Origin of the sequence: Polaribacter sp. (assembly GCF_049276715.1) — a bacterium.
Taxonomy (GTDB): Bacteria; Bacteroidota; Bacteroidia; order Flavobacteriales; family Flavobacteriaceae; genus Polaribacter.
Genome location: NZ_JBASWY010000021.1, coordinates 57,672 through 112,353 on the forward strand (window position 1 = coordinate 57,672; position 54,682 = coordinate 112,353).

The window sequence follows — 54,682 nt, forward strand, 5'->3', positions numbered from 1 at the left end:
TCTTAATTTTTTTTTGTAGAAACGATTAGAAATAACACTTGTTTGGCTCTAGCCATCTTGTATTTCTATTAAAACTAAAGTCTACCTGAAGTATAATTTCGTGAGAACTAAAATTACCTCCAAGAGTTGATAATGTATGATCGTAAGCATAACCTATTCTAAACTTTTTATTCAAAATAACAGCGAACATTGCACTTAACGAGTTTTGATAACGATAAGACAACCCAGCTTCTATAGCTTCTTTGTATAAAAAATTAGAGTTTATATCTATTGATATTGGTTGGTTTGAAGTATATCTAATCATTGTTGAAGGCTTAAACATAATGTCTTCTGACAGTTTAAATAATACTCCAGTAGTTAAGAAATAATTTAGGTTTTTATCAATAGTTATTCCACCTTTCTGATTTTCTTCGATATAAAATTGTGGTGTTTCTAAAATATATGGCAAAGATAAACCTACATAAAATTTTCTATTGTAAAAAAAAGCCCCAAAACCTACGTTTGGGAAATTACCAGTTGTAGATGCATATACTTCGTTATCTACTGTAATTCCGCTTGCTAAATTGTTATTAAAAAAAGTAATTCCGCCTTTTAAACCAAATGATAATCTACTGTATTGAGAAGTGATAATTGTATAAGAAGCATCTATATTAATGTTATTTGTGCTTGTTAAACCTATGTTATCATTTACAAAAGTTGCCCCAATTCCTAAACCTCTATTTAATCTTCCATTCACTGAAAAGGTGCTTGTTTCTGGGGCTCCTTGCACTCCAACCCATTGTTTACGACCTAAAGCAGACAAACTTAAATCTGCTCTAACACCAACATAAGCAGGGTTAATTACCTGCATATTATACAAATATTGCGTGTAATTTGGTACTTGTTGAGCATATGTATTTAAACTGATAAAAATCAGCATTACTATTATTAAGACAATTTTATTTTTTATAAACATCATCTTATCAATTGTATAAAATTTGTTCTTGGTTTTGTAACACCATCATTAAAATCTAAGGTATAATAATAAACCCCAACAGGAACTGGATTACCATTGTAAGTTCCATCCCACCAAATAGGATTTGTTCTACCATTATTGCTGTAATTGTAAACTTCATTTCCTTGGCGATTGAATATGACCAACTTAAAATTCGGAAATTCTTCTATTCCTCCAATTTTAAAAACATCACTTCTTCCATCAGAATTTGGAGAGAATAAATTAGGATAATCGTTGTCTTTAATAGTACCAATTGCTGATGGCTGAACTGCATTAGATATATTGCCTAAGTTTGTAGTTGCTCTAAATAGAAAGGTTTCTGTGTCTTCATTTATGCTATCATCTAAGGTTTTTATGGATTGGTTTATTTCAGATGATAAAGCTGGAATACTCGCTAACAATGCAATAGATTCGTAATCTTGATTTGCAGTTGTAGTTTGGTCTATGGTTTCTAAAACTAAATTAATTGGCAAGTAGTTTTGCATAGGATTTAAATTTGCGTTTAAAAGCCTAATTGTAAACAACATTGTATTCCCTTCTTCTACTGTTACATCTTCTATACTTATTAATGGATTTGGATCTACATCTACAATTGTAGCTGTTTTTGTCAAATCTTGTAACCCAATATTTGTTGTAGTTACTGTTCCAGTTACGTTTAAAGTTTCTTCATCTAACTCATTTAAATTGTCTAAAAGCGAAGTAATACTAAATGAAACTTGTGTATTTGTATTGTTTGGATCTATTGTTCCATTAATAGTTAAGGTTTCTGAATATGAAGTGTAATCTTGTGGACTTATTGCCAAATCATCACTGGTATTTACGTCAATTATAATAGGTGTAGAACAAGGATTGCTCAAAACAATTGTATGCATTAAATCTACACCTTCATCTTCTCTAGAATTGTTCATTGTTATTGATGGTGCAGCATCATTATCTAAAATAGTACCTATTGCATTTACCTCTGTATTTAAGGTATTGTTTGATGTAACTGTTGCATTTAAAGTAAAAAGTTCTGTGATTTCAAAAATAGTGTCTTCTAAAGAAGAAACTGTAAATTGGGCTGAATTTGTAAATGGAGGAATTGTGAATGTGGTATTTGTAAAGCCTGAAAAATCGAAAGGAGAAGTTGCTACATCAAATATAGCTGTAGTATCTGTTCCATTTATGGTTGATAAATTAAAATCGATTGGCGAAGCACTTGTTATAAATACAGAATTATCATTTTTAGTAACCAAAGTAAATGTAAATACAAAATCGTTGCTTTCTGTTTCTGTAATATTGTCTATTTGAATTAAAATTGCAATGATTTCTCTCCAATCTCTTTCTGGTGTATCTGTATTATCTGCATTTGGAAAACTTAATGGAGTTTGTCCATTTGTAGGATTTACCAGATTTGTATTCGTATCAAAAGCATCATCTAAACCATCATTATCTATATCTATGTTAATTGCTATTGTTTCTGGAGTTCCATCAGTATTAGTATCCCAACCTTCTATGCTATCATCTCTAATATCATTATCAGAATTTGTGTCTATATAATCTGGGATTCCATCATTTTCAGAATCAATAGGAATTAGACCATTTGGGTAAGCAGAATCAATTCCATCTTCAGAAACTACTCCATTTAAAGTGATATAATTCGATGTTAATTGAGCTTCTATATTGTCTACAATTCCATCTCCATCTGCATCAATATCTACATAATTTGGATTTCCAGTTGAATCTGTGTTCGGAACTACATAATTAATTGTGGCATTTGTAGTATCATTATTTTCTAGAGTATTATCTAGTCCGTTTGCGCCAACTGTATTATTTGTTCTTCCATTGTTGTTCGTATCTGCAATACTATTTCCAGCTTCTATGATGTCTAAAATTCCATCATTATCACTATCTAAATCTAAATGATTAGCAACGCCATCATTATCAAAATCAAAAATATCTACAATTCCATCTCCATTTCTATCTGCTCCAAAATCTGTATCTCTGTAATTTGGAATTAAATCTGCATCATCATCATCTAAAGGATTTAACCCATTATATTCTAGCACGTCTGGAATAGTATCATTATCATCATCAATGTCCAAAACATTCGATATTCCATCATTATCTGTATCTGTAAAGACATTGATAGTTACAGAATTGGAAGAACTTACTGTATTGTTTAAAGGGTCTTTTGCTGTAAAAAGGGCAGTATTCGTTGCACTACAGTTTTCACTAAAAACTGCCGAAAATTGAACTGTTATAGATTCGTTAGCCATTAATAAGCCTGAGGTTCCATTAAAAATATTGGTGTCTGAAGTACCATTAAAACTTAGATTTAGAATAGGATTTGATGTAGCTGTAGAACTTTGAATAAAAGGTGTGCCCACTGAGACAAGCTTTCCTGTGCAAATATTTGATAAATTATCTGCTAGCTGTAAATCTTCTAATTGAACAGATTCGCTAGTATTTGTAATGGTAATTTGGAAGGTTACTTCTTCGTGCTCTAAAATTCCGTTTGGAATTGGTTTAGAATCGGAAATTATTTTTGTTGTTCTCGAAGACGAGTCAAAAACAAAACGCATACCTAAAGTGATGCAACTGCATTGAGAATCTGCAGAAACGGATGAAGTTGGAGCTCCTGCAAAATAATAAGAATCAACATGATCTCCTAAACCATCAGACCATTTAACGAATGATCGGATATTCTTATTAATTTCGAGTGTTTCATCAAAATCATCAATTGGTCCTTGGGTTTGAGATTTATCCATTTGATAAAAATAACTGTAACGACTATTACTAATGGGCGCAATTAAATAATAGATCTCTAATCTTATCGTTTCCCCTCCAGGTAATGTATTGTTGTTGGTTAGTAAATTGGTTTCAGTTATACCATTGTATGCTGTATTTATAGTAACATTTGGACCAGCAACTTGGGTTATTCTAATATCATTAAAGGTAATTCCTTTAGAAATAAAATCTCTTAAACCCATATTAAAATTCACATTACTTGCTGCTGCAGCTCCTTCGTTTGTAATTATTAATGTGTTTACAAAGTCATAAGATCCGTTTGAATTTGCTGTACCTGGTGGGTTTTGAACGTTATTATTAAATTCTGGCACATTTAGAGCAGCACTTACAACTGCTTCTGTAGAGTGAAAATCTCTAAGAGTTATAGAGTTTGTTGATGCACCACTACTATCTGATACATTAAGTGTATTTGTAAAATTGATGTCTGAACCTGAGGGAGTAGGGTTTGGTCTACCATCACAAAATGCTCTTACTGTTACACAATAACTTATAAAAATTGATTGTCTTGGGTATAGGGTAAAATTATTAATAGCTTCCTCACTAAAAAAACTAGTGGAAGTACCATTTACAAAATTAAGATTAATAGCATTATTGTTGAATTCTTTTGGATAAGGTTGCCCAGAGAAATCATTTGTAAAATTATCATTTTGAATACTTATTTGATCTACAGTAACTATACAACCAGATCCAAATGTAGCTTGTAAATCGTTGACTAAATCAATATTTTTAATGAGACTTGAAGGATGAAAATCTTTGGCATTACTTCTATTTCTTAAAACAACACCATATCTAATTTTATAAAAATTGCTGCTTGTAAAACCTTGGTTACAACTCGTTAAACTTAAAATTTCTATTAAATTTTCTGTAGGTTCAATTGTTAAAAACAAATTAGCTGAACTTATAAAAGTGCCATCTGTAATGGTATAATTTATAACAGGAACTTCACCTATATAGTTTGGTGCAGCAACCAACGTATAACTACCATCTTGAAACAATGTAAAATCTCCTTCAGCTAAATTGGCAGTTTGTCCAAAGCTATAGGTAATTCCATTTATTAAAAATTCAGTAATCGATAAAACATCTTCATTTAAGTCTGTGTCATTTTCTAAGACGCCAGCTGCACTTACATTTAAAGTTGAATTTTCATCGGCAGTATCATAATCATCATTAGCAACAGGAGGTGTAGGCGGATAAATTACTGATAAATTTAAATTTGCAGAACTCGTAAAAGAGCCATCTGTTATTGTATAATTAATTAAAGTAACATTTCCTGTATAATTGGGAATTGGTGTAAAATTGTAACTGCCATCAAGAAAAATTGTGATACTTCCTTCAGCAAAACTGGCTGTCTGACCTGCGTTAAAAGTTGCCCCATTTATTAAAAATTCTGCAACTGTAAGAACATCATTATCTGGATCTGTGTCATTATCTAAAACACCTGGTGAAACAACATTTAATGGAGTATTCTGAAATGTATTATTAGTATTGTCATTTGCAATTGGAGGATTAGGAGATAAAAAAACAGCAATATTTAAACTGGCAGAACTTGTAAAAGCACCATCTGTGACTGTGTAATTAATAGAAGGGACAACTCCTTCAAAATTTAAAGCTGGATTAAAAGTATAGCTTCCATTTGCAGAAATTGTAATACTTCCTTCTGCAAAAGCAGCAGTTTGCCCTGCATTAAAAGTTAACCCACCTATTAAAAAATCTGTAACTGTAAGAACATCATTATCTGGATCTGTATCGTTTGCTAAAACACCAGGAGAAGCTTCGTTTAAAGTAACATTTCGAAATGTAGTATTATTATCATTATTTGCAATGGGTTGTCTCGGGTTTACAACAACAGATAAATTTAAATCTGCAGAACTTGTAAAAGTGCCATCTGTGATTGTGTAATTTATTAAAGGAACATCTCCTTCAAAATTTAAAGCTGGATTAAAAGTATAGCTTCCATCTGCAGAAATTGTAATACTTCCTTCCGCAAAACTAGCAGTTTGCCCTGCATTAAAAGTTAACCCACCTATTAAAAAATCTGTAACTGTAAGCACATCATTATCTGCATCTGTGTCGTTTTCAAGAAGTCCAGGTGAAACCTTGGTGAGCGTTGTATTTATAAATGTAGTATCGTTATCGTTATTCGCAGTTGGAGGAACTTGTGCAACCAAAAAATTAAATAAAAACGAGAAAAGTATTGATATTCTAAAATAGTTTTTTATCATAATTATTTGTCATTTAAAAAACCTTTTATATTTTTTCTTAATGACTGAAAATTTAAATTTCTAAATTCTTATTATAAGGTATACTTTTTAATATATGATTTATCACATTTACTCTTGCATCTGTTTTTCTGTTCGCACGAATAATTTTCCAAGGTGAAATTGGAGTGTTCGTTTTATCGAACATTGCATTTTTATATTCTGTGTATTGATCCCAAAGAATCTGCGCTTTTTCGTCAATCTTTGTCATTTTCCATTGTTTTAGAGGATCACTCTTTATATCTGCAAAACGTTTGGCTTGTTCTTTTTTAGATATAGACATATAAATTTTAACCAAATGAATACCAGATTCTAAAATCATTCTTTCAAAATCATTTACTTGGTTCATAAATATTTTATATTCTTCTTGAGTACAAAAGTCATTTACAGGCTCTACAACTGCCCTATTATACCAACTTCTATCAAAAAAAACCATTTCTCCTGCCTTTGGAAATTGCTCTACATATCTTTGAAAATACCACTGAGTTTGCTCATCATCAGATGGTTTTGGCAAAGCCACAATTCTCATATGACGTGGGTTAATTCGTTCTGTAAGTCTTCTAATGGCGCCACCTTTACCTGCTGCATCTCTACCTTGAAAAACGATAATTATCCTTTCATTATTGTTTATCGCCCAAGTTTGCATTCTAATTAACTCCACTTGTAATTTTTTAAGCTTTTTTACATAATTTATGTAACGTAAAGCTTTACCAATACTTAAAGGTTCTTTTGATAAAAGTGCTACCAAACCTTTTTTTGTATTTAGTTTATTGATGTCTGCATCAGATAATTTTCTAGTCATTCTTTCTAATCTATTTGATTAATATTTGAACGATAATAACGCATTACAACATTTGGATCTGGATTTAAAGTTGTTTCCTCATCCGATTTTCCTTCATAAGAAAATTTTGACAATACGTGTCTTATTGCTTCTAATCTCGCCACTTTTTTATCATTCGTTTTTATAATCATCCAAGGGCTATAAGTGGTGTGTGTTTTAGAAAACATCTCAGATTTATAGTGTGTATACTTGTCCCAGAGAATTTGTCCTTGTTTGTCTACAGGGCTAAATTTCCATCTTTTAAGAGGATTTTCTTTTCGCTCTTCAAATCGCTCTAATTGTTCTTCTTTGGTAATAGACAGCCAAAATTTTATCAATATTAAACCATCTTCGTACATCATATGCTCAAATTCTGGCACTTGTACTAAAAACTCATTGTATTGTGGCTCTGTACAAAAGCCCATAACAGGCTCTACAACAGCCCTATTATACCAGCTTCTATCAAAAAAAACAATCTCTCCAGGGTTAGGCAATTCTTTAATATATCTTTGAAAATACCACTGTCCTTTTTCTACATCTGTAGGTTTATTTAAAGCAACAAGTCTACTCGATCTTGGATTTAAATGCTCCATAAATCTTCGAATGTTACCTCCTTTTCCTGCTGCATCTCTACCTTCAAAAACAATGGCTACTCTTTTTTTTTCTTTTGCAACGTAGTTTTGCAATTTTACCAACTCAATTTGTAACAATCTTAATTCGCTATTGTAAGAAAGTGTATTTTTTACTTTATTGTACAAAACACCCTTTTCTTTAATAACAGAAAGTAAATGTTCGTTACTTTTTAGCTCATTAAAATCTTCTTGGGTTAGCATTTTATTTAAATTCATCGAAATATTTTAAACCTCTAAAATAAAAACTTTTTTCCGAAAAACTATTAAAAAAACATCATTTTAAATAAGTTGATTATATTTGTATACTATGAAATTTAAGGCTTTTCTTTTACTGCTGTTTACCTCCTTTTCATTGGTATCTCAAGAAAAATTTTCTAAAGAAATTACTTTTGCAAATGACAACGATTTGTATGTCTCTTTTTCAAGAGATCGCTATTACACCAATGGAATGTTTTTAAGTTACAGATATTTGTCTAAAATAAAATCTGAAAAGCATGAAAAGAGAATTCTTGAATGGCAAATTGGGCATGAAATGTTTACACCTTACAAGGCCGTGGTTCCAAATATTAGTTTGCACGATAGACCTTTTGCTGCTTATTTATATGGAAGCTTTGGCATAAACAGAGTTTACAAAACCAATAAAATTTTTAATACAACTTTGCAAATAGGTGTAATTGGTGAAAATGCTTTTGGAAAAGAACTACAATATTTTATTCACAATATTTATGGTTTTGATGAAGCTGTTGGTTGGGAACATCAAATTGCGAATGCTTTTGCTATAAATTTAAATTTGGAATATGTAGATTTTTTAACAAAAAGTGCCACAAATGGCTTTGATCTTTCTTGGATAAATACAGCTAGAGTAGGCACAGTTTATACGAATATTTCTTCTGGTTTGTTAGCAAGGTTTGGCTTTAAACCTTTAGCAAGTATTTTAAACTCTATTGGTTTTGGCACCAATTTAAATGATGATACAACCAAATATAGTAGAGAGGTAGAAACTTATTTTTACATAAAACCAATGGTAAGGTATGCTTTGTATGATGCTACAATTCAAGGAAGTTTCTTAAATACCTCAAGTGAAGTTACAAAAGAATTAGTTCCAGTAGTTTTTGATGTTGAAATAGGCTTTAAGTTTACTGCAAACCGAGTAAATTTTGGCTATGTTTTTAATTATAACACTAGTAAATCTGAAGGTTTAAGATATACGTATGGTAATAAATATGGTACTATTAGTATTAGTTATCTACTGCACTAATCAGTAAAAAAATCGTCTTTAAAACCTATTAAATATAATTTTTCTTGTGCTCTTGTAACTGCTGTATATAGCCATCTATAATATTCTTTAGAAACACCTTCAGGTAAATAAGGTTGCTCTATAAAAACGGTTTTCCATTGGCCTCCTTGCGATTTATGACAAGTCATAGCATAAGAAAACTTAACTTGCAAAGCATTAAAATATTTGTTCTTTTTAATTGCCAAAAATTGTTTGTATTTCGATTTTTCATGAGCATAATCTTCTTTCACAGCTTCATATAATTTATTGGATTCTTCGTATGTTAGAGAAGGACTTTCACTTGTTAAAGTATCCAAAAGTAAAACCGTTTCAAAAGGTTGCATTTCTGGATAATCGATCATTTTTAATTCTACTTCTGCAAATTGAAATCCATATAATTTTTTGATTGAAAAAATTTTTAAAACTTCGCAAATATCTCCATTTGCAATAAACCCAGCCACAGAAGATTCTTGAAGCCAATAGTAATTATTTTTAACAATCATCACAAAATCTCCTGGAGAAATTTCATTTTCCTGACCTCTAATATGCATTCTAATTTGTTGATTGTATTCATTTGCTCTTTTGTTAGAACGTACAATAAAAGCAGTATCCTCTACTCCATCAGAATCATAAGCGCTTACCAAGGCATCTTCGATATCATAACCGTCAACCAATCTTTTAATATCTGGAAAATTAATATCGAACTGAAATTTTTTTCCATCATTCTGCAATTGTAACCTTAATTCTGTAGCATTTGCTAATATTCCCGAAGATTCATGCTGACGCATCACTTCATCTAACTCTATTTCTGTTACTTTTTTGTGATACTCATATTGTAAGATTTCTGCGTCTAGAGCAGGACTTACACTTAATTTAACAGGCGGAAGTTGTGCAGTGTCGCCAATAAATATCAACTTACACTCATGCCCAGAATAAACGTAGGTAATTAAATCGTCTAACAAAGAACTAGAATCGAATAATTTTTGATTTTGTCTACTATCTGGAATCATAGAGGCTTCATCAATAATAAAAATTGTGTTTTTAAATTTATTAGGCTGCAAAACAAAATCTACAGAACCATTAGATTGTTTTTTAGGAAAATATATTTTTTTATGAATTGTAAAAGCAGGTCTTTTCGAATATACAGCAATCACTTTTGCTGCTCTTCCTGTTGGAGCTAATAAAACAGATTTTTTTCCAGCAGATGAAAGCGTGTTTACAAAAGTACTTATAGTAGTTGTTTTACCTGTTCCTGCATATCCTTTGAGTAAAAATAAATCATCTTTATTATCATTGAAAACAAAAGTGCTAAGAAGGTTTAATAATTGACTTTGTTTTTGCGTTGGAGAATGTGGAAACTTTTTTAAAAGTTCCTTATAAAAATCTATTGATATTTTTATCATACAAAATATTAATTACCAAAGATACATTTCTTTATAAATAAAAATTTTTATCATTAAAAAAAAATTGTAGATTTGCGACTATACTATTAAAAACAAATTAAAATGAGTTTAATACTAATGATTTTTGGAGCAGCAGCAGTTGCAGTTCTTTTAGCTTATATTATAGTTAAATATTTGCCTCTTAATTTAAGATGGATTCCTTCAATAATTTTATTGATTGTAACTGTTTTTTTAGGTTACAAAATTTATGCAGGTATTATGGAGCCTATTAAATTTAATCAACAAAAAGTTATAAAATACTCTAGTGTGGTTGAAAGTTTAAAAATTATTAGAGATGCAGAAGTAAAATATTACGAAGTTTATGGCAAATATACTAAAGACAAAGCAGGTTTAATTAAATTTATAGACAGTGCTCAATTAGCATTAACCGAAACTAAAACAATAGTAGAGCAAGTAAACAAAGGTGGTGGTGTTATTATTGATGAGGAAAAAAGAGTAACAGATACAATTGGTTACGAACCTGTTTTAAAATATTTTAAAGACAGAGACTATAAAAATATGTTTAAAGTTCCTGGTGTTGATGGTGTTGAATTTGAAGTAGAAATTGCCGAAGTTGAAAAAGTACAAGGCTTGGTTGTACCTACTTTTAGAGCTAGAACTCCTAAAACAGGTATTTTAGCTGGTATGAACGAATCTTTAGTAAAACAAGAATTAGAGGCAATAGAATCTGATCAAATTAAAGGAGAATATGTTTCAGTGGGTTCTTTAGAAGAAGTAACTACAGGAGGTAACTGGCCACCTAAATATGATAAGGGTGCAAAAAAAGAAGATTAGAATTAATTTAGATAAAATAAAAGATATAAAATTATCCATCCAATTTAGTTTGGATGGATTTTCTTTTTGTGTTTCAGACGTTTCTTTACAAAATGATGTCTATTTTAAAGAATATATTTTTGAGAGAAGTCTAAAAACCCCAGAAGAACTTCTAAAAAAAATAGAAACTATTTTTAAGACGGATGCTAATTTACAATTAGAATTCTCTTCTGTTGAAGTTATTCATTCAAATTACCTAAACACCTTTGTACCAAATAAATACTTTAACGAAGATGTTTTAGAATCTTATTTAAATTTTAATATAAAAACTCTAAATACAGATTTTTTAACTTTTGATGACCTTACAAATATCGATGCTAAAAATGTTTACATACCTTATGTAAACATCAATAACTATTTATTCCAAAATTTTGGCGAATTCACTTACAAACATCATTTAACAGTTTTGTTAGAAAAGCTTTTAACTAAGAATATATCTCAAGAAAAAACAATGTTTGTAAACGTATCCAAAAAGTATATGGATATATTGGTCTTAGAAAACAAAAAATTAGTTTTATCAAATTCATTTTCTTATCAAACAAAAGAAGATTTTATTTATTACATTTTATTTGTTGCAGAACAATTAGAGTTAAGTGCAGAAGATTTTAATGTCTATTTTATGGGTGATATTACCAAAGAATCTAAATTCTATGAAATTACTTATAAGTATATAAGAAATGTTCATTTTCTGGAGAGTAACAACGAAATTTTTAACGATTTAGAGATTCCTAAACACTCTAATTATATACTATTAGGGTTATGAGAATTGTTTCTGGAAAATTAAAAGGAAGACGATTAAGAGCGCCAAAGAACTTACCTGTTCGTCCTACAACAGATATGGCCAAAGAGGCTTTATTTAACATTCTAAATAACATCTATTACTTTGATAATATTACTGTAATCGATCTATTTTCTGGCACAGGAAACATTAGTTACGAATTTGCTTCTAGAGGCACAAAAAGCGTGTATGCAATTGATGCAAACCATAATTGCATTCGCTATATTTTCAACACTTCTAAAGAATTAGAATTAGACATTAACACCTATAAAAGCGATGTTTACAAGTTTTTAGAAAAAACTTCTATACAAGCAGACATTATTTTTGCGGATCCACCTTACGATTTTGAAACAGATAAGTTTTTAGAAATTGTAGAAATGGTTTTCGATAAAAATTTATTAAAGAAAGATGGAGTTTTAATTATAGAACATTCGAAACATACAGATATTTCTAAACATAAAAACCATAGTTATGACAAGCGATATGGAGGAAATGTGTTTAGCTTTTTTGAAGAAATTTCTGAAGAAGAAAAAGATTAAAGTAAAGACTCTATAATATCTTTAATGGTTATTCCTTCTGCTTCTGCTTTGTAATTTTTTACAATTCTATGAGATAAAATAGGAATGGCAACTGCTCTAACATCTTCTATATCTGGAGAATATTTTCCATGAACAGCAGCATGTGCTTTGGCTGCTAAAATTAAATTTTGAGATGCTCTTGGACCTGCTCCCCAATCTAAATAACTTTTCACCATTTCTGTTGCTTCTGCAGATTTTGGTCTTGTTTTACCAACTAATCTTACTGCATATTCTATAACATTATCTGCCACTGGAATTTTACGAATCAACTTTTGAGTTTCTATGATTTCATCCGCAGAAAAAATTGAGCTTACTGTTTGTAATACATTGCCTGTCGTACTTTTTACAACTTCTACTTCTTCTTTAAAACTTGGATATTCCAAATAAATAGAAAACATAAATCTATCTAATTGAGCTTCTGGTAAAGGATACGTTCCTTCTTGCTCTATTGGGTTTTGAGTTGCCAAAACAAAAAATGGCAAATCCAATTTATAATGATTGCCAGAAATAGTAACAGAGCGCTCTTGCATAGCTTCTAACAAAGCTGCTTGCGTTTTTGGTGGAGTTCTATTTATTTCATCAGCTAAAATGATGTTTGAAAAAATAGGACCTTTTATAAATTTAAACTTTCTGTTTTCGTCTAAAATTTCGCTTCCTAAAATATCTGAAGGCATTAAATCTGGCGTAAACTGAATTCTATTAAAATGCAAACCTAATGCACTAGAAACTGTATTTACCAGCAATGTTTTGGCTAAACCTGGCACACCTATTAACAAAGAATGACCTCCACATAAAATAGATAACAGTGTGTAGTTTACTGCTTCTTTTTGTCCAATTATTACTTTTCCTATTTCAGATTTTAATAAATTGTATTTTTCAACCAATTCATTAACGGCTTTTACATCAGACATTATTTACTTGTTTCTTTTTTCCAGTTTCTATCAAAAGTACATTTTCTATGCGTTTCCGATAATTTAATATAAGTGTCTTTAATTTTTTCTTTGGCCCATTTAGCAACAGTTTCTTCTTTCTTTTTTGCCAAAGCCAACTCCTGAATTTTTACGTAATCTTCTACCAAATCTGCTGTATGAGTATTTGTTCTATCTCTCATAATAATAAATTTGTACATCTTCTCTCCACTTCTATTTTGGTCGTAAAAAATGTCTGTAAGTTCACCTTTGTTCAATTCTGCAACTCTTGCATACAAAGCAGGATCCATTCTTGTTAAATCAAATTTAGACTCGCCTGTGTAAGGATTTACAATTAAACCACCATTGTTCTTGGTTTCTTCGTCTGTAGAATACTTTTTTACAGCTTCTTCAAAAGTTATTCTACCTTCTTTTATGTCTAAAGCAATTTGTTCTGCTCTTGCTTTGGTGTCTAAAAGTCTTGTTTCTGGAACATCTGGTTGCATTAATATGTGTGATGCAATTCTTGTATTTCCCTTAATTTGATGCAATTGCATTAAATGATAACCAAAATCTGATTTAAAAGGCTTAGAAACTTGATTCACATCTAAGCTAAAAGCCATTTCTTTAAATTCTTTTATAAATGGCGAATCTTTAGTTACTTCATATTCTCCACCATTGGTTGTAACACCTGGATCATCAGAATTAATAATAGCTTTCATTTTAAAACTTGCGCCATCTTCTATTTCTTTTTTAATTTCGTTTAATTTCGCAACTATTCTATCGTTTTCTTCTTGAGTTGGTGCTGCACTTAAAACAATTTGTGCCAATTCTATTTCTGCAGGAAACTCGGGTAATTCTCCTTTTCCTTTTAATCCATTAAAATATAAACGAACTTCTTCTGGAGTTACATCTATTTTTTCTGTAATTTTCTGTTGTTCTTTTTCTATCAGAACATTTTCTTTTTGAACTGTGTACAGTTCTTTTTTTAAATCGTCTAAATCATTAAAGCCATAAGCTTGTATAACTTTGTCTACACTACCATATTGTTCTGTAAAGTAAGCAACACTTCTGTCTACTCTTCCAGAAATTTCTGAATCTGAAACACTAACGCTATCTACAACTGCATGATGTGATAATAATTTTTGTTGCATTAATTCTTCTAACATTTCGCAGTCGGATATGGTAACTTTACCTTCGGATCTAATTTCTACCTCTTGCTTAAACTTATCAATATCAGAATCTAATACTATATTTTTACCTATGACAACTGCAACACCATCAATTTTAATTTTTTGCGCATAAGAAGTAAAACTAATTAGACATAAAATAGTTAAAAATAAGGTGTTTTTAATATACTTTAAAGTTGTTGTTTTTTGTTGCATCTTTTACTAATGTTTTTTCTATATCTCTAATTAATTCGATCTTGCGCTTGTGCAAAATCATTTGCTTAATGGTTGGTTTTACATAGCTCAATGGAGCAATATCATTTCTTTGTAAAACGTCTTTAATAGCGACCAAATATAAACCTAATGAATCTTGTTTTTGAATGAATTTTGTTTTATTTAACAGAATTTCTTTAGAAAACGGAAGTTTTAACATAATGTTATCTAATTGGCTCCAAACAGAATCGTTTAATTGGTAATATTTAAAGCTCAATTGCTGTCTTTCTAATTCTTCTGTATCTTCAATTTTATCTGATGTAAAGAGTTTTGTGAGTTGTTTTTTGTTGATAATATTATTATCGAAATGTAAAAATTTAATTTTAACGAGCTCTTCATTCAACCTAAAATTATCTCTGTTTTTTACATAAAATGTATCTATTTCTTCCTCATAAATCAAAGTATCTAATTGCTGTTTTATAAGCATTTCTTTGTAAGTATTAATTAAAAGGCTTTCTCTGTAATCTTTCACTAAAGTTTGAATTTCGTTGACATCTTCTAAAGAACTATTACTTTCTGCGTTTTTTAAAAACAATTGTTTTACTGCCCAATCGTTAATAAAACTTTTAACCATTACTATACTATCTTCACTACTAATATTTTCGGGTAAAATGTTTTTTACATCTTCTTTAAAAAGTTTTTCAGTATTTACAATTGCTAAAATTTCTGAAGTATTAACTTCCTTTTCTTGCACGTTAAAATAATCGCAAGAAACTAATAATGTAATTATGAATACTATAAAAACGATTTGTTTCATTATTTTTTCTCGTAAAATTTAATTAACTTTTTAAGTTCTGTTTTATTGACCACAATCGTACTTTTTCTTCTTAAATCTGCCACCCAATTTTTTTCTAAATAATTCTGATAATCGTTCATTACCTCTCCTTTTATAGTATTGAGTTCTTTACTTTTATAGGTGCTTATATTTTTATCAAAATAGTTTTTTAAACCTATAGAATCATTAGAAGATTTCTCCCAAATTTTTTGCTGCATCAATTCAAAAAGCAATAATCCATCTCTATATTCTTGCAAAGTTTTAGCAAATTCTGGCGCTGTTTTTTCTAAGTTTTCTTTGTAATAAAATAGAATTTCGGCATTCATAAATTCCTTATACAACTCAAAAACAGGTTTATTACTCTTATTTTTTATATAGTTTACAAACTGATTTTGTAAAATACTTTTATCTTCAATTTTAAAAAGAACGCCTTGTAATTTTTCTTCTGGTATTTCTCTAATAGCATCGTTATCAATGATTTCTTTCGAAAGTTTATTTTCAATAATACTATATTGTTTTTTTAATTTTTCAATCACTGAGTTTTCAGAAAGTTGCGCTCTTTCACTAGAACGAATGCTGCTTAATAATTCTGGCTCTAATTCTTTAAAAGTTGGTACAGGATGTTTTTGTATTAATTGAATAATATGCCAACCAAATTGAGTTTTAAACGGTTTAGAATATTCCAATTCTTTTTCGAGACTAAAAGCAACATCTTCGAAAGGTTTTACCATTACTCCACTTCCAAACTTTCTTAGTTTACCACCTTTAGAACTTGAACCAGAATCGTTAGAATATTTTCTAGCCAACGTTTTAAACTGTTCGTTTTTTTCGAGTCTCTCGTAAATTTCGTTAACTAAAGCTTCTCCTTTTTCACCTTTATCATTAATTAAAATATGGGCTACTTCTACTTCACCTTTAGAAGGTCTAATAGAATCAACTTTTAAAATATGATAGCCAAAACGAGTTTTAAATGGTTTTGAAACCATACCAACTTTTGTTTTATATGCTGCGTCTTCAAAAGGATATACCATTTTAAATGCAGAAAAATACCCCAAATTTCCTTTATTACCTTCTCTACCATTAGCATCTCTAGCAGAAGGATCTTCAGAAGTTTCTGCTGCAACAGTCTCAAAATCTTCGCCTTTTAAAATTCTATTTCTTATAGCTTCTATTTTTTCAAAAGCAGCTAAAGTGTCTTTAGAACTTGGAACTTCTGGAGTTCTAATTAAAATATGTTTTGCTTTTATTTCATATTTCGTTCTATAATAAGCATCTCTAACCAATTGGTTAATAAAAGATGAATCTTGCAAATAAGGTGCAGAAAGCTGATTTCTATACATCTCAATTTCTTTTCTATAAGATGGCAAAGTATCTAATTCTATTTTATAAGCTTCATTTACTTTTAGCTTATAATTAATAAACAACTCTAAATTTTTCTCCACATCTTTAGCCTCTTCATTATCAATAGCATCTAGATTTTTTTCATAAATTCTTTTAAAATCAGAAATCGATGTTTTTTCTCCATCAATGGTTACTAACACTCTGTCTTTCTTCTGAGAAAAAACAACGCCACAAGTACATAAAACAAATACTAATATTAACTTTTTCATAAATTTATAATGATATAATTCCTTTAATTTTTTCTACTTTTTTATAATATTCTATAACCTTACTAGCATTTTCTATTTTTAGTACAACAGATAAGCTAACGTATTTTCCTGTTTTAGATTTTTTGGTTTTTATTACAGCCCCTGTATTATTGAAAATTTCTTGCACTTCTTCTTCTTGATTTTCATCTGTGGGTACAATAAACTTGTACAAATAATCTGAAGGAAATTGTGTAGTATCTTCTAACTGTACTTTTAGTTTCGAATAAAAATCGTTTTTGCTACTCATGATTCAATTTCATATTTCTACTTTCGTAATCAACAGACAAAATTACATTAAAAATTAGTTTTATAAAACGAATGATTTATTTTTGTGAGATTCATAAAAAAGTCAATCACGTATTTCATACAATCAAAAAAATATTCTTGCAAAAAAATCAAAATAAAATAGTGCTAATTGGTGGTCCAGGCACAGGAAAAACAACCGTTTTAAACGAGCTAAAAAAAAGAAATTTCTTTTGTTTTGATGAAGTTTCAAGAGAAGTTACCCTTAAAGCCCAAAAAGATGGTATTGAACAGCTTTTCTTAACAGAACCTTTATTGTTTAGTGAATTACTTTTAAAAGGCAGAGAAAAACAATTTTTAGAGGCACAAAAAACAACCGAAAATATTATTTTTTTTGATAGAGGAATTCCTGATGTTCATGCTTACATGAATTATTTTAAAACAGATTATCCTACTTTGTTTTTAGAAAAAAGCAATCAATACAAGTACGATTATATTTTTCATTTTTCCCCTTGGAAAAAAATACACGTTACTGATAATGAACGTTATGAAAGTTTCGAAGAAACAAAAATAATTGATCATTTTCTAATAAATGCGTACAAAGAATTGGGCTATAAAATTAAAAATGTGCCTTTTGGTACAGTTCCAGATAGAATCCAATTTATTTTAAACTCGATTTCATAAACTCATGATTTCATCAGAAGAAATTTTACAATCTTATTGGAATTTTTCATCCTTTAGAACACCACAAAAAGAAATTATAGAAGCTGTTTTAAAAGGTAAAAATGTAATTGCTTTGTTACCAACTGGAGGTGGAAAATCTATTTGTTTTCAAGTACCTGCCATGCAAAAAGAAGGAATCTGTTTAGTTATTTCGCCACTAATTGCATTAATGCAAGATCAAATTAAAAATTTAGAACATCGAAATATAAAAGCAACCACTATTAAATCTGGAGCAACTTTCGATGAAATAATCAGACTTTTTGACAATATAAAATTTGGTAATTTTAAGTTTTTATACATTTCTCCAGAAAGATTACAATCTAGATTAATTCAAGAAAAATTAAAAGAACTTACTATTTCTTTTGTGGCAATAGATGAAGCACATTGTATTTCTGAATGGGGACATGATTTTAGACCATCATACAGAAATATTAACATCTTAAAAGAAATAAAACCCAACATAAATTTTATTGCACTTACGGCTACTGCAAATGAAAAAGTTTTAGAAGATATTTCGAAAAACTTGGACTTAAAGAGCCCTTCTATTTTTAGGAAATCTTTTTTTAGAAAAAATTTAGCCTATCAAATATTTAATGTAGAAGACAAACTTTTGAAGCTCGAACAGATATTTACGAAAACGAAAACACCTGCAATTGTTTACGTAAATTCAAGAAAAAAAACCGAAGAAATTTCCAATTTTCTAAATGCCAAAAATTTTAAAAGTAGTTTTTATAATGGTGGACTTTCTATAATTGATAAAAGAATCGCCTTTGATAATTGGATGGAGGAAAGAACCAGAATTATGGTGGCAACAAATGCATTTGGTATGGGAATTGACAAACCAAATGTTGGCATCGTTATTCATTTAGACCTGCCATTTAGCATCGAAAATTACGTTCAAGAATCTGGAAGAGCTGGCAGAAATAATAAAAAATCGTTTGCAGTTTTATTAAAAAATGAGAACGATATTTTTAGACATAAAAAGCAATTAGAAGATGCACTTTCAACTATCGAAGAAATAAAAGAAGTTCATAAAAAACTCTATCAATATTTTAGAATTTCGAAAGGTGAAATTTTAGAAGAATCGTTTCAATTCAACCTTTCCAAATTTTGTAAAATTTATAATTTCTCATCAAAAAAAGCAGACGTAATTCTAACTATTTTAGCAAACAATGGTATCTTAGAAATTACAAATTCTTACAATCAAAAATCGACCATATTTTTTAAAACAAGCAGTAAAAATGTGCTTTCTTACGCTATCAATAATATTGATAGTAAAAATTTTATAAACTCAATACTAAGAACTTACACTGGCTTATTTGAACAATTAGTTAAAATAGATGAATTTACACTTGCGAAGAAAAACAATAGTACTTCTAACCAAGTAATTGCTAATTTAGAACGCTTGCATGCAGATGAAATTCTAGAATACACTCCTATAAAAACAAATACAGAAATTCGTTTTTTGGTTCCAAGAGAAGATGACAGAACCATCAATTCTGTCTCTAAAGAAATTAGAAAAATACTAAGACAAAAAGAAAAAAAAGCAACAGATTTTATTTCGTTTATAGAGAACAATAAGGTCTGCAGAAGCATCAAAATTTTAAATTATTTCGATGAAAAATCAACTGAAAAATGTGGAATTTGTGATGTTTGTTTAGCCGAAAAAAAGGGACTTTCAAAAAATATTTCTTCAGATATTATTTCCATTCTAAATAAAAAAAATGAGTTAACGTCGCAAGAAATTAATCAACATTTAAAAGCAAAAGAAAAAGACATTTTACTAAATTTAAGACAGCTATTATCTGAAGGTAAAATAGAAATAAATCATCAAAATAAATATCAATTAAAATAACAACTATGAAAAATTTACGAATTGTTTTTATGGGAACTCCAGATTTTGCAGTAGCAATTTTAGAACATTTAGTGCAGAAAAAATATAATATTGTGGGTGTTATTACTGCTGCAGATAAACCTGCAGGAAGAGGAAGAAAACTAAATGAATCTGCCGTTAAAAAATATGCGCAAAGTAAAAATTTAAAAGTTTTACAACCCACCAATTTAAAGAGCGAAGAGTTTTTAGAAAATTTAAAAGATCTGAAAGTAGATTTACAAATTGTAGTAGCTTTTAGAATGTTACCAAAAACAGTATGGCAAATGCCGAAATTTGGTACTTTTAACTTACATGCTTCTTTATTACCAGCTTACAGAGGTGCTGCCCCTATTCATTGGGCAATTATAAATGGAGAAACGAAAACAGGTGTAACTACTTTTTTTATTGATGAGAAAATAGATACTGGAGAAATTATTCTACAAAAAGAAATTGCAATTTTGAACAACGAAACTGTAGGCTCTTTGCATGATAAACTAATGTTTTTAGGCGCCCATTTAGTGGAGGAAACCGTTGATAAAATTAGTGAAGGGAATATTAAAACAATAAAACAGCCTCTATTAGAAGCAAAAGAAGCTCCAAAATTACAATCAGAAAACACCAAAATTAAATGGTCTGAAGATGTGCATAAAGTGTATAATAAAATTCGAGGTTTAAATCCTTTTCCAGCTGCATGGACAAACATTCAAAATAATGATGAAGAAATTTCTGCTAAAATCTATGAAGTAGAAAAGTTAGTTGAACAACATAATTATAATGATGGAAAAATTATTATTGCGAATAAAGAAATAAAAGTGGCCGTTAAAAATGGATTTGTTATAATAAAGGATATAAAACTATCTGGAAAGAAAAAAATGGATGCTAAAAGTCTTTTAAATGGTTTTACATTTTCTGAAAATGCAAAAATGATTTAACCCTTTATTGGTAAGGTTTTAGATGATTTTGATTTTAGAAGCTGCCTTTATTAACAATTTCCATGTATTTATTAACAAAAACCCCTATTTTTAAGGGTCAAATTTGTGTAAACCCTTAATACGTCTATATTTGTTAAGCTAATAAGCAAAAAAAAATATTCAATTAATTTAAAATCTATTTATTATGAACAAGTCAGATTTAATCGACGCAATGGCTGCTGATGCAGGTATATCTAAAGTAGCAGCGAAAGCAGCTTTAGAATCTTTTACAGATAATGTAACTTCTGCTTTAAAAGGTGGAGATAAAGTAGCATTAGTTGGTTTTGGAACTTTTTCAGTTTCTAACAGAGCTGCAAGAAGTGGTAGAAATCCTCAGACTGGAAAAACTATTCAAATTGCTGCAAAAAATGTAGCAAAGTTTAAGGCTGGAGCTGGATTAAGTGATGCTGTAAACTAATTTTACACATTTATTTTATATTAAAAACCTTCTTTTAAGAAGGTTTTTTTTATTTCTATAATTTGCCTATATTTACTTATGTCCACACTAAAACCTCTTAAAGGTAGGTTACTCATTGCAGAACCATCTATTTTAAACGACATCTCTTTTAACAGAGCCATTATTTTAATTACAGAACACACAGAAAATAATTCTGTTGGTTTTATATTAAATAGACCTTTAGAACTTACTATTACTGATCTTTTACCAGAAATTAATTGTTCTTTTTTAGTTTATGAAGGTGGGCCTGTAGAGCAAGATAATTTATATTTTGTACATAAAGTACCTGAACTTATTCCAGAAAGCATAGAAGTAGATAATGGTATTTTTTGGGGAGGAAATTTCGATTCTTTAAAACATTTACTGCATAATAATTTGCTTCAAGAAAATGATATCCGGTTTTTCTTGGGATATTCTGGTTGGGGAAAAAATCAACTTTTAAATGAGTTAAACACAAACTCTTGGTTTATATCTAAAAATGATATAACAGATATCTTTTCTAAAAGTAACGATACTTTGTGGAGAAGTAAATTAATTCAAAAAGGAGGCAATTACAAGCTTTGGGCAAATGCCCCAAGTGATATTAACTTAAACTAGGAAGTAATCTCCATTATTTTTAAACTTTTTGAAATTTTAGCACTAAACTCGGTTTTAAAACTTTTCTTTTTATAAAGAGTAATTGGCTGTATACCTATAATGGCATTGGTAATAAATACTTCGTCTGCTTTCTGAATTTCAAATGGAGAAATAGTTGTTTCTTCTAATACAAAATCGTTGTTTTTAGCAATAATTTCTATTACTTTTTTTCTCATAACACCTTTAATACAACCCTCTTCTAATGATGGCGTTCTAACAATATTATTTTTCAGAATAAAAATATTACCATTCGTAACTTCTACAACTCCTTTTTTTTCATTAATTATAACGCAGTTATCTAAATCATTTTCTTTGGCAAAAATACTAGCTAGCGTATTTACCATTCTGTTGTTTGTTTTTATGGTTGATAAAATTCCGGAATAATTATAGAAATCTTTATAAACATCAACCGTATAAATATCTTTTGTTTGATAATTATTTTCTTTTACTTCTATTAAATAATCAATTTCATTGGTTTTAGGCGTGTAAAAACCTCCATCCTTTCTAAATATATTTAAACGAATTCGATAAGAATTGGCTACATCCTGAACCTTAACTGTTTTTAAAATTTCTTGTTCTAAAAACTCTAAAGTAAATTCCATAGGAATTTTCATTCTTAACATTCTCATAGAGGCCATTAATCTAAAATAATGATCTTCCCAAAAAACAACTTTATCGTTCAATACCTTTATGGTTTCAAAAATAGCATCACCATATTTAAAACCTCTATTTTCAATTGTTAAATTAATATTTTCTTCAAATAATAATTCTCCATTAAAATTAACCATCTTTTTTTTTTTGAGATATCAAAATTACTAATTTTTTAGAAAATTAGGACATTAAAAAACTCAGCATTCGCTGAGTTTTATTTATATGTTATGTTCTTTAAGCACCAATAGTATGTTTTAATTCATCTATCTGGTTTTGCCAGAGTTGTTTCGATTCTTCTACTTCATCTTCATCATCTGCAAAATCAGTAATTATTAAGGAAACATCTTTCGTAAGCGCATCTACTTGAATTCTAATTTCAAAAAAACTTTCATCATCTTCACTTTCTAACCACTTAAATCTAATTCTATCTTCAGATTTTTTCAATAATAGTTTTGCCTTCTCTTCTAATCCATCCCAAATAAAGCTAAAAATTTTACCTCTAGAGTTCACTTTGTCAGCAAACCATTCTTGTAAATTTGATGGAGAAGAAATATACTGATAAAGCATATTTGGTGAAGCGTGTATTGGAATTTCTAATTCGTATTTTACTTTGTCCATTTTATATTTGGTTAGGTTCACAAGATAGGTATTAATTCTATTTTAAAAAAATTAAAAACACTTCTTGCGAATCTATAAAAATCAATTATATTTGCACCCTCAATAAATAATGGCGAGGTAGCTCAGTTGGTTAGAGCGCAGGATTCATAACCCTGAGGTCACGGGTTCAACTCCCGTCTTCGCTACAATATTTAAAACTAATTAAATCAACGAATTGTGTTTTACAATTCGTTTTTTTATGCCTTCATTTTTCTTACTTTTACAAGAAGTACACGATAGAGTACACGATTTACTTATGAAATTGTATTATTCTGAGCCAAAAATTAATCAATTTTATTATTTAAAACACCCATCTTTTTAGATTCTATAATATTCATACTACAAAATCCAAATCGATTGGTTATTTTACCATAACAGGCATAAATTCCCATTCCATTTATTGGATATAAATGAACAACATCTGTAAAATGAACGGCATCAAAATAAAAACCGTCTGCATCTATAAAAGTACTTAAACGCATTAGTTTTCCTTGTGATGTTTTATTATGTCTAGTATTTACTAGCTTTCCATACAAAAGCACATTTTTATCTGCATGCAAATGCATTTCTCTTGCTTTTATGTGAGGATGAAATTCATCAACAACCAACTTAAAATAATTATGAATTGTAAAACCTATTAATTCCATTTCATCATAAACATCTTCTATCCAATGGGTTTTTATTTCCGGTAAAACAAAAGTCTTATGCTTTGGCGTGAATAGTTTTTCTTGAATACTTTTCTGGTTTATTTTACTTTTCTGCAATCTAAAAAGAGCTTGCCATAATAAAGCTGGCTTATTCTTTTTAGTAAAACGAAACGCGCTTATTTTTATCAAAATTGTGAGTTGCTCAATACTTATTGCTATTCGATCTAAAAAATCATCCAAAGATTTATATTCCCCATATAATTGACGTTCTGTTAATATTCTTTGCACGACTAAATGTTCTAAATTTTTTAAATATCCAAAACCCAGATAAATAGTTTTTTGTTCGACAATATTTCCATGATCACTTTTATTAATACAAGGCAACTCTACAATTGCACCACACATTTTAGCTTCGTGTATATAATGTTCTGTGGAATAAAAACCACCACCATTATTTAAAACAGCAGTCATAAACTCAATAGGATAATAGCATTTTAAAAACAAACTTTGGTAACTTTCAACTGCGTAAGACGCAGAATGCCCTTTGGCAAAAGCATAACCTGCAAAACTTTTAATCTGATTCCAAACTTCAAAAATCAACTCATCTTTAAAACCTTTTTTTCTACAATTATTGATAAACTTATCTTCCACTGCTTTAAATTCTGATAAAGAACGATATTTCCCACTCATTCCTCTGCGTAAAACATCGGCTTCGCCTAAAGTTAAATCTGCAAATTTATTGGCAACTTTCATCACATCTTCTTGATACACCATTACTCCATAAGTTTCTGGCATAATTTCTAATAAAATAGGATGCGCTTCTTTTCGCTTTTCAGGAAATCGATGTCTTTTTATATATTCATCTTTCATTCCAGAGCCAGAAACGCCTGGTCTTATAATAGAACTTGCAGCCACCAAACCTAAATAATCTTGGGTTTGTAATTTTTGCATTAAACCTCTCATTGCAGGAGATTCTACATAATAAGCACCAATTGCACCACCTGTTTTTAAAAGGTTATTTATTTTTTTATCCTTCTTAAAACTTTCTATATCTGTAATATCTATGGGTGGATGATTTGGATTATTTTCTTTGATGATTTCTAATGCATCTTTAATTTTTGCCAAACCTCTTTGCCCTAGAATATCAAATTTAAAAATGCCTACATCATCTGCAATATTCATATCAAACTGAACTGTTGCAAAACCTTTTGGTGGTAAACTGGTTGCTGAATAATAATGTACAGGTTTGTCTAGAATTAAAATCCCTGCTGAATGTACACTTACATAATTCGGAAAACCTTCAATTAACTTTCCGTATTTAAGCACCAATTTAGACATTTCATCTAGCTCAATAGGCTGTCTTTTACCTTTACTAATTTTATCAATTTCTTCTTTAGGCAAGCCAAAAACTTTGCCTAATTCTCTAACAACTGCTCTATATTTAAAAGTATTATAAGTAGCTAAAAGAGCCACATTCTCAAATCGATTAAAAATATATTGAGTAACCTCTTCTCTATCCTTCCAAGAAAAATCGATATCAAAATCTGGTGGAGAAGCTCTAAAAGGATTCAAAAATCGTTCGAAATATAAATCCAATTCAATAGGATCTACGTCTGTAATGCCAATAATATAAGCTACAATACTGTTTGCTCCACTACCTCTACCCACATGAAAAAAGTTGTTTTTTTTGGCATAACTAATAATATCATAATTGATCAAAAAAAAGGAAACAAACTTTAAATCGATAATTACTTTTAGCTCTTTTTGAAGCCTATTGTGTACTTCTTGGGTGACATTTTTATAGCGTTTGTAAATTTTTGTGTTGCATAAATGTAGTAATGTTTTGCAATCTTCTTCAAAACTATTGCCATACAAATCTAAATTTTGATTTTCTCTTTTATCACCAAAACCAAACTCTATTTTACATTGTTGTAAGAGGAATTTTGTGTTTGCAATGAGGTTTGGAAACTCGTTAAAATACTGTTGCAAATCAGTTACAGGGTGCATTATATCTGTTGGTAAACATTGCTCTGTTATTGGTAATTTACTTAATAACAGATTATTACCTATAGCACGCAATAATCTGTGTGCATTAAAATCCTTTTTATTTCTGATGGTTACTTGCTGCTGAATTACTAATTTATCTTCGTACTTTTTTAAATAAGAAAAACGGAGTTTGTTAATTTCTGCCACTGAAATACCTACAAATTCATTTTCTTTAAAATCAGTTAAATTTAGCTCCAGTACTTTTTCGAAAGGATAAATGATAAAAACATCTTCTAAAAATTTCGGTTTGTCTGGAAAAACTTTTTTGGCTTCTAAAAAAGAAGATAAATAACGATTGATGTTTTTAAAACCCTCGTTATTTTTTGCCAATGCAACAAATTGTTGCGAATTGCCATTTCTAAAATCTACACCAATCACTGGTTTTATGTCTTGTTTTTTTGCTTGTTGCACAAAATTCATGCAAGCAGAAGTATTGTTGATGTCTGTTAAAGCAATACAACTACTATTATTTTCTTTTGCCAGTTGCAAAAGTTCAATTTCCGAAAACGTACCAAAACGCAATGAGTAGTATGTATGACAATTTAAATACATAAATTATTGTTTTCTGTGTGCCAAAACCAAAGGCGGTTCTCCATTAAAAGGATTGCTAAATCTACCAATGCTTTTTGCACCCATTGCTGTTGCTCTCATTACACTTAATTCGCCATATTTATTTCGAATTGTATCCATTGCACTGTAAAGATTTATGAGATGTTCTGTATCATCAAAAAGATTAATTTGATAATTCCCAGAAACAATATCAGATACTTTTACGCCTACCAAGCGTATTAAAATTCTACGTTGATATAGTTTTTGAAACAAATCTAAAACCACAGGAATTATTTTATGATCTGCACTTGTATACGGAATTTTAACTTGTTTGCTGTAGGTATTAAAATCTGAATATCTAATTTTTACACTAATACTTCCTGTCAATTTATCTCCTCTTCTTAATTGATATGCCAAATTTTCTGCCATCGCAAAAATGGTATCTTTTAGTTTTACCATATCAATGGTGTCTTTATTATAGGTTCTTTCTGTTGATAAAGATTTACGTTCGTGATACGTGATAATTGGCGAATTGTCAATTCCGTTTGCACGTTCCCAAATTGTTTTACCATTCACTCCCAAAACACTCACCATCATTTCTAGAGGCATTTCTTGAATTATTTTTACTTTATCAACACCAAGATTTCTTAAAATTTGATAGGTTTTAGTACCTACAGAGGGTATTTTTTTGATGGATAAAGGTGCTAAAAATTGTTTTTCGAATCCTTTATTTATTAATAATTGATTGTTGGGTTTTGCTTCTCCAGTGGCTACTTTAGACACTATTTTATTTTGCGATAATCCAAAAGAAATTGGCAATCCGCTTTCTTTTATAATTCTTTGCCTTAATTCTGATGCGTATTTATAACTTCCAAAAAAAGCATCCATTCCAGATAAATCTGCATAAAATTCATCAATACTCGCTTTTTCGAAAACAGGCACTTTTTCTTTAATAATTTCTGTAACAAGGTTCGAATATTTAGAATAGATACCTGTATTTCCTTTTATAATTATAGCTTCAGGACACAAGCCTTTTGCAATTTTCATAGACATCCCAGAATGCACACCAAATTTTCTAGTTTCGTAACTACAAGCTGCTACTACTCCTCTATCTCCAGTGCCACCAACCAACAATGGTTTTTTTTGTAATCTGCTATCTATCAATCGTTCACAGGAAACAAAAAAAGTATCTAAATCGAGATGTAAAATATGTTTTTGCATGTTGTAAAATTAGCTACATATTCGTACATTTGTTGCTCAAATTTGTAGCATTATGATTACTTTATCAAAAAACATTAAACATTTAAGATCGCTCAAAAAATTATCTCAAGAAGCTTTGGCAGAAGAATTAGCTGTAACCAGATCTAGAATAAGTTCTTATGAAGAGAACAGATCTTCACCAACCTTGGAGTTTTTAATTGCTTTTTCTGATTATTTTAAAATCCCTATAGATATTATCATCAAAAACGATTTAACAAAAGCTACAGATGTATCTTTTATAGAAGTAGGTAACAAAAGAGTATTGTTTCCTATTACTGTTGATCATGATAATGAGAATTTAATTGAAGTTATTCCTGCAAAAGCTTCTGCTGGCTATTTATTAGGCTATGATGACCCAGAATATATTGAGCAATTAGATAAAATTAAACTCCCTTTTTTACCCACAGGAAAACATAGAGCTTTTCCTATAAAAGGGGATTCTATGTTACCCATGAAAAATGGTTCTTATGTGGTTGCAGAATTTATTGAAGATATTGTAGATGCTAAAAGTGGTTATTCTTACATCATTATTACTAAAAATGATGGAATGACTTATAAACGAATAGAAAATAATATTGAAACGAATGGTTCTCTTTTATTAAAGCCAGATAATAAACAATATCAATCTTATTCTGTACCTATTGAAGAAGTTTTAGAGCTTTGGAAATTTACCTGTAGTATAAACACGCAAGAATATGAAGAACATGAGTTAAAACTAAGTAGCATTATTCAAATGTTTAACGAATTGGGTATTGAATTGAAGCAATTAGAAAAATCATTAAAAATAATTTGATAGTTTTTTTAATAAGTAATTTTAAATATTTAAGCTTTAAGTTACAAACTAAGATTTTGTTCTAAATTATTTTTATTGAAATAAAAGTTGATATCGAATTTAGAAAATAATATTATTTTTTTCAGTAAAAAAAGGTTGCAAATTTGATAAATGAGTTTATATTTGTAGCTCTTTACCACGCGAAAGTAGCTCAGTTGGTAGAGCGTCAGCCTTCCAAGCTGAATGTCGCCAGTTCGAACCTGGTCTTTCGCTCAAAAGACTTAATTAGAAATAATTAGGTCTTTTTTTATGCTTAAAATTTAATAAAAATAACAAAATTAAGGTGAGAAGTTTATATCGAGCGAAGTCGAGATGAACCTGGTCTTTCGCTCAAAAGACTTCATTAGAAATAATTAGGTCTTTTTTTATGCTTAAAATTAAATAATTTCTTGTTAGAATTACAGATTGCTTCAGTTTGTAAAAAAGCAAACTTCGCAAAGACGTGTATTAATCTTATTTCTCTTGACTCTTGACTCTTGGCTCTTCTTTCTTCCAACTTCCAACTCCAAACTCTTTACAAACTCTTTAATTTATCTCCAAAAAACAAAAGTAAAACAATAGGTATTATTAACAGAATTACAAAAATTGTATTGGTGGTAAATAAAATAGGATTTAACAAAAGTGTTAGTGCAAAACCTCCAATAGTGCCTCCTAAATGTGCAGCATGTCCAACATTACCCAATTGCTTTTTCATTCCGTAAATGGAGTATAGCAAATATCCAACAGCAAAAACATAGCCAGGAATTGGTATGGCAAAAAACAATCGTAATTGCATTTCTGGAAATAATAATATAGACGAATATACAATACCAGAAACTGCACCAGAAGCACCTACAGCACTGTAATAAGGCTCATCTTTATGATAATGTAAAGTATACAAACTACCTGCTATTAAGCTACCAAAATAGATAATCAAGAAATTAAAATTACCTAAAAAAGAGGCAACAATATCTCCAAACATATACAAAACGTACATATTTAATCCTAAATGCAACCAATCTACATGTAAAAAACCAGATGTTAACATTCTAATTTTTTCATCGCCTTTTACTCTGCCAACTTGAAATTTAAATTTATCTAAAAAAGCATAATTATCGAAACCTTTCATAGAAAATAAAACGTTTGCAACTATAATAAGTAAGACCACTAAATTCGATTCTTGTAGCATGCTACAAACATAATAAAACTCTTTTGTTTAATTATTCATTTTAAATTTAAATACAGATATTTGTACTCTATATTTATTCTATGAAATATTTACATTTAGAAATTTTATATGCATGTCTTTGGATGCTTTCTAAATTACCAATGCGCTTATTATATATCGTTTCTGACTTCTTTTTTCTTGTAATTTATTATGTTTTAGGGTATAGAAAAAAAGTTGTGGTCCAAAACATATCTTATGTTTTTCCGAATAAAACAGCTCAAGAAAAAGAAAAAATTACGAAAGCTTTTTACCATCATTTAACAGATTTAATTGTAGAAAGTTTAAAGGGTTTTTCTATTTCTAAAGAAGAAATTTTAAAGCGCTATACTTATAAAAATCCGGAAGTAATTGACAATTATATTCAACAAGGTAAAAGTATTGCTTTAATGGGTTCGCATTTAGGAAATTGGGAGTGGATTATTAATTTACCTTTAGTTTTAAATATAAAAGTTTACGGTTCTTACAGTAAATTAAAAAATGATTTCTTCGAAAAAAAAATGAAGCAAAACAGAGAGAAATTTGGCTTTATTGGAGTTAAAACCTCAGATACTGTTAAAAAAATGCTTCAAAATAAGAAAAACAATATTCAATCTTTATACATTTTATTAAGTGATCAATCTCCTATGGTTGAAAAAACGTTGTATTGGAGTCATTTTTTTGGGGTTCAATTACCCATTCATACAGGTGCAGAATCCATTTCGAAAAAGTTTGATTTTGTGGTAATTAACTCTGTAGTCCGTAAAATTAAAAGAGGGTATTATGAAACTGAATATGAAGTTATAACTGACGAACCCAACAGTTTTAATGATTATGAAATTACAGAAAAGTACCTAAAAAGAACTGAAGAGTTCATCAGAAATCAACCAGAAATCTACTTATGGTCTCATAACAGATTTAAGCATCAGCATCGATTTGAAGAATGGACAAATATGAATATTGCTAAAAAGAAAACCAAGAGCTAACCAGCTCTTTTTCAATTGATTCTATGGTTTTATGAACGTAATCGTTTTTAACAGAATCGTAGCTGTAATCTTTAGCCCAATCTTCGATATTTTCTGATAATTCTTGTAAAGATGTACAAACAAATTCCAACTCTTTATTGGTAATTGTTGGATGTAAAGACAAACGAACCCAGCCTGGTTTTTCTGTATTACAACCTCCTAAAATTAAATTCTTTATTCTATTAGAAGTTTCTTGATTTACATTTAACAAAAAGTGTCCATAAGTTCCTGCACAAGAACAACCTCCCCTGGTTTGAATTCCAAAACGATCATTCAATAATTTTACTACTAAATTAAAGTGATATTTTTCGAAATAGAAAGAAAAAATACTCAATCTTTTTTTCTGATTTGGAGCTAATATTTTAACTCCCTTTAAATTTTCTAAGGCTTTAAAAACAACTTCGTTAATTTCGTCTTCTCTTTTTTTGATATTATCAGTACCCATTTTTTCTTTTACCTGAATTGCCAAAGCAATTTTTATGGTCTGTAAAAAACCGGGTGTTCCTCCATCTTCTCTGGTTTCTACATCATCGAAATAATCATGTTGTCCCCAAGGGTTTGTATAACTTACTGTACCTCCTCCTGGATTATCTGGAATGGTATTTTTATACAATTTTTTATTAAAAATTAAAACGCCTGAACTTCCTGGGCCACCTAAAAATTTATGTGGAGAAAAGAAAATGGCATCTAAGTATTCCTCTTCTATTTCTGGATGCATATTAATGTCTACATAAGGTGCACAACAAGCAAAATCTACAAAACACAATCCATTATAATCATGAATTAATTTTGCAACTTTATGGTAATTCGTTTTTATACCTGTAACATTAGAACAAGAGGTTATAGAAGCAATTTTTATTTTTCTGTGCTCGTGTTTTAAAATGCATTTTTCGAACTCTTTTAAACACAATAAACCATTTTCATCACAAGGTACCACCTCAACATCTGCAATGGTTTCTAACCACGAAGTTTGGTTTGAATGATGCTCCATGTGCGAAATAAAAACAATGGGTTTTAAATCTTCTGGAATACTTGTATAATCTTTTAAATGCTCAGCAACTTTTAACCCTAAAATACGTTGAAATTTATTTACAACACCTGTCATTCCTGAGCCTGTTGTAATTAAAACATCGTTAGCATTTGCATTTACATGACGCTTTATAATGTTTCTAGCTTCATGATAAGCCAGCGTCATTGCTGCTCCAGAAGTTGATGTTTCTGTGTGTGTATTTGCCACAAAAGGGCCAAATTCGTTACAGATTTTTTCTTCTATGGGTCTGTATAATCGTCCACTTGCAGTCCAATCACAATACACCAAATTTTGCTCTCCATAAGGAGATTTAAAAGTTTGATTGATGCCAATAATATGACTTCTAAATTGCGAAAAATACTGCTCTAAATTCATTTATTTGTTTTTATTTAAAATATTAAATTTAGCACCAAAAACAATTGTTTTTTGGAAGAATGTAAAACTCTGTGAAGCTGAATCTTCTATGTTTTCTGTGGTTCTTATATTTGGCATATTAATATAGCCATATTTTAGATCTGATTGAATAAAAAAGTGCTTAAAAAAAGTTAGATTTAAACCAGCTCCAACAGAAACTCCCCAACCAGAAACATGAAATTCGTCCCATCTTTTTTGATTAAAAATTTTTGCATTTGTTCTTGGAAACAGAATTCCTGCTCCAAAACCTTCTGTAATATTCAATTGAAAATCTTTATTGTTCATGCCAATCAAATGCCCAATTTCATCAAATCTTTTAAACTCAACATTTACGTAGTTTAAACCATCTGTATGTTCTAATTGCACAAATTCATTTACAAGTCGAATATCATCATTATTATAAACACCGTCAAAAGGAGTGCCTGCATTTATTTCTCCATTTATTTTTACTGTCTGATAGGTTTTTACCACATATTTCATGTGATCTACACCAATTGAAATGGTGTAATTGTCACTTAAAAAATAACCCACTCTAACATTTGTTTGTGGTAAAGTTATTTTTGTAGGATGCAAATAATCAAAAGTAAAATCTGTTATTCGATCATTTGCAATAACATCTTGCAACGTAAAATCGTAATTGGTTCCTTTAAAAGTGATATCTGAATCAGAAAAACTAGCTCTGTTCCAGCCCCAATAAATAAACATTTTTCCTTTATTGGAAACTTTCGGTATTTTTTTTTCTTGAGAGAAAATAGATACTGAAATTAATAAAAGAACTAAAAAAGAAGTTTTAATTTTCAAAATGTTATGCGATTATTTCTTTAATTTCTGTGATAAATCTTTCTGCTAAGGCATCTGCTGCATCTTGCGATTTTGCTTCTGTGTAAATTCTTATAATTGGTTCTGTGTTCGATTTACGTAAATGAATCCATTCATTTGCAAAGTCGATTTTTACACCATCAATGGTATTTACATCTTCGTTTGCATATTTTGCAGCCATGGTTTCTAAAATTTTATCAACATTGATTTCTGGTGTTAATTGAATTTTATTTTTGCTCATAAAATAACTTGGATACGAATCTCTTAATGTTTTACAAGATATTTTTTGATGCGCCAAATGTGATAAAAATAAGGCAACACCTACCAAAGAATCACGTCCATAATGCGATGCTGGGTAAATGATCCCTCCATTTCCTTCTCCACCAATTACTGTGTTGGTTTCTTTCATTTTAATCACAACATTTACTTCACCAACTGCAGAAGCAGTATACGTTCCACCATGTTTCTCAGTAACATCTCTTAACGCTCTAGAAGATGATAAGTTAGAAACAGTATTTCCTCCTTTTAATCTTCCTAAAACATAATCTGCGCAAGCAACCAGTGTATATTCTTCACCAAACATAGAACCATCTTCGCAAACCAAAGCTAATCTGTCTACATCTGGATCTACAACAATTCCGAAATCTGCATTTTCTTTTACAACCAACTCAGAAATATCTGTTAAGTGTTCTTTTAAAGGTTCTGGATTGTGAGGAAATTGTCCATTTGGTGTACAGTATAATTCGATACATGCTACGTTTAATTCCTTTAACAAAGCAGGTATAAAAATTCCGCCAGTAGAATTCACACCATCAACCACTACTTTAAAATTAGCTTTTTTAATAGCTTCTACATCTACCAATTCTAAGTTTAAAACTTCTTGAATATGTTTTTGTAAATAGGTATTATTTTTTGTGTAAGTTCCCAAATCGTCTACTTCTGCAAAAGTAAAATCTTCACTTACTGCTAGCGCTAAAATTTGCTCACCTTCTTCGCCATTTAAAAACTCTCCTTTTTCGTTTAATAATTTTAAAGCATTCCATTGTTTTGGGTTGTGAGATGCCGTTAAAATAATACCTCCCTCTGCTTTTTCTAAAGGTACAGCAACTTCTACAGTTGGTGTGGTTGACAAACCTAAATCGACTACATTTATACCTAAACCTACTAAAGTATTGGCTACCAAACTAGAAATCATTTTACCAGAAATTCTGGCATCTCTACCAATAACAACTGTTATTTTGTCTTTGTTTGGATTTCTATTTTTTATAAACGCTCCATAAGCAGCCGCAAATTTTACAGCATCAATTGGGGTTAAATTATCATCTGTTCTACCACCAATGGTGCCTCTAATTCCTGATATTGATTTTATTAATGTCATTTTCTTTTTTTAGTCTTGCAAATATAAAATATTGAAATTTAATAACCATTCATTTTAAATGTTACTTGTTTTGTTTGCGTTAGAGATTGCAGCAATTGTTTGAGCTCTTTTGTGAAGAATGAACAAAAAGCGAGTGCGTAAAGCGCGACCTTTAGGGAACGCCGAAATTTTTTAAAATAATTGATTCTATTTTGTATCTTTAAAAACCTAACCAAAAAAATGCTATGATACAATTATTTAAAAAAATACGAGGAAAATTACTTGTAGAAAAACGCTTGGGCAATTATTTAGCCTATGCTATTGGTGAAGTTTTACTTGTAGTTGTGGGAATTGTACTCGCCATTCAGTTTAGCAATTGGAATGACAAAAGAAACGAAGTGAAAAAAGAAATTTGGTATTTAGATAATATTGCCAATGATATGTTTTACCAAAAAGAAGGTTTAGAAATGCTAAAAACAGATTTCGAAGAAACACTTGAAACTGCAAATAACTTATTATTAACCTATAATAAAACAAGAAATTATACTGCAATAGATAGCTTATCTAAAAAATTGAATTCGCTAATGATTACTTATAGTTACCCAAATACAGACAATACCTACAGAGAATTATTGTCTTCTGGGCAAGTTGCTTTGATTGAAAATGACAGCTTAATTACTAACATTATTGATTTTTACTTAAACACAAGCGAAATTGATTTTATATTTAAAACAAACGAAAATCAGGTTTTTTATGGACAGGTTTATTCGGTTCTTCTAAAATATTCTGAGGTGGATATCTCTTATTACACAGATCAAGAAGATTTATTAATGGTAGATGAAGAAATACAGAATTACATAAACAATCTATTAAATGCGCCAGCAAATAAATTGGAACTTACCAATGCCATTAAAAATAAAATTATGATTGTGTCTGATTATTTAAGTACTGTTAATGAGTCTATTGATGATGTAGATAGAATGATTGCAGAAATTGATAAGGAAATTGACCTTCTTAAAAATTAATGAAACCAACTGATATTTAAAGTTTTATACAAACGAACCAAAAATTTTTTATCTTGTAAATAAATACAGAGACATAAAACTTTATGCATCTCTTCATTCGTTTTTTTAATGTTATAAGAAAAATTTAAAATGATAAAATTCTTCAGAAAAATCCGTCAAAAACTACTTATGGAAAATAAAACATCCAAATATTTTAAATATGCCATTGGTGAAATTATTTTAGTTGTTATTGGTATTTTAATTGCGCTGCAAATTAATACTTGGAATGAAAATAGAAAACTTAAAATTGCTGAGCAAGAAATTTTACAAAACCTTCTAAAAGAACTTAAAATAAATAAAGAAAGACTCAATTATTATCTTGATAAACATTTAAAAGGATATCAAAGTGGTTTTTATTTACTGTCTTTATTTCAAAAGGATATTAGTGCAATTCCTGAAATAAAATTAGATTCAACCGTAGGAAAAATTGAAGAAGTGCTCACTTTTGAAGCAAGTGATGGTATTATAAAATCGCTGATTGCCTCTGGAAAAATAGATATTATTCAAAATACCGAATTAAGATCACTCATTATCTCTTTTGATGGTTTTGTTATTAATGCCACTCAAGAAACAGAAACATTAAAACTGTTAATTCATGATCGACTTTGGCCATCAATAGATGGTAAAATAAATTCATCAAACAGATTAAGAACTTACAAAGATTATAATGAATATCCAAAAGGCAGCTATGCTTCAGATTATGAATGGTTTTTTAAAAGCCAAGAAATGGAAGATATTGTCAGCAACATAAGTAGCTGGATGAAAACCATTTATATAGATGAAAAAGAATTATCTAAAAATATTGATGCTATGATTTTATTGGTTGAAAATGAGTTAAAAATAAAAACCAAATAGTTTTTTTTAAATTAAACGAAGAGTTATGAAAAGAAGAATTAGTGTAAAAACAACAGTAGTATTTTTTAGTATAATTTTATTTTCAAATTATAGTTTTTCTCAAAATTTAAAATATAAAGAATATTCCTTTACGCAGCTTTTTAAAATGATTGAAGATGAGAAGGATAGCATCTTTAAGCTTTCAGATGCCAAAATAGTTTTTGATGCTAAGACAGACTCCCTTTTTTTAGATAAAGGCCATAGTTTATTAGACCCGAAACTTGCTAGAACAGATAGTCTTCATATAAACAAAATACTAGAATTTACGAACATTGATTTCGCTGGGTTTGAGTCACGCGTTATTGCTTGTCTGGGACTTATTCAGTTTCACAAACATGTAAGTTTTAAAAATTCCACCATTTTAATTTTGAAGGAGTGTACTTTTCATCAAGGACTAAGCATTTTTAATAATGAAGAAAAATTAATAAATATTAATAGTATTATCATTGGGCAATCGGACATTTTTGGAAGGTTACATCTCTCTTGCAATTCTGAAACAAATAATATATCGTTAATGTTAATTGATAATTATATTCGAAATAATACGAGTAATATTTGGCAATCAGGTAAAGGAAATTTAATCATTCGTAATAATGAATTTAATTCCAAAGAAGCAAGCATATCAAATTATTCACAAGACATTACTCCAGAAACTGTTAATTATGAAATGATGAACAATAAGTTCGAGATTTCAGAGGTATTAAGTTTAACTATAAACACAAAGAATCTTGAATATTTGAAAGTAGCCAACAACAACTTTAAAGCGCCAATATTTTTAGAAATTGACGACCTCAGTTCTAATTCTAGTTGGATTGTTTGGGAACAATTTGAAAACAAGATTATTGATAATGAAATATATTTTTATTGGTTGGGTGGTGATGAATCTTCAGATTTTGATCACAAAGGATTTGAACTAGATCAAGAAAGTTATTCTAAAAGGAATATAGAGCATTATTTTAATACTGTAATGGTTCAAGATCGGGATGTTTACAATGCCGAACAAACTATTAGAGGTAAGTTTTATAATTATTATACGAAGCGTCATGAAATGGAATCAGCTAATGCTGTGTACAGAGAAATTAAAGATTTAGAAACAAAAAGGTTCGCTTTCCTTTATGAAGAAATGCCTAGCTTCGATACTTTTTTTACATGGAAAATTAATCAATTCTTAAAAGTATTTTCTGCCTATGGTACAAAACCTTCGAAGGCAGTAACTTTTTCTTTGTATGTTATTTTACTCTTTGCTTTTATCTATTTGTTATTTCCTAATTCTTGGGATTCTCATGGAAGAAAACGAATTATGAACAGGTATGCTTTCTTTTTTAAATATATGAATAAAAAAGCTGGAATTCATGAAGTGTATTTAGACAACCAAAAAGAAGATTTGTTAGAGTTTGATGAGTTTAAAACCTTAGTTGAACAACAAGGAAAAACAGTTCCTAAGTTTTTTACAGCAACTGCGCTCCCACTCTACAAATGGGCTATTTCTGGAACTAAATTTTCTGCAAGCGTTTTAAAACGAGTAGATATTATGAAAGGTACTTGGAGCGATTTGCCACAAAAAAAACGCATTTGGAAATCCATTTTATTAATTGGTGCATTTTTAATAGCCATCATTTATGATATTCTTATCAAAATGCTAAACGCATTAATGCTATCCATCAACACCTTTACAACACTAGGTTTTGGAGAAATACCCATCAAAGGTTTGCCTCGTTATTTGGCCATTATTCAAGGGTTTATTGGCTGGTTTATGTTGACTATTTTCTCTGTGTCGTTAATCTCTCAATTATTAAATTAAATAAAGATGAAAAAGATATTAATCCTATTTGCTGTGTTATTTTCTATCAGCAGCTTTTCTCAAGAATTTAAATTTAAAGAATATTCTTATTCTCAATTCTTTAAAATGATTGAAGAAGAAAAAGATTCTGTATTTAAACTACAAGATGCTCTTATAAAATACAATCCAAAAACAGATAGTGTTTTTACAATAAAGGCGAATACCCTCTTTAATTTTTATTTTAATAAAGATTCTATTACAAAAGAAGAAAAACCGATTTCAAGAATAATTTCTAAACATTTAGAATTCAACAACGTACAATTTAACCCTGAAACAGAAGGGCCTGATTTTGCTTTAATCCAAAATGTAGAGTTTCAAAAAACAGTATCCTTTAAAGAAACCATAAGTGCTACATTCTTAAATTGTACATTTCAAAAAGAGTTTAATTATCGTATAACTAAGAATAATCCTACTGCACAAAAAGCACTAATTTGGAAAAGAAATGTTCATCTATTAATGGTTAAAAATTCTTTTCATGGTAAAGTTGATATCAATAATTATACGACCAATGGTGAAGATTTAGAGCTGTCAATGATTTTTTTTAATAATCGATTTTTGAGTAACAACAGTGATAAAAATTTTATACCTCATCAAATTAGAGGTCGTAAAACTAATGGTATTTTTTTTGTAAATAATAGTATAGAAGGTAGCCAATTCTTGTATTTTACTTCTAATGGAAATAAAGCTGTACAGCTAGAAAATAATACATTTTTAAATACCAGTCCTGTATTAAGTTTTACTGAAATCGATCAATCTCATAATTTTGAAATTATTGATAATGACTTTAAACATTTTGTATTAATGGAATTAGAATCTCTTTATCAAAGTTTTAAAATTGATTGGCTACAATTTAAAAATAAATTAATTTCAGACGATGGTTTTGATAGCAATATGCAACCAGAAATAGCTAGTAGCGAAATTTATGCAAAAGAAACCATAGAAAATTATTTTACTATGGCTAGAGTTAAAAACAAAGCTAGTTATAAAGAAGAAAACAACTTAAAAGGTCAATTTTATAGTTACTATAAGGAAAAAATGGACACTGAATATGCCAATATGGTATATACAGAAATTAAGAGTTTAGAAACGCGTCGTTCTGGCTATTTGTATTCACAAAACCCTAGCTTTAAAACATTTTTTAAATGGCGAATTAATCAGTTTTTAAAAGTTTTTTCTGCCTATGGTACAGAACCAGAAAGAGCGGTTATTTTCTCCATGTATGTAATTCTGCTCTTTGCTTTTGTCTATTTACTGTTTCCTAATTCTTGGGATGCACATGGACGAAAACGAATTATGAATCGATACGCGTTCTTTTTTACTTACATGAACAAAAAAGCTGGAATTCATGAAGTGTATTTAGACCATCAACAAGAGGATTTATTAGAGTTTGATGAGTTTAGAACCTTAGTAGAACAACAAGGAAAAACGGTTCCTAAGTTTTTTACTGCAACTGCACTCCCACTTTATAAATGGGCAATTTCTGGCACTAAATTTTCTGCAAGTATTTTAAAAAGAGTAGATATTATGAAAGGCACTTGGAGTGATTTACCTAAGTCTAAACGCATTTGGAAATCAACTTTGCTTATAATTGCTTTTGTAATTGCCATTCTTTATGATATTTTTATCAAAATGCTAAATGCCTTAATGCTTTCTATAAACACCTTTACAACACTTGGTTTTGGAGAAATTCCCATAAAAGGATTACCAAGATATTTAGCAATTATTCAAGGTTTTATTGGTTGGTTTATGCTGACTATTTTCTCTGTTTCTCTAATAAGTCAACTTCTTAATTAAATAAATTTCATGAAACTAAATCGTAAATTTCAGGAATCTAATCTTGTCATCTCGAGCCAAGTCGAGAGGTCTCAATTGCTTAATTAAAATGATAAAATTCTTCAGAAAAATCCGTCAAAACCTAGTTATGGAAAACAAAACATCCAAATATTTTAAATACGCCATTGGAGAAATTGTGTTGGTGGTGATTGGAATTTTGATTGCCTTAAAGATTAATACTTGGAATCAAAATAAAGAAAATACAAAACAGGAAAACCAAATATTAAATCAGTTGTTGATTGAATATACCAACAATTTAAATCAATTAAATAGTAAAATCGATATAAGACAAGAAATTCTAAAATCATCTTTCATACTTTTGGATTACAGAAAAAAAGATGTCAATAAAATTGAAGCTGATAGTTTTAATTTAAGAGTTTCAAGAATGATTACAAGACCAACTTTTGACCCTGAATTGGGTGTAACAAACGAACTTAATAATTCTGGGAGATTATATTTATTAAAAAATGAAACATTGAGAAATAAAATAACGTCTTTTCCAAGTTTGTTAAGTGAAGTTCAAGAAGAAGAACGCGTAACTTTTAATCATGTAGAAAATTTGTTGATTCCATTTGTCAGTGAACATTATCAAATAGGCAAAATTATTGCAGAATTTCTTAATGATGCAGAATTTAAAAAAGCATTTACGTTAAGCAATTCTGAAAAATATACCTTAATCAAGGATTTATTTGAACAAGTTGCCTTCCAACCTTTATTGATGCATCCAGATTTTGAAGATCATATTGCATTAATGATTAGCAACACTGCATATACAAATCAACAATCAATTGGAGTAAAGGAAAAAATTGAAGAAATTATTTCAATCATTAAAAAAGAAATGGAATCAATCAACTAACATATCTATGATAAAATTCTTCAGAAAAATCCGTCAAAACTTACTAATGGAAAACAAAACAAGCAAGTATTTCAAATACGCCATTGGCGAAATCATCCTAGTGGTCATTGGCATTTTGATTGCATTACAGATTAATAATTGGAATGAAGATCGGCTAACGAAACTTCAAATAAAAACCAATCTTTCAAATCTTTCCAAAGCTATTCAACAAGATTATGACCTTTTGAAAGAAATAGAAGAAATTAATGACTTCAGGTATAACTCAATAAATCAAGTATTAAGATGGGCCGAAATTCCTTTACAAGAAATAGACACTATCCCAATAAAACTAATGAACACATCAATATGGGAAGGACCTGTACCTAAAACATTTGACGCTGAATTTTATAAAAGATCATTTCTTTATATACAAAAACCACGCATGATGATTGTGCAAACCTATGCCATGGAAGAATTAAAAAATTCAGGATTGTATTCTAAATTAGATAATCAAAAGTTAAAAAACGAATTAAATAAGTATTATAGCGATTTGAAATGGTTTTTTGGACGAGATGAATCGTATAAAAATGAATTCGTTGATGACTATGAAAACTATATTAACAATAAGTACAATTTAACCGTACTTGATGTTCCCTTTATTACAAATCCTTTAGCGTCTATAAAAAAAGATGCAGGACTTGTTGTGAGGTTAAGAAACGTGAAAGATAATGCTGGTTGGAGAATTTATGGTGCTAAAACAAGCAAAAATAGAGCGAAAGTGTTGCTTAAAGAAATACAAAATGAAATTGACCAACTGTAGCGCCTTATCGATGTTTACTATGTATTAAAAGTGAAATTTGAAAACACTCAAACTACTGTATGAGTCTAAAATAAAGAAAGACTAACCAAAAAATTCCCGCTTTTTCGGGCAATAAATATGATAAAACTCTTTAGAAAAATCCGTCAAAACTTACTCATGGAAAACAAAACAAGCAAGTACTTTAAATACGCTATTGGCGAAATTATTCTAGTGGTTATTGGAATTTTAATTGCTTTAAGCATTAATAATTGGAATGAAAATTTAAAGGACAGAAGTATTGAACAAGGTTATCTAATCGCTCTAAAGGAAGAGTTTAATTACAATCTTATTGAATTGGACAATATGATGGAACGAAATAATTTTAATGGCGATAAAGCTTTAGAACTTTCTAATCTTATGGGACCTGATGATCCAACCATTACAGAAAAAGAATTTGCTGATCTTGCTATGGATATGACAAATTTCGAGGTACAATATCGCCCTAATAAAGCAGTATTAGATGAAATAATCAGTTCTGGAAAACTGGCTATTTTTACTAATAACGAATTAAAATTTGCTTTATCGTCTTATAACGGAAAACTGACTAAGATTAAATTTCAAGAAGAGGAACATTCAGTTGTACGAATGCAGGTAATTGCTATTATGAACGCTAAGGGCAATGCTAAAAAATTATTAATGGACGAAAAATGGAAAGGTTTCGGTATTAGTAAAAGTAAATTTGAACTTGGAAATCTTCAATTATTACAATCTCAAGAATTAGAAAATGAACTTGTAGATTTTATAATTACCTCTCGTTATTTAAACAAAGATTATTATTTAGAATTAAAAAAAGAAATTGAATCGGTCTCACGCTTAATAGATAAAGAAATTAACTAAAGCCAAAGGCATAACGAATCCAACTATTAGGTATGATAAAATTCTTTAGAAACATACGCCAAAACTTACTCATGGAAAACAAAACAAGCAAGTATTTTAAATACGCCATTGGCGAAATTGTGTTGGTGGTTATTGGTATTTTAATTGCCTTACAGATTAACAATTGGAATGAAAATCAAAAGAAAAATAGAATAAAACAAACTTATATAAAAAATTTGATTACTGATTTTACCAATGATACCATTCAATTAAATGAAAATTTGAGGATAAATTTTGAATATAAACAAAATATAGATTCTACTTTAAATTTTATAAATAACTCAACTCCTAATATTGATACCATATATCATTTTATTAAAAAATCGACCAATAGTGGTTTACGAGTTATTAATAATTACAATGACAATACTTTTGGTATTTTAATTTCTAGTGGTAATATCGATTTGTTTTCAAATAACCTTACAAATGAATTGATGGAATTAAATCGCCTTCAAAAATCGGAAAAATCAGTTTCTGATGGAAATAAAGACTACTTTTTTGAGACGCTAAATACTTATCAATCAAAATATTATTTACCAAATCAAATTAACAACAGTTTTTTAGAAGCTTATTTATGGAAAGATAAAAACGTTCAAGATGTTATTACTCAATTCATTAACATGAAACAACAACAATTACATACTGTAAATAGATATATAGAATTAACAACATTGGTTTTAAATAAAACAGAAATGATTTTACAAGAATTAAAAAGTAATACAGATATATGATTAAACTATTCAGAAACATACGCCAAAACTTACTAATGGAAAACAAAAACTCAAAATACCTAAAATACGCCATCGGTGAAATCGTATTGGTAGTTATTGGAATTTTGATTGCTTTGCAGGTTAGTAACTGGAATAAACAAAATGAAGATAGAAAATTAGAGAAGCGTTATTTAGCTGAACTAATTTTAGACCTGAAACAAGATTCTATCTTCATTTCTGAATCTATACAAAGGTCATACCAGCAAATGGAGTCCAAAAACAAACTTGTACAGTATTTTGAAGGACAGCAATTTACAGAAGATTCATTAGTAGCTTATTTTAGTTTCCAATGGAAACCTGTCCCTAAATTTAATCCCATTACTACCACTTTAGATGAACTGAAGAGTACAGGTAACATTAGAGTTATTCAAAATTCTAACATAAGACGAAAAATTTTAGAGACATATAATTATTACACGACTCACATTAATAATACCCAAGAGCGGTATCATATTCAACAAAATGCATTAGGAAATCTAGTCATATCAAAGGTACCCAATATATTCGTGGAATTTTATAAAACTACAGATAAGATCGATATTAAGGCCGTATTAAATGATTACGAAATTAAAAATTGTTTCTTCGGTAATTTTGCAAATGGCTTTAATGAAGCTTTAAATCAATTACAAGCTAAAAATACTGAATTGCTTTATGCTTTAAGAAATGAATCTGAAACACTATAATGATGATAAAATTCTTTAGAAAAATCCGTCAAAACTTGCTTATGGAAAACAAAACATCCAAATACTTTAAATATGCGATTGGCGAAATTGTGCTTGTGGTAATAGGAATTTTAATTGCATTGCAGATTAACAATTGGAATGAAAACAACAACCTTTCAAAAAAAGAAGTTGCTTTATTAACTGACCTTAAGAATGATGTAGAAGGTGATATTACAAACCTAAAAAGACAAGACTCCCTTTTTGCAAAAAGTGAAATTGACGCAGCATTAGGAATAACATTATTTTACAAAGCTACCACAGCAAAAGAAATTGATTTGGTTTTTACCTTAACTGATGGCTTTTGGAATGAGCTTTCTATTCAAAGAAACACCTTTAATCAAATGATAAATTCTGGTAGTTTATATACGATGCAAAATAAGAATTTACAAAAACAAATTAATAAATATTATAGCAGTGTTGAAGCACACATAGAATATATAAGAGGTGTAAATTTAATGCTTTCTAACTTATGGGAGCAAAATCCAGATATTTATCCTGCAAAATTTTTGATATCGCAACTGAAAAAACCTCAAGTAGATTTAAAAAAGATTGATACAACTTGGATACAAAATCCAAAATCGGCAACGTATTTATCTGTAGATAATTATATAAATACTACTCAAAATTTAAATAATATATATCGTAGAGAAGTGTTTAGACGCCTAATAACTTCTGCTGAAAAGCTGAGGGTATCAATTATTGATGAAATAGAATTAAGAAAATAAAAAAACATATTTAATAGTACATGATAAAATTCTTCAGAAAAATCCGTCAAAACTTACTAATGGAAAACAAAACATCCAAATACTTTAAATATGCCATTGGTGAAATTGTATTGGTAGTTATTGGAATTTTAATTGCTTTACAAATTAATAATTGGAATGAAGCCCGTAAAGCATCACTTTTAGAAATTGAATATGTAAAAAGATTGATTTCGGAAAACAAAGAAGATCTTGACTTATTTAACGGAAAAATTCAAGGTTTAAAAAGAGGTATAACATCTATTAAAAAGTTTTCAGAAGCCTTAAAATCAGTTTCTTTTTCAGATTCATTACTTATTTTAAAAGCAAATGAATATCTTAAATACGGTAGTATTTATCCTGTTTTTACTTCTTCTACTTCTACTTTTGACGATTTATCAAGCACTGGAAATTTGCAAATTATCAGTAATATAAAAGTTAGAGATCAAATAGTAAATCATTATACAAAACACAAAGTAGTTGCTGATTGGATACAAGTTGCCACAAATTGGGCTTTGCCTTTAGACGCTCCATTTACGTACGAACATCATGTGATGAAATTTGAACCTTTAACAACTTTTTTATATCCAAAACAAAGTTCTCAAGAACTAGCTAAGGAGTTAAGAACAAATAAATTATTTTATATTAGCAATGCAGCTGCTCATTATTGGATCAATATGGATGCAATACAACAACTTGAAATTTTAAGAGATGATACGATTGTTTTAATCTCAATCCTTGAAAAAAACTTAAATCAATTGGCAAATGATTAAATTCTTTCGAAAAATTCGTCAAAACTTACTAATGGAAAACAAAACATCCAAATACTTTAAATATGCTATTGGCGAAATTGTGTTGGTGGTGATTGGGATTTTAATTGCTTTACAAATTAATAATTGGAATGAAAACAGACAGAAAAATAATCAAGAACGAATGATTATGATAAACCTGAAAGAAGAATTACAACAAAATATTAAAAATTTAGATGAAAGAATAACCTATATTGATAGTGCATTGGTTTCTATGAAAACTGTTTAAAGTCTTTTAAACAAAACTGAAAAAAGAGAATTTACAGAAGTACAATTCGATAGTATCCTTAGAAAAACAATTCTAAATCCAAGTTATTTTCCAACATCTATTATTTTAAATGATTTAAACAATTCAGGAAAAATCTCTAGTCTTAATAATGATGTATTTAGACAATCTTTGTACGATTGGAAAACATTACAAGACAACTTAAATCAAGCTTTAACTTTAAGTAGTAAAGCTTTTGAAGATTATCTAAAATACATTAAAGACAATGCTTCTTTAAGGCAAATAGACAATACAAATAATGCTGACATTCCTATTGGAAAAAGTATATTACAAAACAACAACTTGCATCTGTTACAAAGTGTTCAATTCGAAAATTATTTGGATGATTATTATGTGTTTATGGACCAAAGAACTACAGAATATAAAAAAGCAAAAACGTTAACTGAAAAAATAATTACCATGTTAGAAAATCAATTACAATGATAAAATTCTTCAGAAACATTCATCAAAAACTACTTATTGAAAATAAAACACATATAATATTAGCACCTATTAATTCCATTAGTTAACTATTCAAATTCCCTAACTTGCTGTTTTTCAGTAAAAAATATTTTATTTTAACATTTTTTTAACTACATTTGAAAGAACTAACTAATTCCTCAAAAATATCCTCTATTTTTTTTGAGTAAAAACTTAAAAAATGTCAAGCGCAATCTTAACCATTGTTCAAAATCAATTGAATGAGAATTTATCTACTCAACTATTATTTTCTACAGCAGAAAACGTTGTTTTTTTCATTCTAATTGCCATGGCTATATTCTTAATAATTAGCACGCCTGTTGTACTTTTTTATTTTTCGGTTGATAATTACTTTAAATTAAAGAAACTTAAAAAAATTATTGATATAGATATTTGTTGCAAGAATAGCAGAACTCATAATAGTTTTAAAGCAGAAACCTGTTCTAGTTACATAAATAGCTATGCTCTATTTATAGGTAATATAGTAGGTCTAATTATTTGGAACGTGCTCTCTTTCATTTATATCTTTTCTCAAAATCAAAGTACTTTATCAGGAATATTAAGTTATTTAAAATTCCCGTTTGAAATTTTAGAAAACTATGATTTTAATAATGCATTATCTTCTATTTCGAGTTATAAATATAATTGGATCATGATGTCTGGTATTTTAATTGGCACTTTATTAAGTTATGTAACAATAAAGTATTTTACAGAAAATATGATTAGAAATAAAGTTTCAAAAAACATAAAAACTTATTCTTTAACCTAAATTTATATCATTATTGTTTCGAAGATATCAAAATTAGCTCTTCTTGTGGTTTTGTTAAATATTTTGCTCCATCTTTAGTAACTACAGCCATTTCTTCTACAGAAATTGTTTTTTCTTTTCCGTCTGCAAGTTTCCAAGCATGAAAACCGTCAAAAGCAAACGTCATACCTTCTTTTAATTCTTTTTCTGATGCAGGCCTAACATGTGAGGCTTGAGAGCCTCCTAAATTTGGACCAACATCGTGAGCAACATAACCTACAGGATGTCCTGTACTCCACATTACATATTCAGATTTTGCTTTTTCCATTAAAACTCTTTGAGCTCTGTCTACATCCACTCCTTTTACACCTGGTTTCATAGCAGCTAAAGCAGCTCTGCTTCCAGCTTTTCCACTTTCCCAATAATATTGAATGTCTTTTGGCGCTATAGTTTCATCATCCTTTAAAACGTAAGCAAAACGTTGAATATCACTTACCCATCTATCATATAGTTTAATACCAAAATCAATTTGAATTACATCTCCAGGCATAATTATTTTATTCGTTGCATGAGAATGTCCTCTATCTGGCCCTGAATTTACATTCGGATTTTGGTCTGAAGCCCAACCATCTGTTACTCCATATTCTGCCATTTTTCCTTTTAAAAATTTCGCAATATCTGCGTCTGTCGATTTTCCAGGAATTACCTGTTTATAGGCTTCTATTTGAAAACTTGCAGTTAGTTCTGCAGCTTTGGTTAAAATTTCAACTTCTTCTGGTAGTTTAATAGATAACCACTCATAAACCACACCTGTAGAAGATACTAGCTTTTCTTTGTCATTACCCAAAAATTCTTCTAATTCCATTCTTTGCGTATACGTTAAACCATCTGCTGTAGAATTAGAAATTGATGAATTAATTGCTATTGTTTTAAAATTTTGTTCTTTTATAAAAGCTACAGCCATTTGTATAGCAGATGTTCCTCTTTCTACAGAAACTACTTTATCATGAATATCTAATTCATCTAATGCTGTAGATTCTCCTGAAGGAGAAAAAACCAAGGAATGAAACCCTTCATCATCATTATAAAACAAAAAAGCTGCTGTGCCACCTGCGTTTTCTCCTCCAACATGATCTGCTAAAGGATCGTTATTGTTTTCTCTACAAATAACCAACCAACTGTCTACATTTGCTTCTTTTAACGCATTTGGCAAAAGTGTATTTATTCTCTTTTTTCTTATTTCTGGCCAAGGATTTTCTCCCCAATATTCTGTAGGATTAATATTTGATTTTTCTGTAGTTGCATCACTACAATTCAATAAAAAAAATGGTACTATTAAAAGAAGTAAATAATTGGTTTTCATTACTGTTGATTTAAATTCAAATATAATAAATCAATAGAATTTGAAATAAGAATAAGGCAAATAAAAAAACCGTTACAACTTGTAACGGTTTTTAGATATTATAAATATCAACTAAAACTAGCTATTCTAAGAAAATTATTTTTTCTTCTTTTTAGCTGCTGTAGCTTCCATTTGAGCTTTTAAATCTGCAAGACCACCTAAGTCACCTAAAGTAGTTTTTTCTGCTTCTGCTGCTTTCGTAACTGCTGCTTTAACATTTCTCTTTTCTTGCTCTTTAAAGATAGAAGTATGAGATACTACTACTCTTCTGTATTCTTTAGAAAACTCTAAAACAATAAATGGAAGTTTATCTCCTTTTTCTATTTTAGAACCGTCTTCTTTTTCTAAGAATCTAGAAGGTGCAAAACCTTCAACACCATCTTCGAAAGTAATTACTGCTCCTTTATCATTTTTCTCTTTTACAGTACCTTCGTGTGTAGAACCGATTGCGAACGTATCTTCATGCTCATCCCAAGGGTTTTCTTGAGTTTGTTTATGACCTAAGTTTAACTTTCTGTTCTCTACATCTAACTCTAAAACTTGTACTTTTAATTGATCTCCAACAGTTACAAAATCTGATGGATGCTTAATTTTCTTAGTCCAAGATAAATCAGAGATATAAACTAAACCATCAATTCCTTCTTCTAACTCTACAAATACACCGAAGTTTGTGTAATTTCTTACAGTACCTGTGTGTGTAGAACCAACTGGGAATTTAGTAGTAATATCTGTCCAAGGATCTGGATGAAGTTGTTTAATACCTAAAGACATTTTACGGTCTTCTCTATCTAAAGTTAAAACTTGTGCTTCTACTTTATCTCCAACTTTTACGAAATCTTGTGCAGAACGTAAGTGTGTAGACCAAGACATTTCAGAAACGTGAATTAAACCTTCTACTCCTTGCTCTACTTCTACAAATGCACCATAATCAGCTAAAACAACAACTTCTCCTGTAACTTTATCACCAACTTTTAATTCACCATCTAAAGCTTCCCAAGGATGTGCGTTTAATTGTTTTAAACCTAATTGAATTCTAGATTTGTTATCATCAAAGTCTAAAATTACCACGTTTAATTTTTGATCTAACTCAACAACCTCATTTGGATGATTGATTCTAGACCAAGATAAATCTGTAATATGCACTAAACCATCTACACCACCTAAATCTACAAATACACCATAAGAAGTAATGTTTTTAACAACACCCTCTAATACTTGTCCTTTTTCTAGTTGACCAATGATTTCTTTTTTCTGTAATTCAATATCAGCCTCAATAAGTGCTTTATGAGATACAACAACATTTTTAAATTCGTGGTTGATTTTAACAACTTTAAATTCCATTGTTTTCTCTACAAATTGATCGTAATCTCTAATTGGTTTCACATCAATTTGAGAACCTGGTAAGAATGCTTCGATTCCGAAAACATCTACAATCATACCACCTCTTGTTCTGCATTTAACGAATCCGTTAACTACTTCACCAGTTTCGTGAGCATTGTTTACTCTTTCCCAAGCTTTAATTACTCTTGCTTTTCTGTGAGATAATACTAATTGACCAGAAGCATCTTCTCTTTTATCTACTAATACTTCTACAGTATCACCAACAGATAAACCAGAATTGTAACGAAATTCGTTTAAAGAAATAACTCCTTCAGATTTAGAGTTAATGTCTATAATTGCATCTCTATCTGTAATTCTAATTACAGTCCCTTCAATTACATCGCTTTCATTTACAAAACCAATAGTTCCTTTTAAAGCTTCTTCAAACTCTTTTAATTTCGCTTCATCAACAGCCTCAATACCTTGTTCGTATTTGTGCCAGTTAAAATCTGCTAAAAATTGTTCTGGATTTACAGTTTCTACAACTGTTTCAACTACAGGAGTTGTAGTTTCTTGTACTTCTGCAGCAACTACTTGCTCTTCAGTGTTTTTTGTTTCTTCAGACATGTGTCTAAAATAAATTTGTATCTTGTTGTTTTTCAGATTTTTAACGATAAAAACGTCAAGAGATGTTTTTATAAATTGTTTTCTTTCATTCCTTTTCTAAATCTGTCATCGTAAAAAGGAGTGCAAATTTACAAAATTCTTTTGATTTTTAACTGTTTACCTTTAAAATAATTCTTTTTATTCTGATTATATTTGTATTGAAAATCAAAACTTTATGAAAAATTATACAATAAAAGTTCTACTTTTTTTACTAGTAATGAATTTCGGATGCAAAAACGAATCATCATCAATCATAAAATATCATAAATCTCATGAAGAAAATAGGCAAAATGTTCCTTTTTCTGATACAGTTCAAGTTGATAATATCTACTTTTTAACTGGCCAAATTGGTAAAAACCATACCACAGGTAAAATGGCTGAAGGTGGTATTGAAGCCGAAACAAATCAAACTTTAAAAAATATCGAAGCTGTTTTAAATCATCATAATTTAACATTAAAAGATGTTGTAAAATGCACCGTAATTTTAGCAGATATAGAAGATTTCTCTAAAATGAATACAATTTATCGTACTTTTTTTACCAATAATTTACCTGCAAGAACTACATTTGCAGCCAATTTAGTTGCAGGTGCAAAAATTGAAATTGAAGTAGTTGCTGCAAGAAAGTAGAGGATGGATAAAAAGACAAAAGATTTAGTAGATAAAGGAATTATGCTACCTTTAATGGAAGAATTTTACACGATACAAGGTGAAGGTTCTCACACAGGAACTGCTGCTTATTTTATAAGAGTTGGGGGTTGTGATGTAGGCTGTCATTGGTGTGATGTGAAAGAAAGTTGGAACGCAGATTTGCACCCGCCAACTTTAGCAGACACCATTGTAGAAAATGTAAAAAAATTCGCTAATACTGTTGTTATTACTGGTGGTGAGCCTTTAATGTGGTCAATGGATTATATTACAACTTTGCTTCAAAAAAACAACATAAAAACGCATATAGAAACTTCTGGAGCCTATTCTTTTTCTGGAAAATGGAACTGGTTTTGTTTATCACCTAAAAAAACAAAATTACCTTTAGAAGAAGTTTACAGAGAAGCAGACGAATTAAAAATGATTATTCACAACAATTCTGATTTTGATTTTGCTGAAGAGCAAGCTGCTAAAGTGAGTAAAAAATGTCAGTTATTTTTGCAACCAGAATGGAGTAAAAAAGAAAAAATGACTTCGCAAATTGTTGAATATGTAATGAAAAATCCGAAATGGAAAATTTCTTTACAAACGCATAAATACTTGAATATTCCTTAATTTTTTTTGAAGCTATTTCCAGCTTTCAGCACTCGCTTTTTTTGCCTATAAAAGTCAAAAAAGAGCTCAAATAAATGCTTCAATCTGGGCTAAACCAGTTTATGAACATTTAGTTATTCCGAAAGTTTTCTATCAACCAAATTACAAATGCGCTCAAACTGTTCTTCTATTCCCATATCAGAATTATCGAACTCAATAGCATCTTCAGCTTTCACTAAAGGAGAATCTTCTCTTGTAGAATCAATTCTATCACGCTCTTGAACATTAAAAAGTATTTCCTCAAAATTTACATCATCACCTTTATCTATTAATTCTTTATACCTTCTTATCGCCCTTTTATCTGCAGATGCAGTCATAAATAACTTTAAATCTGCATCAGGAAAAACGACTGTTCCAATATCTCTACCATCCATAACAACTCCTCCATCTTTTCCCATTTGCTGTTGCTCCGCAACTAACTTTCTTCTTACTTCTGATATGGCTGCAACTTTACTAACTAATTGAGAAACTTGTAAAGTTCTAATTTCTTTTTCTACGTTTTTTTTATTTAAAAACATTTCAGCAAAACCAAGATCCTTGTTAAATTGAAAAGTTAAGGATATACTATTTAAACAAGAAATTAACTCTTTCTTTTTTAAATAATCTTGATCTACAAGCTTATTCATTTTAGCAAATAGTGTTACAGCTCTATACATAGCTCCTGTATCAACATAAATGTAATTATATTTTTTTGCTAATAATTTTGCTATTGTACTTTTTCCTGTTGATGAAAAACCATCAATTGCAATGGTAATTTTTCTGTTCATTTATCTTTTATCTAAATCAATTTCTAAACTAAAAGTACTGGCATTAGATGCCGAATGAAATTTAGAATATGCATAATTAAACTTTAATCGATTCATTTGAATTCCGAATCCGAAAGAAATGCCTCCAAAAGTTCTAACATTTTGTAATTTTAATTCGGCCGCTCTTCTAAAATTATATCCCATTCGAATATTGATTAAACTCTCTGGAAATAATTCAGCACCAATTACAAAATGCCTCAGAGTATTGCCAATGAACCCAATTTCTTCTGTTGTTATATTTCCTTCTAAATCTATAGTTTGTTGTGATGGATTTGCAACAGATACATCCCATTGTTGAAGGTTATCCAAAGTCAGATACCATTTTAATGGCACAAACTCTAATTTATAGGAAGCACCAAAAGCCAATTTAAAAGGAATTGTTTCATTTGTTCCGTTAAAAGTGGTGATTTGAGTTCCAAAATTTCTAGCAACTAAAGTAAAGGAAAATGATTTATATGGACTGTAATAAAGTAAGCCTATATCAGCAGCAATTCCTGTTGAAGTAAAATTACTTATATTAGAATTAATTAATTTTAAATTAGCTCCTAGAAAAAAATTTGTCCAAGGCAAGTTAAGAGAATAGCCAACAGAAATAGCCAAGTCATTTGCCCCAAAATTCCCTGTTTCATTACCTTGCTCATCAGCACCTATTAAAGTACCATAATCAAGATATTTTATACTTCCATGAATTGTCCCAAACCTTCTAGAAATTAGTCTGGCATATGAAACAGAGCCTAAATTAATTCCAGCTAAATAACTTGAATAATTCACAGAAAGTTTACTATCCATTTCCGAGTTAATAACTGCTGGATTCCATTCTGGTTGATTAACGTCATCTAAAAAGGTTAAAACTTCCCCTCCAAGAGATATTTGCCTAGCAGAACTAGATAAATTCAAAAATTGATAAATATTATCTCCTCCAACTTGAGCAATCAAAGTTGAATACCTTAAAAAAAATACAAAAAAAATAATATTAAATTTCATTAAAAAAACATCCACATTAAAAACAAAACGAAAATAGTACAGAATATTGCATAAAAAAAAGAATGATCCATTTAATTAAAAAGAAATTAACTTTCTGAAAGCATATAACTAGATACGGTTTAATTTTATCCAAACAGCGTATTGAATTAGTTGAATTCATTTGACTTAATAGCATAAAAAAACCTCAATTCTTACGAATTGAGGTTTAAAGATCTTGATTGTATCAAGATAAGAAAGGCAGCGACCTACTCTCCCACATAAATGCAGTACCATCGGCGCTATTGGGCTTAACTTCTCTGTTCGGTATGGGAAGAGGTGAGCCCCAATGCTATAACCACCCTAAAAATTTCAGTTAAATTTCTTTAACTGTATGATTTGACATATGATAAAATAATATTGTAAGTTTCGTATAGATACTGAATTAATTCAATATTTAACTTTAAAAAGAGTTTCTCCCGAGCCGAGGCTCTGGAAGCGTACATAAGTCTATGGGTTATTAGTACTACTCGGCTATGACATTACTGCCTTTACACCTATAGCCTATCAACGTTGTCATCTCCAACGACCCTTTAAAGAAATCTCATCTTGTGGTGGGTTTCGCGCTTATATGCTTTCAGCGCTTATCCCTTCCCGACGTAGCTACTCTGCAATGCTCCTGGCGGAACAACAGATGCACTAGAGGTCAGTCCAACTCGGTCCTCTCGTACTAGAGTCAGATCCACTCAAATTTCTAACGCCCACAGCAGATAGAGACCGAACTGTCTCACGACGTTCTGAACCCAGCTCGCGTGCCACTTTAATGGGCGAACAGCCCAACCCTTGGGACCTTCTCCAGCCCCAGGATGTGACGAGCCGACATCGAGGTGCCAAACCCCCCCGTCGATATGAGCTCTTGGGGGAGATCAGCCTGTTATCCCCGG

General features: G+C 29.6%; 50 protein-coding genes, 2 tRNA genes and 2 rRNA genes (1 of these 54 running past the window's edge). 30 read left to right on the top strand and 24 right to left on the bottom strand.

The features are described from left to right. Positions 1 to 6, top strand: partial view of a hypothetical protein gene (locus WAO74_RS05305; protein WP_422160156.1) — the 3' portion only. It extends 627 nt beyond the left edge of the window; only the last 6 of its 633 coding nucleotides appear in the window; its start codon lies beyond the left edge, outside the window; its stop codon occupies positions 4 to 6. A gap of 19 nt (positions 7 to 25) precedes the next feature. Here WAO74_RS05305 and WAO74_RS05310 read toward each other — a convergent pair whose 3' ends face one another. Genes WAO74_RS05310 through ppk2 (WAO74_RS05325) form a run of 4 tightly spaced genes read right to left on the bottom strand, consistent with a single transcriptional unit; the run spans position 26 to position 7,710 of the window. Then, positions 26 to 958, bottom strand: a complete 933-nt coding sequence (locus tag WAO74_RS05310; protein ID WP_422160158.1) for a type IX secretion system membrane protein PorP/SprF — start codon at positions 956 to 958, stop codon at positions 26 to 28. Beyond that, complete coding sequence (locus WAO74_RS05315; protein WP_422160160.1) at positions 955 to 6,006, bottom strand: cadherin-like domain-containing protein; 5,052 nt, start codon at positions 6,004 to 6,006, stop codon at positions 955 to 957. Before WAO74_RS05315 ends, WAO74_RS05310 begins: the two co-directional genes overlap by 4 nt. Positions 6,007 to 6,058: 52 nt before the next feature. Further along, the gene (gene ppk2, locus WAO74_RS05320; RefSeq protein WP_422160162.1) at positions 6,059 to 6,844 is read right to left on the bottom strand and encodes a polyphosphate kinase 2; all 786 of its coding nucleotides are present in this window, start codon (positions 6,842 to 6,844) and stop codon (positions 6,059 to 6,061) included. Positions 6,845 to 6,849: 5 nt separating this feature from the next. Beyond that, the gene (gene ppk2 / locus WAO74_RS05325; protein WP_422160164.1) at positions 6,850 to 7,710 is read right to left on the bottom strand and encodes a polyphosphate kinase 2; all 861 of its coding nucleotides are present in this window, start codon (positions 7,708 to 7,710) and stop codon (positions 6,850 to 6,852) included. A gap of 91 nt (positions 7,711 to 7,801) precedes the next feature. Between ppk2 (WAO74_RS05325) and WAO74_RS05330 the strand changes: the two genes are divergently transcribed. Next, entirely contained in the window at positions 7,802 to 8,752 is a 951-nt protein-coding gene (locus WAO74_RS05330) for a lipid A deacylase LpxR family protein (RefSeq protein ID WP_422160166.1), read from the top strand. Here the strand turns inward: WAO74_RS05330 and WAO74_RS05335 are convergent. Then, positions 8,749 to 10,173: an ATP-dependent DNA helicase gene (locus WAO74_RS05335; RefSeq protein WP_422160168.1), complete on the bottom strand. Its 1,425-nt coding sequence runs from the start codon at positions 10,171 to 10,173 to the stop codon at positions 8,749 to 8,751. The genes WAO74_RS05330 and WAO74_RS05335 overlap by 4 nt on opposite strands. Positions 10,174 to 10,275: 102 nt before the next feature. On the opposite strand from WAO74_RS05335, the gene WAO74_RS05340 reads away from it, so the two are divergent. Genes WAO74_RS05340 through WAO74_RS05350 form a run of 3 tightly spaced genes read left to right on the top strand, consistent with a single transcriptional unit; the run spans position 10,276 to position 12,363 of the window. Next, positions 10,276 to 11,007 carry a hypothetical protein gene (locus tag WAO74_RS05340; RefSeq protein ID WP_422160169.1) on the top strand — a complete coding sequence of 244 codons (732 nt, stop codon included), beginning with the start codon at positions 10,276 to 10,278 and terminating at the stop codon, positions 11,005 to 11,007. Continuing rightward, positions 10,979 to 11,809, top strand: a complete 831-nt coding sequence (locus WAO74_RS05345) for a DUF3822 family protein (RefSeq protein WP_422160170.1) — start codon at positions 10,979 to 10,981, stop codon at positions 11,807 to 11,809. Before WAO74_RS05340 ends, WAO74_RS05345 begins: the two co-directional genes overlap by 29 nt. Further along, positions 11,806 to 12,363, top strand: a complete 558-nt coding sequence (locus WAO74_RS05350; RefSeq protein WP_422160172.1) for an RsmD family RNA methyltransferase — start codon at positions 11,806 to 11,808, stop codon at positions 12,361 to 12,363. Before WAO74_RS05345 ends, WAO74_RS05350 begins: the two co-directional genes overlap by 4 nt. On the opposite strand, the gene WAO74_RS05355 is transcribed toward WAO74_RS05350, so the two are convergent. From WAO74_RS05355 to WAO74_RS05375, 5 genes are read right to left on the bottom strand one after another with little or no spacing between them, the layout of a single operon-like run. Further along, the gene (locus WAO74_RS05355) at positions 12,360 to 13,313 is read right to left on the bottom strand and encodes an AAA family ATPase (protein ID WP_422160173.1); all 954 of its coding nucleotides are present in this window, start codon (positions 13,311 to 13,313) and stop codon (positions 12,360 to 12,362) included. The genes WAO74_RS05350 and WAO74_RS05355 overlap by 4 nt on opposite strands. After that, positions 13,313 to 14,695, bottom strand: a complete 1,383-nt coding sequence (locus WAO74_RS05360) for a peptidylprolyl isomerase (RefSeq protein WP_422160174.1) — start codon at positions 14,693 to 14,695, stop codon at positions 13,313 to 13,315. Before WAO74_RS05360 ends, WAO74_RS05355 begins: the two co-directional genes overlap by 1 nt. After that, positions 14,661 to 15,509: a hypothetical protein gene (locus WAO74_RS05365; protein WP_422160176.1), complete on the bottom strand. Its 849-nt coding sequence runs from the start codon at positions 15,507 to 15,509 to the stop codon at positions 14,661 to 14,663. Before WAO74_RS05365 ends, WAO74_RS05360 begins: the two co-directional genes overlap by 35 nt. Beyond that, positions 15,509 to 17,137 (bottom strand): peptidylprolyl isomerase, encoded by a 1,629-nt coding sequence (locus tag WAO74_RS05370; protein WP_422160178.1) that lies wholly within the window; start codon positions 17,135 to 17,137, stop codon positions 15,509 to 15,511. Before WAO74_RS05370 ends, WAO74_RS05365 begins: the two co-directional genes overlap by 1 nt. 4 nt (positions 17,138 to 17,141) lie before the next feature. Continuing rightward, on the bottom strand, positions 17,142 to 17,423 hold the full coding sequence (locus WAO74_RS05375) for a DUF493 family protein (RefSeq protein WP_422160179.1): 282 nt from the start codon (positions 17,421 to 17,423) through the stop codon (positions 17,142 to 17,144). Positions 17,424 to 17,494: 71 nt separating this feature from the next. Here WAO74_RS05375 and WAO74_RS05380 point away from each other — a divergent pair, with 71 nt between their 5' ends. From WAO74_RS05380 to WAO74_RS05400, 5 genes are all read left to right on the top strand, one after another. Continuing rightward, positions 17,495 to 18,103: an AAA family ATPase gene (locus WAO74_RS05380; RefSeq protein WP_422160180.1), complete on the top strand. Its 609-nt coding sequence runs from the start codon at positions 17,495 to 17,497 to the stop codon at positions 18,101 to 18,103. A gap of 4 nt (positions 18,104 to 18,107) precedes the next feature. Then, a complete protein-coding gene (locus WAO74_RS05385) occupies positions 18,108 to 19,997 on the top strand; it encodes a RecQ family ATP-dependent DNA helicase (RefSeq protein ID WP_422160182.1) in 1,890 nt (629 codons plus the stop codon). Between the two features lie 5 nt (positions 19,998 to 20,002). Next, the gene (fmt, locus tag WAO74_RS05390; protein ID WP_422160183.1) at positions 20,003 to 20,947 is read left to right on the top strand and encodes a methionyl-tRNA formyltransferase; all 945 of its coding nucleotides are present in this window, start codon (positions 20,003 to 20,005) and stop codon (positions 20,945 to 20,947) included. A 184-nt stretch (positions 20,948 to 21,131) separates the two neighbouring features. Next, positions 21,132 to 21,404 (top strand): HU family DNA-binding protein, encoded by a 273-nt coding sequence (locus tag WAO74_RS05395; protein ID WP_422160185.1) that lies wholly within the window; start codon positions 21,132 to 21,134, stop codon positions 21,402 to 21,404. 78 nt (positions 21,405 to 21,482) lie between these two features. Beyond that, positions 21,483 to 22,040 carry a YqgE/AlgH family protein gene (locus WAO74_RS05400; RefSeq protein ID WP_422160186.1) on the top strand — a complete coding sequence of 186 codons (558 nt, stop codon included), beginning with the start codon at positions 21,483 to 21,485 and terminating at the stop codon, positions 22,038 to 22,040. On the opposite strand, the gene WAO74_RS05405 is transcribed toward WAO74_RS05400, so the two are convergent. Both WAO74_RS05405 and WAO74_RS05410 read right to left on the bottom strand, forming a co-directional pair. Then, positions 22,037 to 22,867 carry an aminotransferase class IV gene (locus WAO74_RS05405; RefSeq protein WP_422160188.1) on the bottom strand — a complete coding sequence of 277 codons (831 nt, stop codon included), beginning with the start codon at positions 22,865 to 22,867 and terminating at the stop codon, positions 22,037 to 22,039. The genes WAO74_RS05400 and WAO74_RS05405 overlap by 4 nt on opposite strands. Positions 22,868 to 22,964: 97 nt before the next feature. Next, positions 22,965 to 23,348 (bottom strand): START-like domain-containing protein, encoded by a 384-nt coding sequence (locus WAO74_RS05410; protein ID WP_422160190.1) that lies wholly within the window; start codon positions 23,346 to 23,348, stop codon positions 22,965 to 22,967. A 111-nt stretch (positions 23,349 to 23,459) separates the two neighbouring features. Between WAO74_RS05410 and WAO74_RS05415 the strand changes: the two genes are divergently transcribed. After that, positions 23,460 to 23,533: transfer RNA gene (locus tag WAO74_RS05415), tRNA-Met, on the top strand. 138 nt (positions 23,534 to 23,671) lie between these two features. Here the strand turns inward: WAO74_RS05415 and WAO74_RS05420 are convergent. After that, positions 23,672 to 26,632: a DNA polymerase III subunit alpha gene (locus tag WAO74_RS05420; protein WP_422160192.1), complete on the bottom strand. Its 2,961-nt coding sequence runs from the start codon at positions 26,630 to 26,632 to the stop codon at positions 23,672 to 23,674. Between the two features lie 3 nt (positions 26,633 to 26,635). Next, a complete protein-coding gene (gene dinB, locus WAO74_RS05425) occupies positions 26,636 to 27,850 on the bottom strand; it encodes a DNA polymerase IV (RefSeq protein ID WP_422160194.1) in 1,215 nt (404 codons plus the stop codon). 52 nt (positions 27,851 to 27,902) lie between these two features. Between dinB and WAO74_RS05430 the strand changes: the two genes are divergently transcribed. Beyond that, on the top strand, positions 27,903 to 28,682 hold the full coding sequence (locus WAO74_RS05430) for an XRE family transcriptional regulator (RefSeq protein WP_422160196.1): 780 nt from the start codon (positions 27,903 to 27,905) through the stop codon (positions 28,680 to 28,682). Positions 28,683 to 28,861: 179 nt separating this feature from the next. Then, a tRNA-Gly gene (locus WAO74_RS05435) sits at positions 28,862 to 28,934 on the top strand. Between the two features lie 301 nt (positions 28,935 to 29,235). On the opposite strand, the gene WAO74_RS05440 is transcribed toward WAO74_RS05435, so the two are convergent. Further along, complete coding sequence (locus tag WAO74_RS05440) at positions 29,236 to 29,889, bottom strand: rhomboid family intramembrane serine protease (RefSeq protein ID WP_422160197.1); 654 nt, start codon at positions 29,887 to 29,889, stop codon at positions 29,236 to 29,238. Between the two features lie 80 nt (positions 29,890 to 29,969). Here WAO74_RS05440 and WAO74_RS05445 point away from each other — a divergent pair, with 80 nt between their 5' ends. Continuing rightward, positions 29,970 to 30,890 carry a lysophospholipid acyltransferase family protein gene (locus tag WAO74_RS05445; protein WP_422160199.1) on the top strand — a complete coding sequence of 307 codons (921 nt, stop codon included), beginning with the start codon at positions 29,970 to 29,972 and terminating at the stop codon, positions 30,888 to 30,890. Here the strand turns inward: WAO74_RS05445 and WAO74_RS05450 are convergent. The 3 genes from WAO74_RS05450 to glmM are packed head-to-tail and all read right to left on the bottom strand — an operon-like array spanning position 30,868 to position 34,570. After that, positions 30,868 to 32,334: an aminotransferase class V-fold PLP-dependent enzyme gene (locus WAO74_RS05450; protein WP_422160200.1), complete on the bottom strand. Its 1,467-nt coding sequence runs from the start codon at positions 32,332 to 32,334 to the stop codon at positions 30,868 to 30,870. The two genes, WAO74_RS05445 and WAO74_RS05450, sit on opposite strands and share 23 nt — an antisense overlap. Next, entirely contained in the window at positions 32,335 to 33,168 is an 834-nt protein-coding gene (locus WAO74_RS05455; protein ID WP_422160236.1) for a hypothetical protein, read from the bottom strand. A 10-nt stretch (positions 33,169 to 33,178) separates the two neighbouring features. Continuing rightward, entirely contained in the window at positions 33,179 to 34,570 is a 1,392-nt protein-coding gene (glmM, locus tag WAO74_RS05460) for a phosphoglucosamine mutase (RefSeq protein ID WP_422160202.1), read from the bottom strand. Between the two features lie 224 nt (positions 34,571 to 34,794). Between glmM and WAO74_RS05465 the strand changes: the two genes are divergently transcribed. The 14 genes from WAO74_RS05465 to WAO74_RS05530 all read left to right on the top strand — a co-directional run bounded on the left by WAO74_RS05465 (position 34,795) and on the right by WAO74_RS05530 (position 47,305). Further along, on the top strand, positions 34,795 to 35,574 hold the full coding sequence (locus tag WAO74_RS05465) for a DUF6090 family protein (protein ID WP_422160204.1): 780 nt from the start codon (positions 34,795 to 34,797) through the stop codon (positions 35,572 to 35,574). 168 nt (positions 35,575 to 35,742) lie between these two features. After that, on the top strand, positions 35,743 to 36,468 hold the full coding sequence (locus tag WAO74_RS05470) for a DUF6090 family protein (RefSeq protein ID WP_422160205.1): 726 nt from the start codon (positions 35,743 to 35,745) through the stop codon (positions 36,466 to 36,468). Between the two features lie 25 nt (positions 36,469 to 36,493). Beyond that, positions 36,494 to 38,308: an ion channel gene (locus tag WAO74_RS05475; RefSeq protein ID WP_422160206.1), complete on the top strand. Its 1,815-nt coding sequence runs from the start codon at positions 36,494 to 36,496 to the stop codon at positions 38,306 to 38,308. A 6-nt stretch (positions 38,309 to 38,314) separates the two neighbouring features. Next, positions 38,315 to 40,141 (top strand): ion channel, encoded by a 1,827-nt coding sequence (locus tag WAO74_RS05480; RefSeq protein ID WP_422160207.1) that lies wholly within the window; start codon positions 38,315 to 38,317, stop codon positions 40,139 to 40,141. A gap of 127 nt (positions 40,142 to 40,268) precedes the next feature. After that, positions 40,269 to 41,036: a DUF6090 family protein gene (locus WAO74_RS05485; protein ID WP_422160209.1), complete on the top strand. Its 768-nt coding sequence runs from the start codon at positions 40,269 to 40,271 to the stop codon at positions 41,034 to 41,036. A 46-nt stretch (positions 41,037 to 41,082) separates the two neighbouring features. Further along, entirely contained in the window at positions 41,083 to 41,835 is a 753-nt protein-coding gene (locus WAO74_RS05490) for a DUF6090 family protein (protein ID WP_422160211.1), read from the top strand. A 156-nt stretch (positions 41,836 to 41,991) separates the two neighbouring features. After that, the gene (locus tag WAO74_RS05495) at positions 41,992 to 42,711 is read left to right on the top strand and encodes a DUF6090 family protein (RefSeq protein ID WP_422160212.1); all 720 of its coding nucleotides are present in this window, start codon (positions 41,992 to 41,994) and stop codon (positions 42,709 to 42,711) included. A gap of 71 nt (positions 42,712 to 42,782) precedes the next feature. Next, on the top strand, positions 42,783 to 43,481 hold the full coding sequence (locus tag WAO74_RS05500) for a DUF6090 family protein (protein WP_422160214.1): 699 nt from the start codon (positions 42,783 to 42,785) through the stop codon (positions 43,479 to 43,481). A gap of 35 nt (positions 43,482 to 43,516) precedes the next feature. After that, the gene (locus tag WAO74_RS05505) at positions 43,517 to 44,203 is read left to right on the top strand and encodes a DUF6090 family protein (protein ID WP_422160216.1); all 687 of its coding nucleotides are present in this window, start codon (positions 43,517 to 43,519) and stop codon (positions 44,201 to 44,203) included. 41 nt (positions 44,204 to 44,244) lie between these two features. Beyond that, positions 44,245 to 44,967 (top strand): DUF6090 family protein, encoded by a 723-nt coding sequence (locus WAO74_RS05510; RefSeq protein ID WP_422160218.1) that lies wholly within the window; start codon positions 44,245 to 44,247, stop codon positions 44,965 to 44,967. 59 nt (positions 44,968 to 45,026) lie between these two features. Continuing rightward, the gene (locus WAO74_RS05515; RefSeq protein ID WP_422160220.1) at positions 45,027 to 45,755 is read left to right on the top strand and encodes a DUF6090 family protein; all 729 of its coding nucleotides are present in this window, start codon (positions 45,027 to 45,029) and stop codon (positions 45,753 to 45,755) included. A 31-nt stretch (positions 45,756 to 45,786) separates the two neighbouring features. Further along, positions 45,787 to 46,020, top strand: a complete 234-nt coding sequence (locus WAO74_RS05520; RefSeq protein WP_422160222.1) for a DUF6090 family protein — start codon at positions 45,787 to 45,789, stop codon at positions 46,018 to 46,020. A 168-nt stretch (positions 46,021 to 46,188) separates the two neighbouring features. After that, positions 46,189 to 46,500: a hypothetical protein gene (locus WAO74_RS05525; protein ID WP_422160223.1), complete on the top strand. Its 312-nt coding sequence runs from the start codon at positions 46,189 to 46,191 to the stop codon at positions 46,498 to 46,500. 217 nt (positions 46,501 to 46,717) lie between these two features. Continuing rightward, positions 46,718 to 47,305: a hypothetical protein gene (locus WAO74_RS05530; RefSeq protein ID WP_422160225.1), complete on the top strand. Its 588-nt coding sequence runs from the start codon at positions 46,718 to 46,720 to the stop codon at positions 47,303 to 47,305. A gap of 10 nt (positions 47,306 to 47,315) precedes the next feature. Here WAO74_RS05530 and WAO74_RS05535 read toward each other — a convergent pair whose 3' ends face one another. Continuing rightward, positions 47,316 to 48,647 carry a M24 family metallopeptidase gene (locus WAO74_RS05535; protein WP_422160227.1) on the bottom strand — a complete coding sequence of 444 codons (1,332 nt, stop codon included), beginning with the start codon at positions 48,645 to 48,647 and terminating at the stop codon, positions 47,316 to 47,318. A gap of 135 nt (positions 48,648 to 48,782) precedes the next feature. Further along, complete coding sequence (gene rpsA / locus WAO74_RS05540; protein WP_422160229.1) at positions 48,783 to 50,633, bottom strand: 30S ribosomal protein S1; 1,851 nt, start codon at positions 50,631 to 50,633, stop codon at positions 48,783 to 48,785. A 214-nt stretch (positions 50,634 to 50,847) separates the two neighbouring features. On the opposite strand from rpsA, the gene WAO74_RS05545 reads away from it, so the two are divergent. Together WAO74_RS05545 and WAO74_RS05550 are read left to right on the top strand one after the other, a co-directional pair. After that, positions 50,848 to 51,300, top strand: a complete 453-nt coding sequence (locus tag WAO74_RS05545; protein WP_422160230.1) for a RidA family protein — start codon at positions 50,848 to 50,850, stop codon at positions 51,298 to 51,300. 3 nt (positions 51,301 to 51,303) lie between these two features. After that, positions 51,304 to 51,933, top strand: a complete 630-nt coding sequence (locus WAO74_RS05550; RefSeq protein WP_422160231.1) for a 7-carboxy-7-deazaguanine synthase QueE — start codon at positions 51,304 to 51,306, stop codon at positions 51,931 to 51,933. Between the two features lie 113 nt (positions 51,934 to 52,046). Here WAO74_RS05550 and cmk read toward each other — a convergent pair whose 3' ends face one another. The 4 genes from cmk to WAO74_RS05570 all read right to left on the bottom strand — a co-directional run. Continuing rightward, complete coding sequence (gene cmk, locus WAO74_RS05555) at positions 52,047 to 52,739, bottom strand: (d)CMP kinase (protein ID WP_422160233.1); 693 nt, start codon at positions 52,737 to 52,739, stop codon at positions 52,047 to 52,049. Further along, positions 52,740 to 53,762, bottom strand: a complete 1,023-nt coding sequence (gene porQ / locus WAO74_RS05560) for a type IX secretion system protein PorQ (protein ID WP_422160234.1) — start codon at positions 53,760 to 53,762, stop codon at positions 52,740 to 52,742. A 232-nt stretch (positions 53,763 to 53,994) separates the two neighbouring features. Next, a 5S ribosomal RNA gene (gene rrf, locus WAO74_RS05565) occupies positions 53,995 to 54,104 on the bottom strand. 134 nt (positions 54,105 to 54,238) lie between these two features. After that, positions 54,239 to 54,682: ribosomal RNA gene (locus WAO74_RS05570) — 23S ribosomal RNA — on the bottom strand; the annotation flags it as partial.

Bases quoted from the DNA above. Each gene is read 5' to 3' on its own strand.
- WAO74_RS05310 (WP_422160158.1), bottom strand. From the start codon at position 958: ATGATGTTTATAAAAAATAAAATTGTCTTAATAATAGTAATGCTGATT.
- WAO74_RS05315 (WP_422160160.1), bottom strand. From the start codon at position 6,006: ATGATAAAAAACTATTTTAGAATATCAATACTTTTCTCGTTTTTATTT.
- ppk2 (WP_422160162.1), bottom strand. From the start codon at position 6,844: ATGACTAGAAAATTATCTGATGCAGACATCAATAAACTAAATACAAAA.
- ppk2 (WP_422160164.1), bottom strand. From the start codon at position 7,710: ATGAATTTAAATAAAATGCTAACCCAAGAAGATTTTAATGAGCTAAAA.
- WAO74_RS05330 (WP_422160166.1), top strand. From the start codon at position 7,802: ATGAAATTTAAGGCTTTTCTTTTACTGCTGTTTACCTCCTTTTCATTG.
- WAO74_RS05335 (WP_422160168.1), bottom strand. From the start codon at position 10,173: ATGATAAAAATATCAATAGATTTTTATAAGGAACTTTTAAAAAAGTTT.
- WAO74_RS05340 (WP_422160169.1), top strand. From the start codon at position 10,276: ATGAGTTTAATACTAATGATTTTTGGAGCAGCAGCAGTTGCAGTTCTT.
- WAO74_RS05345 (WP_422160170.1), top strand. From the start codon at position 10,979: ATGATAAGGGTGCAAAAAAAGAAGATTAGAATTAATTTAGATAAAATA.
- WAO74_RS05350 (WP_422160172.1), top strand. From the start codon at position 11,806: ATGAGAATTGTTTCTGGAAAATTAAAAGGAAGACGATTAAGAGCGCCA.
- WAO74_RS05355 (WP_422160173.1), bottom strand. From the start codon at position 13,313: ATGTCTGATGTAAAAGCCGTTAATGAATTGGTTGAAAAATACAATTTA.
- WAO74_RS05360 (WP_422160174.1), bottom strand. From the start codon at position 14,695: ATGCAACAAAAAACAACAACTTTAAAGTATATTAAAAACACCTTATTT.
- WAO74_RS05365 (WP_422160176.1), bottom strand. From the start codon at position 15,509: ATGAAACAAATCGTTTTTATAGTATTCATAATTACATTATTAGTTTCT.
- WAO74_RS05370 (WP_422160178.1), bottom strand. From the start codon at position 17,137: ATGAAAAAGTTAATATTAGTATTTGTTTTATGTACTTGTGGCGTTGTT.
- WAO74_RS05375 (WP_422160179.1), bottom strand. From the start codon at position 17,423: ATGAGTAGCAAAAACGATTTTTATTCGAAACTAAAAGTACAGTTAGAA.
- WAO74_RS05380 (WP_422160180.1), top strand. From the start codon at position 17,495: ATGATTTATTTTTGTGAGATTCATAAAAAAGTCAATCACGTATTTCAT.
- WAO74_RS05385 (WP_422160182.1), top strand. From the start codon at position 18,108: ATGATTTCATCAGAAGAAATTTTACAATCTTATTGGAATTTTTCATCC.
- fmt (WP_422160183.1), top strand. From the start codon at position 20,003: ATGAAAAATTTACGAATTGTTTTTATGGGAACTCCAGATTTTGCAGTA.
- WAO74_RS05395 (WP_422160185.1), top strand. From the start codon at position 21,132: ATGAACAAGTCAGATTTAATCGACGCAATGGCTGCTGATGCAGGTATA.
- WAO74_RS05400 (WP_422160186.1), top strand. From the start codon at position 21,483: ATGTCCACACTAAAACCTCTTAAAGGTAGGTTACTCATTGCAGAACCA.
- WAO74_RS05405 (WP_422160188.1), bottom strand. From the start codon at position 22,867: ATGGTTAATTTTAATGGAGAATTATTATTTGAAGAAAATATTAATTTA.
- WAO74_RS05410 (WP_422160190.1), bottom strand. From the start codon at position 23,348: ATGGACAAAGTAAAATACGAATTAGAAATTCCAATACACGCTTCACCA.
- WAO74_RS05420 (WP_422160192.1), bottom strand. From the start codon at position 26,632: ATGTATTTAAATTGTCATACATACTACTCATTGCGTTTTGGTACGTTT.
- dinB (WP_422160194.1), bottom strand. From the start codon at position 27,850: ATGCAAAAACATATTTTACATCTCGATTTAGATACTTTTTTTGTTTCC.
- WAO74_RS05430 (WP_422160196.1), top strand. From the start codon at position 27,903: ATGATTACTTTATCAAAAAACATTAAACATTTAAGATCGCTCAAAAAA.
- WAO74_RS05440 (WP_422160197.1), bottom strand. From the start codon at position 29,889: ATGCTACAAGAATCGAATTTAGTGGTCTTACTTATTATAGTTGCAAAC.
- WAO74_RS05445 (WP_422160199.1), top strand. From the start codon at position 29,970: ATGAAATATTTACATTTAGAAATTTTATATGCATGTCTTTGGATGCTT.
- WAO74_RS05450 (WP_422160200.1), bottom strand. From the start codon at position 32,334: ATGAATTTAGAGCAGTATTTTTCGCAATTTAGAAGTCATATTATTGGC.
- glmM (WP_422160202.1), bottom strand. From the start codon at position 34,570: ATGACATTAATAAAATCAATATCAGGAATTAGAGGCACCATTGGTGGT.
- WAO74_RS05465 (WP_422160204.1), top strand. From the start codon at position 34,795: ATGATACAATTATTTAAAAAAATACGAGGAAAATTACTTGTAGAAAAA.
- WAO74_RS05470 (WP_422160205.1), top strand. From the start codon at position 35,743: ATGGAAAATAAAACATCCAAATATTTTAAATATGCCATTGGTGAAATT.
- WAO74_RS05475 (WP_422160206.1), top strand. From the start codon at position 36,494: ATGAAAAGAAGAATTAGTGTAAAAACAACAGTAGTATTTTTTAGTATA.
- WAO74_RS05480 (WP_422160207.1), top strand. From the start codon at position 38,315: ATGAAAAAGATATTAATCCTATTTGCTGTGTTATTTTCTATCAGCAGC.
- WAO74_RS05485 (WP_422160209.1), top strand. From the start codon at position 40,269: ATGGAAAACAAAACATCCAAATATTTTAAATACGCCATTGGAGAAATT.
- WAO74_RS05490 (WP_422160211.1), top strand. From the start codon at position 41,083: ATGGAAAACAAAACAAGCAAGTATTTCAAATACGCCATTGGCGAAATC.
- WAO74_RS05495 (WP_422160212.1), top strand. From the start codon at position 41,992: ATGGAAAACAAAACAAGCAAGTACTTTAAATACGCTATTGGCGAAATT.
- WAO74_RS05500 (WP_422160214.1), top strand. From the start codon at position 42,783: ATGGAAAACAAAACAAGCAAGTATTTTAAATACGCCATTGGCGAAATT.
- WAO74_RS05505 (WP_422160216.1), top strand. From the start codon at position 43,517: ATGGAAAACAAAAACTCAAAATACCTAAAATACGCCATCGGTGAAATC.
- WAO74_RS05510 (WP_422160218.1), top strand. From the start codon at position 44,245: ATGGAAAACAAAACATCCAAATACTTTAAATATGCGATTGGCGAAATT.
- WAO74_RS05515 (WP_422160220.1), top strand. From the start codon at position 45,027: ATGGAAAACAAAACATCCAAATACTTTAAATATGCCATTGGTGAAATT.
- WAO74_RS05520 (WP_422160222.1), top strand. From the start codon at position 45,787: ATGGAAAACAAAACATCCAAATACTTTAAATATGCTATTGGCGAAATT.
- WAO74_RS05530 (WP_422160225.1), top strand. From the start codon at position 46,718: ATGTCAAGCGCAATCTTAACCATTGTTCAAAATCAATTGAATGAGAAT.
- WAO74_RS05535 (WP_422160227.1), bottom strand. From the start codon at position 48,647: ATGAAAACCAATTATTTACTTCTTTTAATAGTACCATTTTTTTTATTG.
- rpsA (WP_422160229.1), bottom strand. From the start codon at position 50,633: ATGTCTGAAGAAACAAAAAACACTGAAGAGCAAGTAGTTGCTGCAGAA.
- WAO74_RS05545 (WP_422160230.1), top strand. From the start codon at position 50,848: ATGAAAAATTATACAATAAAAGTTCTACTTTTTTTACTAGTAATGAAT.
- WAO74_RS05550 (WP_422160231.1), top strand. From the start codon at position 51,304: ATGGATAAAAAGACAAAAGATTTAGTAGATAAAGGAATTATGCTACCT.
- cmk (WP_422160233.1), bottom strand. From the start codon at position 52,739: ATGAACAGAAAAATTACCATTGCAATTGATGGTTTTTCATCAACAGGA.
- porQ (WP_422160234.1), bottom strand. From the start codon at position 53,762: ATGAAATTTAATATTATTTTTTTTGTATTTTTTTTAAGGTATTCAACT.